The sequence below is a fragment of the Methylorubrum sp. POS3 genome (assembly GCF_043352485.1).
Taxonomy (GTDB): domain Bacteria; phylum Pseudomonadota; class Alphaproteobacteria; order Rhizobiales; family Beijerinckiaceae; genus Methylobacterium; species Methylobacterium suomiense.
In genome coordinates this window covers 2883982-2941509 of the sequence record NZ_JAPRBT010000001.1, presented here as the reverse complement: position 1 = coordinate 2941509, position 57528 = coordinate 2883982, and the positions used below count along the sequence as shown (strand labels likewise).

Genomic DNA, 57528 nt, shown 5'->3' with positions numbered 1-57528 from the left:
TCCCGCCGGAATAGGCGACGGCGCAGACTTGGCCCGACCGCGTCACCGCGACGGCCCAGAAATCGTTGTTGAGTCCCGTGGAATCGGCGGCCGCCGCTTGCGTCACGGCGGCTTTGAGTTGTCCATGGCTCACCGGGCATGACGGACCGCCGCCCGGATTTCTCTCTGCGTCTTCATGGGCCCAGGCGGCGCTCGACATCAGCATTGCGACCAGGGCTGCGCCTCCCAGGACTGTAACCGTCCCGAGCCTATGCTTCGAATGTGACATTCCCCAACCCCCTGTTGGGCTCCGAGGAGCCGTATCCGCGAATCGAATATTTGCGGATCGACGAATGGGTATCACGCAAATGTATTCACGCAAATATTCATCGCATCGGCTGGATTGAAAATTGTCCAGGTTCGTTCGTCTCTACCAGGTACATAAATGTATTGTTCGGATGAATGAAGAAAAATAGGGTCCGTCCGGATTCCATGGGAATCCGGTGCTGGCGCGTCCGTTTGTGGTTCCTGCGGTTGGCAAGCGTCCTGCCCGTCGCGCCTCCTATCCCGACCACTCCACCACGAAGTACGGCGCCAGCTTGGCCGGCGCGCGCGTGATCACGGCCTCGGCCCGCCGCGTCACGCCTGCGCCCCGTCGGGCCTCCAAGCGAACCCGGTGAGCGCTGCCGCCCTTGGTGACGACGAAGCGCTCCTGCCCCTTCAGAAGCGAGAGGAGGCGGTCAGGCCCGTCGGGGCGGCGACGCAGGGCGAGGATCTGTTGGACGAGCGCTGCCTGCAGGCCGGGCAAGGCGAGCAGCACCGGCGGCGGAGCGCTCGTCACGTCGACCTTGCCGCCGGGATTGTTGACGGTGAGAAGCCCGGCCAGGGCCTCGACCTCGGCGGGATCGACGCCCGGCAGCCAGCGCAACTCGCCGACCTGACGAAACCCTTCGCGGCGATGGGGGCGCGCGCCGTCGTCGGGCCGGGGCGGGGCGGCGGTGAGCGCCCCTTTGCTGGCCCCTTGCCCATCCTTCGGCTCGTAGCGGTCGCGCCACGCCACCACCCTTGCGGCGAACTCCTCCGGCCGGAGGCTGCGGCCGCCGACGGCGCGGTAGGCGGAGGCCAGCAGCGCCGGATCGGCGCCGTTGAGGTCGATCCGGCCCGCCTCGTCGCTCACGGACAGGGTGACGGTGCCGGAATCGAGGCGGATCTCCTGTCCGTCGATCTGGGCCGGGGCGAGCTTGAGGCCGTAGAGTTCGTAGGCCGCGAGGTCGAGCCCGGCCTGCACCAGGCCGTCCAGGGCGAGGTCGTCGGATTTCGCCTGCACCCCTTCGAAGGCCGCGCGCACCAGCACGGTGGTGCCCCCCAGCAGGCTCGCCAACAGGGCCATGACGCCGAGCACCGCCACCAGGATGAAGCCGCCGCGTCCGTCCCGGCCTGGGGCCTTGCGCGCCGCCATGCTGGCGCTGGCGCCGGTGCCCGTGGTCTCGCCCCTCGCTCCGGCGACGCGCCTCGGCATGCTCAGTTCCGCCTCTGGGCGGCGCGGTCCTGCGTCACCGCGTTGAGGATGGCGCCGAGCGCCGCCTCGTCGTCGCCCGCGCCCTCCTCCGTGCGGCTGCAGTAATGCGTTCGGGGGCGCACGCAGCCGGGTTCGGCCTCGGCGCGCACGGGCACGCGCAACGATGCGGCCACGTCGCCGGTGCCCGGATCGGCGAGACCGACCCGCACCGCCACCGGCGGCGGCCCGGCCGGCGGCCAGGTATCGACGATCACCTCCGGGGTCGTGTCGCTGCGGGGCGCCACGTAGGCGAACCGGATGCGGGCCGGGCCCTCGTAGAGCAGTTGGTCCGGGCCGAAGGCGAGCGCACCGGGGCCGGGCAGGTCCGGCGGCAGCGGGGCCTCCGCGCGGGTCAGGCGTCCACCCGTTCCGTCCCCCTCGCTGCGCAGCAGCACCGCCACGGTCTCGCGCAGGGGGCTGCCCTCGGCCACCGGCCGGTCGAGGGCGAAGAGAAGCTGCCAGGGGCCGCCCGCGAACACGAAGCGCTCTCGGTCCGGCCCGTCCCACCGGGCGCGGGCCATCCGGCGGATGTCCCGCGCCAGGGCCGAGAGGCCCTGCTCGGTCCGCTCCAGCCGGGCGGTGCGCCCGGCGAGGCTGTCGGCTTGGTGCAGCATCAGCCGCGTCAGCGAGCCGAGCGCCAGCAGGATCGCGGCGCTGATCGCCAGCACCGCCAGCGCCTCGACCATCAGGAAGCCGCTGCGCGCGTCGCGCGGGGAACGGCGAGGGCGGAGCCGGGGGGCACGGCCAAGACGCGCGCCGGCCCTCACGAGCGGCCCTCGTCGAGATCGATCGCCGCCGTCAGACCGTCGATCCGCACCGCCAGCAAGGCGCCGAGGCCGGGGCGGGCCAGGAAGATCTCGCCGCCGGTGGCGGTGCCGTCGGGGAGGAAGCGGACCCCGCCGGCCAACCCTTCCGAGATCCGGATGGCGATCCGGGGCGGCAACGCCACGGCACGGTCCGAGGCGCCGGAGCGCAGCATGCGATCCGTGAGATCGACGCGCGCCACCACCGGAACGCCGCCGGATCGCGCCGCGTCCCGGTCGGCCCGCAGCAGGGCCATCATCTCGTAGGCCTTGATCCGCAGGGAGGTGCCGCTGTCGCGGGGCGAGCCGCGGGGCAGGGCGAGCGTCGCCACGAGGCCGATCAGCGCCAGAGCCAGAACGGTTTCGAGCAGGGTGAAGCCGGCCTGCGGGGAGGCCGTTCGAGGGGGCGAGACGGTGCGCATCGCGATGGACACCGGAGTCAGGGCTCGACCGCCGCGGCGCGCGGCGGGGGCGCGAAGCGGCGCAGGTCGATCGGCCAGTCGCCCTGCCCGGTATCGGCGGCCGGGCGGTCGATGTCCTCGGGGACGCCGATGGCGAGGGTGCGGTTGCGGCCTGGCCCCATGGGTGGGCGGATCACCGCGTCGGCCTCGGGGCGGCGGGCCCCTCCCCCGTGCAGCGGACGAGCGGCGAAATCCATTCCGACCTCGGGCCCGGATAGCCCGAGCCGCGGCATTGTCTGCGCGGAGCCGGGCACGATCAGCGCGACCGATCCCGAGCCCAGACCGAACAGCACGATCATCGCCGGTCGCAGAGGAGTCATCGACGGAGCATCCGATGCGCGAACCTCTCCGCTATAGGCTGCGTCGCTCCGATCGTCCCGCGAATGGCGAAGCTTCACGACAGAAATCGTCCGACGTGGGATTTTCGCAACACTTCGCGAAATCAGTACAGATCGGTCGAAAGGAGGCGCGGACGGCGAAACCTCTGATGGTCTACAGTCACGCGTGGTGAGTCGACGCTGAGCACAACGGTCGTTCCGGCCGGACAAATCGCTGCGGCATCGCAGCGCGGCGCTGTTCCGCATCGTCTCCGGACATAGAATGGAAACATGGCCGGGGTCCGATGCGCCCCGTCCCGCCCATCACGCAGGCATGCATGGGTCTCGTTCAGTACGCCCTCAAATTCCGCATCACGACCTACGTGCTCGCCGTGCTGATGATGCTCGGCGGCCTGGGCGCGATCGTCGTCACCCCGAAGGACGTGCTGCCGACCGTCGACATCCCGGTCGTCGTCGTGGTCTGGACCTATACGGGCCTGTCCGCGCCGGAGATGGAGAAGCGGATCACGACCTATTCCGAGTTCGGCATCTCCAACAACGTCAACAACATCGCCCGGATGGAATCGACGAGCCTGCAGGGCACGTCGATCATGAAGATCTACTTCGATCAGAGCGTCAGCATCGATCTCGCCATCGCGCAGATCGTCTCCTCGACGAACTCGATCCGCGCGCTGATGCCGCCGGGCGTGCAGCCGCCGGTGATCGTGCGCTTCTCCGCCTCCTCGGTGCCGGTGATCCAGCTCGCCCTGACCTCGACCAAGGACAGCCTCAACAAGGTCTACGACTACGCCCAGTACCGCATCCGCCAGCGGCTGACGCAGGTGCCGGGCTCGACGCTCCCCTCCCCGTTCGGCGGCGCGCCGCGCCAGATCATGGTCGATCTCGACCTGCACGCCCTGCGCGCCCTCGGGCTCACGCCGCTCGACGTCACCAACGCCGTCACCCAGCAGAACCTGACGATTCCCTCCGGGCTCACCAAGATCGGCGAGCAGCAATATCCGGTGCAGATGAACGCGACGCCCGACGCGATCGCGAGCCTCAACGAGATGCCGATCCGGGTCGTCGGCGGCCAGCCGGTGCTGGTGCGCGACGTGGCCTATGTCCGCGACGGCGGGCCGCCGCAGGTCAACATCGTGCGCGCCGACGGGCAGGCCTCGGTGCTGATGCGGGTGCTCAAGAACGGCACCGCCTCGACCCTCGACGTCGTCAACAACCTCAAGGCGGCGCTCCCCGACATCCGCGCGGCGGCCCCCGAGGGGATGGAGATCAAGCCGCTCTTCGACCAGTCGGTCTTCGTCTCGGCGGCGATCGAGGGCGTGCTGCACGAAGCCGCCATTGCCGCCGCGCTCACCGGCCTGACGATCCTGCTGTTCCTCGGCTCGTGGCGCTCGACGCTGATCGTGCTGGTCTCGATCCCGCTCTGCATCATGACCTCGCTGGCGATCCTCGCCGCGCTCGGCCAGACCATCAACGTGATGACGCTTGGCGGCCTCGCCCTCGCGGTCGGTATCCTGGTCGACGACGCGACGGTGGCGATCGAGAACACCTACCGCCTATTCGAGGAGGGGCGCCCGTTCCGCAATTCCGTGGTCGAGGGCGCGGCCGGCATCGCCAAGCCGGCGCTGATCTCGACGTTGTCGATCTGTGCCGCCTTCGTCTCCGTCTTCGCGCTCACCGACACGCCGAAATACCTGTTCACGCCGCAGGCGCTCGCGGTCGTGTTCGCGATGCTGACCTCCTACCTGCTGTCGCGCACGCTGGTGCCGGTCATGATCGATGTGCTGGTGGAGCGGGAATACCTCCAGCACCATGGGCGCGCGGACGAGGCGCCGCGCCAGGGCCGGATCGCCCGCGCCGCGATCTGGCTGACGCGGCCGCTGTTCCGGTTCGCGGGCGCCTTCCGCCGCCGGTTCGAGGCGGGGTTCGTCCGCTTCCATCGCGGCTATGTCGGGCTGCTGCACGTGGTTCTGCGCCGCCGCGTCGCGACCGTCACGCTGGTCGCCCTGCTGTTCGCCGGCACCGGCGTGCTCTTCGTCCAGACCGGCCAGGATTACTTCCCGCAGGTCGAATCGAGCCAGATGACGCTGCACCTGCGCACCCGCCCCGGCATGCGCATCGAGACCGCCGAGCAGGTCTTCGCCGAGGTGCAGAAGACCGTGCGCGAGGTGATCCCGGAGGAAGAGATCGGGCAGATCCTCGACAATATCGGCCTGCCGTCGAACAACTACAATTTCGCCTTCTCCGACGGTTCGTTCGTCTCCTACAACGACGGGCAGATGCTGATCGATTTGAATGAGGGGCATGGGTCCGTGGCGGACTACACGCGCCGCCTGCGCGAAGTCCTGCACGAGCGCTTTCCCGACCTGATCGTCTACTTCCAGCCCTCCGACATCATCACGCAAATTCTCAATTTCGGCGTCATCTCGCAGATCGATGTGCAGGTCTCGGGCCGCAACCTCGAGAAAGATCTCGCCGCCGCCCGCCGGATCGAGGCACGGCTCAAGGCGATGCCCGGCCTCGTCGACGTGCACCTGCACCAGATCGTCGACGTGCCGCAATTCTTCATCGACGTGGACCGGCGCCTCGCGTCCGAACTGGGGCTGACGCAGCAGCAGGTGGCCCAGAGCCTCAACGTCTCCCTGTCGGGCTCCTTCCAGGTCACGCCGAACTTCTGGACCGATCCGAAGACCGGCATTCCCTACCAGCTCTGGGTGCAGACGCCGGAATACCGCAACGACTCGCTCACCGCGCTCCAGAACACGCCGCTCTTCGCCCGCGCCTCCGCCACCGGCGGCTTCGGGCCCGGCGCGCTGACGCTGGTGTCGAGTGTCGCCAGTATCACCCGCCAGCCGACCCAGACGGTGATCAACCACGTCAACACGCAGCCGACCTTCAACGTCTACGCCGCGGTGCAGGACCGCGACCTCGGCTCCGTCGCCCGCGAGATCGACCGGATCGTTCAGGAGGAACAGAAGGCGCTGCCCGCCCCGGACAAGATCGTCGTGCGCGGCCAGATCGAGAACATGCGCTCGGCCTTCTTCCGGCTCGGCATCGGGCTCGCGATCGCGCTCGTCGCCGTCTACCTCCTGATGGCGGTGAATTATCAGAGCTGGGGCGATCCCTTCGTGGTTCTGGCGGCCCTGCCCATCGCCTTCTGCGGCATCGTCGCGAGCCTGTTCATCACCAACACCGCCTTCTCCATCCCCTCGCTGTTCGGGGCGATCATGTCGGTGGGCATCGCCTCCGCGAACTCGATCCTGCTCGTCACCTTCGCCAAGGAGCACCGCGAGGCGACCGGCTGCTCCTCCTTCGAGGCGGCGATCGCCGCGGGCGAGACCCGGCTGCGGCCGGTGCTGATGACGGCGGGGGCGATGTTCCTCGGCTTGATCCCGATGGCGCTCGGCACCGGCGAGGGCGGCGAGCAGAACGCGGCGCTGGCGCGCGCCGTGATGGGCGGCATCGCGCTCGGCACGCCCTCGACGCTGCTGTTCGTGCCCTTCCTCTACACCCTGCTGCGTCGCGGCGCGGTCAAACCGCTTCAGGATTATGTATGATGTTCGCGACGAAGACGGCGGCGGGCTGCCGCGACCCCAGGATCGGCCGGTGAGCGCGTCGGAGCACAAGCCCGCAGCCGAAATCCCGCCGCCGCCGCGCAAGCGCGGCTTCGTCCTCGCGGCGCTCGTCGCCGCCGGGTTGATCGCCTGGGGCGCGCATGGTCACGGAGAGCGGGCGGCGCGCGCCGAGGAGACGCAGCGCCGGCAGAACACGTTCGTCCCGAAGCTCCGGACCGTGGAGGCCAAGCGCCTCGAAGGCCCCGCCTCGCTCACCCTCCCGGGGCAGACCGAGCCCTTCGCCACCGCCCGCATCTTTGCCCGCGCCACCGGCTACATCGCCGAGCGACGGGTCGATCTCGGCTCCCGGGTGAAGCAGGGCGACGTGCTCCTGCGCATTGCCGCCCCGGACCTCGATCAGCAGCTGATGCAGGCGGAGGCGCAGCTCGGCCAGCTCCAGGCGCAGCTCCTGCGGGCGAAGGCGATGGTCGATCAGGCCAAGGCCAACGTGAACCTCGCCCAAGTGACGAACTCGCGCACCTCGACGCTCGCCGGCCAGGGCTGGGCCTCGAAGCAGAACGCCGACAACACGCAGGCCGGGGTGCTGTCGCAGGCCGCCAACCTCGCCTCGGCCGAGGCCGACGTGAAGGTGGCCGAGGCCAATATCAAGGCCCAGGAAGCCACCGTCGGGCGGCTCAAGGCCTTGACCGGTTTCGAGATCGTCACCGCGCCCTTCGACGGGGTGGTGACCGCTCGCAATGTCGATGTCGGCGATCTCGTCCAGGCGGATGCGGGCTCCGGCACGCCGCTCCTGTCGATGGACCGGGACGACGTGCTGCGCATCTCCGTCAACGTGCCGCAGAACGCGGCCGTCGGCGTGGGCCCGGGTGTGGCCGCCGAGATCAAGGTGCCGCAGATGCCGGACCGGACCTTCTCGGGCAAGGTCGAACGCTCCTCGGTGGCGCTGCTGGCCTCCTCGCGCACGCTCACGGCGCAGGTCGACGTACCCAACCCCGACCGGGTCTTGCGGCCCGGCCTCTACGTCTACGTGACCCTGGCCATTCCCCGCACCGGTGCCCCGACGGTGGCGGTGCCGGCGGAGGCCCTGGTGTTCAACCAGGGCGGCACCCGCGTGGCGCTCTCCCGGGAGGACGACACCGTGACCTGGGCGAATGTCCACATCGCCCGCGACAAGGGTACGACCGTGGAGGTCGATCAGGGTCTGGCCGGCGGAGAGCGCCTCGTGCTGAGCCCTCCTTCCGATCTGAAGGAAGGCGGCCGGATCGCACCACAGCCGGAAAAGCCGACGCATTCGGCGCAACGCTGATCCCACCCTCCCCTCATCCTGAGGCACCGGAAGCGCAGCGGAAGCCTCGAAGGAGGGCGCCAGGGATCGCTGACGACATCGGGAGCCTTCCTTCGAGGCCGCTTCGCGGCACCTCAGGATGAGGGGATCTGATGGGACGAGCCGGTCGAGCCGGCTCTGAGACATCGGGAGCCTTCCTTCGCGGCCAGCCTGCGCGGGCGCCTCAGGATGAGGGCGAGGGTGGGTTCAAATCGTCCGTCCGACTTTCGGCCGGTTGCGCTCGCGCCCGGTCTCGGCTCACATCCCGCCGGAAACGCTCACCGAGAAAGACGCCTCATGACCGATCTAAAGACCCTTCGCAGCCTCTCCGGCCTGCCGCCGGAGCCCGCCGCGCTGAAGGGCTCGGCCCTGCTGATGATCGACCTGCAGAACACCTACCGCGAGGGCGTGATGCAGCTGGAGGGCGTCGAGCCGGCGATCCGCGAGGCGGCGGCGCTGCTGGAACGGGCCCGCGCCGCTGGTATCCCGGTCTTTCACGTGCGCCACGATGCCGGGCCGGGCTCGCCCTACGACATCACGGCGCCGATCGGCCAGATCAGCGACGAGGTCGCTCCGAAGGACGGCGAGGCGATCGTCACGAAGGCCTATCCGAGCGCCTTCGTCGGCACCGACCTCGAGGCACAGCTCAAGGCCGCGGGCGTCGAGGACGTGATCGTGGCGGGCTTCATGACCCATATGTGCGTGAACTCGACCGCCCGCAGCGCCTTCAGCCTCGGCTTCCGCCCGACCGTCGTCGCCGCGGCGACCGCCACCCGCGCCCTGCCGGGGCCGGACGGCGCCACCGTCCCGGCCGCCGCGGTTCAATCGGCAAGCCTCGCGGCGCTCGCCGATCTGTTTGCGGTCGTCGCGCCGGATCAGGGGGCGATCCGCGGATAGATCGTTCGGCGACGTCACTTGCTCGTCCGACCCAACCCTCATCCTGAGGTGCGGAGCGAAGCGTAGCCTCGAAGGAGGCTTCCAGACCGCCGCGCGATTCCTGGAGGCCTCCTTCGAGGGCGGCGCTGCACGCCGCCGCCTCAGGATGAGGGAGAGGGTTGGAAAACGCTCTCCGGCCGCTGCCTCAGGTCCGCCGCTGCGCGTGGCCCTCGTGCTCGTCCCAGCCCTCGAGCACCTTGTCGAGGGTGAGCGGGTATTCGCGGATGCGCACGCCGGTGGCGTTGTAGACGGCGTTGGCCAGAGCCGCGCCCGCGCCGCAGATGCTGACCTCGCCGAGCCCCTTGCTCTTCAGGGGGTTCGACTTGTCGTCGAGTTCCGGCAGGAACACCGCGTCGATGGCCGGCACGTCGGCATGCGCCGGGACGTGGTACTCGGCGAGATCGTGGTTCACGAACTGGCCGGTGCGGGTGTCGATCTCGGCAGCCTCCATCAGGGCGGCGCCGATGCCGAAGATCATCCCGCCGAGCGCCTGCGAGCGGGCGGTCTTCTGGTTGAGGATGCGCCCGCCGGTGAACACCCCGAGCATGCGCCGCAGCCGGATTTCGCCGGTGTCCGCGTCGACGCCGACCTCGGCGAAATGCGCGCCATAGGAGTGCTGCGAGTATTTCTCCTTCATCGCGCCGGGCTTGATCTCACCCTTGGCCTCGACGCCGTCCTTGCCGGCGAGATCGGTCAGAGCCTCGGAACGGTTGCCCGAGACGACACGCCCCTCGGCGAATGTCGCGCCCTCCGTGTTCAGGCCGGCCTGCGTCAGCAGCGCCTGACGGAGGTTGTCGCAGGCGACGTAGAGCGCCGAGCCGGCCGAGCCCGCACCGAAGGAGCCGCCGGAGCCCGCCGCCTTCGGATAGGCCGTGTCGCCGATCTCCACACGGATGCGCTCCACCGGCAGGCCCATCATCTCGCCCGCGATCTGCGCCAGGATCGTGTAGGTGCCGGTGCCGATATCGGTCATGGCCATGCGCACCGTCAGGGTGCCGTCGGGATTCAGCCGGACGCTCGCCTGCGAGGGCATCAGCGGGTTGAGACGCGCCGCGGCGGCCATGCCCATGCCGACGAGCCAGCGCCCGTCCCGCGTCGCGCCGACTGCGCCGCGCTTGTCCCAACCGAAGCGCTGCGCGCCCTCGCGCATGCAGGCCACCAGCTGACGCGTCGAGAACGGGACCTTCTTCTCCGGGTCCTGCTCCGGCTCGTTGCGGATGCGCAGCTCGATCGGATCGACCTTCAGCTGCTCGGCCAACTCGTCCATGGCGCATTCGAAGGCGAGCTGCCCGACCGCCTCGCCGGGGGCCCGCATCGATGAGGCGACGGGTTTGTTGAGGTTGGCGAGCCGGTGCCGGGTGATGCGGTTCTCCGCCGCGTAGAGCGCGCGGGTGACGTTGGCCGAGGTCTCGTAGAAGCCGTCGCCCGGGGTGGCCGCCGACCAGGATTCGTGGCCGATGGCGGTCAGCCGCCCGTTCGCGTCGGCCCCGAGGCGGATGCGCTGGATCGTGTCCGAACGGTGGGTTGCGACGTGGAATTCCTGCTGGCGCGTCATCGCCACCTTCACGGGGCGGCGCAGGCTGCGCGACGCGAGGGCCGCGAGCGTCGCTTCCGGCTGCGGCTGCAGTTTCGAACCGAAGCCGCCGCCGATGTAATGTGAGATCAGGCGCACGTTCTTCGGGTCGAGCTTCAGCACCTGGGCCAGAGAGGCCTGGCCGCGGTTGAGCATCTGGTTGGCCGTGTACAGCGTCACCCGCTCGCCGTCCGGGCCCGATTCCCACGAGGCGATGGTGGCGTGCGGCTCCATCTGGGCGTGGATCTGCACCGGCGTGGTGTATTCCACGTCGAGCTTCACCGGTGCGGCGGCGAAGGCGCCGTCGAAATCACCGAGCTTCGAATCCGGCGGCGTCTGCATCGCCTTCGGCTCGAACGCCGTGGGCTTGGCGTCCCGGAGCGAGGCCTGCGGGGTCTGCACCGCGTAATCGGCCTTCACGAGAGCCGCCGCCGCGCGGGCCTGCTCGAAGCTTTCGGCCACCACGAAGGCGATGGGCTGGCCCCGGAAACGGATCTCGGTGCCCTGCAATTGCGGGAACACCTGCTCCTTCTTCTCCCCCTGCTCCGGCACGTTCTCGTGGGTCATGACGAGCAGCACGCCCGGCGCCCGCCGCGCCGCGTCGGTGTCGAGCCGGCGGATCGTGCCCTTGGCGATCGAGGCCTCGACGATGAAGCCGTAGGCCGGTTTCGCCAGATCGCGGACTTCGTAGGCGTAGGGGGCCCGGCCGGTCACCTTGAGGCGGCCGTCGATGCGGTCGATCGGTCGCCCGACCAGGCCGTCCGCCCGGTCCAGCGGCGTGGTGCCGATCGGCTGGTTCATGTCCATGGCGGGTGTCCTCGAAGCATCGAGTCGAAAGGTGGGGGTCGGCCTTCTAGGAAAGCCGACCTTGAAAGGAGTTCGGGAGCGCGGCTCGCGGTCCCTAAGCGCGCAGGGCTTCGGCGATGGTCGCGCGCAGCGTCCGGCGGGTCAGCGGGATCTTGAAATCGTTCGAACCGTAACCGCGGGCGCCCTCCAGCACCCGATCGGCGGCGGCGTCGGCCGAGCCGGTCTCGACGAGGGCGGCTTCCGCCGCCTCGACCCGCCACGGTTTGTGGGCGAGCCCGCCGAAGGCCAGTTTGGCCAGTCGCGGCTTGTCGCCGTCACCCCTGGCGATGATCGCCGCGACCGACACGGTGGCGAAGGCATAGGAGGCGCGATCCCGGACCTTCCGGTAGAGGTGCACGCCCTCGACGGGCTTCGGCAAGGTCACCGCCGTGATCAATTCGCCGGGCTTCAGAGTCGTCTCGACCTGCGGCGTGTCGCCGGGCAGGCGATGGAAATCGGCCATCGGAATGGTCCGCGACTGGCCCTGCGGATTTGTCGTCTCCACGGTGGCGTCGAGTGCCCGCATCGCCACGTTCATGTCGGACGGATTGGTCGCGATGCAGGCCTCGCTCGTTCCGAGCACCGCCATGATGCGGTTGAACCCGCCGATGGCGGAGCAGCCCGAGCCGGGCTCGCGCTTGTTGCAAGGCTGGGTCGTATCGTAGAAGTAGTAGCAGCGGGTCCGCTGCAACAGGTTGCCGGCCGTGGTCGCCTTGTTGCGCAACTGGCCGGAGGCGCCCGCGAGCAGGGCTTTGCCCAGCACCGCGTAATCCTTGCGCACCCGCGGATGCGCGGCGAGGTCGGAATTGCGCACGAGGGCGCCGATCCGCAGGCCGCCTTCGGGCGTGTCGGAGACTTCGGCGAGCGGCAGGCGGTTCACGTCGATGAGCGTTGCCGGCGTCTCGATCTGAAGCTTCATCAGGTCGAGCAGATTGGTGCCGCCGGCGATGAAGCGCGCGTTCGGTCGCTCGCTGGCGAGCCGTGCGGCGTCCTGGACGGTGGTGGGGCGCTCGTAGGCGAAGGCTTTCATCGGCTCAGCCCTCAGATCTTGGTGGAGGCGTCGCGGATCGCCGCGACGATGTTGGGATAGGCCGAGCAACGGCAGATATTGCCGCTCATGCGCTCGCGGATTTCCTCATCGGTCAGCGACGCCGTCTGCGTCAGGTCATCGGTGACGTGGCTCGGCCAGCCCGCCTCGATTTCCGACAGCATGCCGGCGGCGGAGCAGATCTGGCCCGGCGTGCAGTAGCCGCACTGGAAGCCGTCATGGTGCAGGAAGGCCGCCTGGAGCGGATGCAGGGTCTCGCCCTGGGCCAGCCCCTCGATGGTGGTGACGCTGTCGCCCTCGTGCATGGCCGCGAGGCTCAAGCAGGAATTGATGCGCCGGCCGTTCACCAGCACCGTGCAGGCGCCGCACTGGCCGTGATCGCAGCCCTTCTTCGAGCCGGTCAGGTCGAGATGCTCGCGCAGGGCGTCGAGCAGGGTCGTGCGGGTGTCGAGGGTCAGGTCGTGCCGCTGTCCGTTGATCGTCAGCGAGACCGGCATGGTCTGGGGCTGCGGATCCCCGGCAGCCGGGGCGGCGACCGCTTGGCCGCGCAAGGTCGCACCGAGGGTCGCGAGCGCCGCGCATCCCCCCATCACTCCCCGGCGCGTCGGATCGAAGCGCGTGTCTCTGGTCGAGCCTGCTGTCATGCCTTGCCGTCCCGCTCATCCGCGACGGGCCACCGGGGGCCAGTCTGGAATTGATCGAAATCCGGAAGGCAGAACGCGGCGGAGGGCCGGGTTGATCCGGCGTTCCGCCGCGCCCGTATGGCGCAGCTGCCCGAAACGCGGTCGGGGCGGCCCGAAGGCCGTCAGCTCCAGGCGTGGAACGGTGGGTTCACGCCGTTGAGCGCGTGATTGCCGACGATCGCGATCTTCCAGCGCACCGGATCGTGAAGGGTGTGGGTGCGGGCATTGCGCCAGTGGCGATCGAGATTGTGCTCGGCAAGCGTCGAGCGGGTGCCGGACAATTCGAACAGGGTGTTGGCGGCCGCGAGTGCCACCTCGGTGGTCAGCACCTTGGCCTCCGCCGTCGCGATCTGGGCGGCCGCGACGCTCTCGGCCGTCGGGTTCGCGACCGCCGCGTCGATGGCGAGACCGGCCCGGTCGAGCAGGGCTTCCGCCGCGTGCTGGCGGATCGTCAGATCGCCGACGGCGCGGATCGTGTAGGGATCGTCCGAGGCCCTGTCCTGGCCGCTGTCGATCCAGGGACGGGCCTTCTCGCGCACGAAGGCGATCGTGTCGTCGAGCGCCGCCCGGCCGATGCCGGCATCGATCGCCGCCTGGATGATCTGGAAGATCGCCCCGTCCGCGCTCGGATGCGCGTAGCCGCGCCAAGCCGGCACGAGGCGGCGTCGCTCCACCCGCACGTCCTCGATGATCACGGTGCCGCTCGCGGTGCCGCGCTGGCCGAAGCTCGACCAATCGTCGATCACCGTGAGCCCCGGCGCGTCGCGATCCGCGATGGCGTACCACGCGCGGCCTTCCGCGTCGTTGGCAACGATCGGCACGAGATGGGCGAGCAGTGCCCCCGACGCGTAGAACTTCCGGCCCCGCACGATCACGTGGTCGCCATGGTCGGTGAAGCGGGTTTCGAACTCGGCGGCGCGCTTCGTGCCCTTCTCGGAGAAGGCGTTGCCGAAGCGGGTGCCGGCCAGAACCTCGGCGAAGAGTTCGGCCTGCTGGTCCGCATCCGACACGGTGCGGATCGACGCGACGATGCCGAGATGGTTCTGGGCGATCTGGGCGATCGAGGGATCGGCCGCCGCGATGATCGCGATCACCTGGGCCAGCGTCCGGTACGACACGTCCGGCCCGCCATGGGCCCGCGGCACGTTGATCGACCACAGGCCGCTCTGCGAGAAGGCGTCGAGTTCCGCGAGCGGGCGCGCGCTGGTGCGGTCGCGCTCCGAGGCGCCCGCGCGGAACTGTTTTGCGAGGCGCTGCGCGACGCGGATCGCCTCCGCATCGTCGCGGATGACGTGGGCCGGTTCCTGCGGGCGGGCGGGGCCGGGCGTGCCCTGCGGCCGGCTGCCGGTTTCGGCGGTGGTGGGGCTGACGGCGATGGTCATGAGAGGCTCCGTCGTGGGGGGAAGGTGCGAAGTCCCACCCATCCCCCTCATCCTGAGGTGCCCGCCTGAGCGGGCCTCGAAGCAGAGCTCCAGGGATCGCGCGCAAGCTGGAGCTCTCCTTCGAGGCTTCGCTTCGCGACGCACCTCAGGATGAGGGGAATGGGCGGGGGAGCTGGCTTACGCCGCCTCGGCGCGCTCGGCCCTGGCCGCCTCCAGCGCCCGCACCCGCGGGATCACCTCGTCGCCGAAATACTTCACCTCTTCCTGGAAGTGCAGGAAGGCCAGCAGCGCGAGGTCGACGCCGGCATCCTTGAGGGCGACGATGCGCTCGGCGATCTGATCCGGCGTGCCGATCAGGTTGGTCTTGAAGCCGTCATTGTACTGGACGAGGTCTTCGAAGGTCGATTTCGCCCAGTTGCCCTCGCCCTCCGGCGAGGCCTTGCCGGCATTCTTCACCTCGTGGCCGAAGGCCTTCACGGCGTCCGGGTCGGCGTGATCGATGATCTCCTGAAGGACGGCCCGGGCCTCCTCCTCCGTCTCGCGGGCGATGACGAAGGCGTTGACGCCGACCTTGACCGAATGACCGTTCTCGCGCGCCTTGGCCTGGAGGTCGGCGACCTGGGCCTTGATGCCTTCAGGCGTATTGCCATTGGTGAAATACCAGTCGGAGACGCGGGCCGCCATGTCGCGGGCCGCCCGCGAGGAGCCGCCCTGGAAGATCTCGGGGAGGCGCTCCGGCTTCGGCTTCAGGGTGTAGTTGGTATAGCGGTAGAAATCGCCGCGGAACGTGAAGTTGTCCTGCGTCCAGATCCCGCGAAGGCTGCGAAGGAACTCCTCCGAGCGGCGGTAGCGCTCGTCGTGATCGAGCCACGGTTCGCCGATCGCGCGGAACTCGCCGGAGAACCAGCCCGAAACGAGGTTGATGGCGATGCGCCCCTCCGTCAGTTCCGAGATCGTGGCGATCTGCTTGGCCGCGAGCGTCGGATTCCACGGACCGGGCAGGATCGCGGCGATGACCGTGAGGCGGGTCGTGGCGGCGGCCAGCGCGTGGCTGAAGGCGACCGATTCGTGCTGGTACTCGGCGCCGTAGCCGGCGGTGAAGCGGATCTGCGTCAGGGCGTAGTCGAAGCCCGCCTCCTCCGCGATCTGGGCGAGCTTGCGATTGTAGGCGGCGTCCCAGCTGGTGCGCTGGGGAACCTTGCTGATGACGAGACCGCCCGAGACGTTCGGCACCCAGTAGGCGAAGCGGATCGGCTCGGAAGAGGCGCGCAGGGACATGGCGTCGTCACTCAGGTTCGATGATGGTCTGAATTCGCGAAGGTCATATCGGAATAGTGATCCGATCTCGTCTTCGCGTCCTGAAATCATCGCCTTGCGCTTGCGCTTCGTCAAAGGAATGATCCGGCGTTTTTCGGCGCCGAAGCGAAAGTTCTTTCTTTAAAAGACGAAGGCGATACGGCAATCGTTTTTCTGAATACGATATGCCGTCAATCGGCCGGTGAGCGTGAACGGCCCCCTCTCCTCGCGCCTTGCGCAGCGAAAACGGACGCAGGGGCCGATGCAGGTGGCGCTGCGACGCTCCTTCCCGCCGCCCCCTCCCCCTTCGCAAGAGGGAGAAGAATCTCGTTGCCGCGGCTCGGACGGCCCTGAATCGGTCGGCCGAAACGAAAAGAGCCGCCCCGGCGGGGGCGGCTCCTTCATGTCGGCGTGGTGATCCGGCTCAGTAGACCCCGCCGGCCTGGGCGGCGGCGCCGGCATCCGGCGGGACGGTGGCGGGCGGGCCGGCCGGCGCGGCGACGTAGGCGTCGGGCGGTGCGGTGCCGGGCTTGAACGCCTCGAGGATCGTCCCGCCGCCCTCACCTGAGCCGGCGCGGGTGCCCGAGGAGGCGTTGACGCGGATCAGCTTGATCCCCGGCGGCACGCGGAACGGCGTCGGCGGCTTGTCCTTGAGCGCGACCTTCAGGAAGTCGAGCACGATCGGCGCGGCGAGCCCGCCGCCGGTCGCCCGGTCGCCGAGCGAACGCGGCTTGTCGAAGCCGAGATAGACGCCGACCGCCAGATCCGGCGAGAACCCGACGAACCACGCATCCTTGGCGTCGTTGGTCGTGCCGGTCTTGCCGGCGAGCGGCTTGCCGATCTGCTTCAGGAGCGTGGCGGTACCGCGCTGGACCACGCCTTCCATGATCGAGACCATCTGGTAGGCGGTCAGCGGGTCGAGCACCTGCTCGGACTCGTCCACGAGCTTCGGCTCGTCCTGACCCGACCACTTCTCGGCGTCGCAACCGATGCATTTGCGGTTGTCGTGGCGGTAGATCGTCTCGCCGGTGCGGTCCTGGATGCGGTCGATCAGCGTCGGGCGGATGCGCCGTCCGCCATTGGCCAGCATCGAGTAGGCGGTGACCATGCGCATCACCGTGGTCTCGCCGGCACCCAGCGACATCGGCAGGACGGGGAGCAGGTCGTCGTAGACGCCGAAGCGGCGGGCATATTCGGCGATGAGCGGCATGCCGATATCCTTGGCGAGCCGCACCGTCATCAGGTTCTTCGAGTGCTCGATGCCGTAGCGCAACGTGTGCGGACCGCCCGACTTGCCGTCGTAGTTCGAGGGCGTCCACGCCTCCTGGCCCGGACCGGCCTCGATGGTGATCGGCGAATCCTGCACCACGGAGGACGGGGTGTAGCCGTTGTCGAGCGCCGCCGAGTAGACGATCGGCTTGAACGAGGAGCCCGGCTGACGCATCGCCTGGGTCGCGCGGTTGAACTCGGATTCGTCGTAGGAGAAGCCGCCGACCATGGCGTGGACGCGGCCGGTATAGGGATCCATCGCCACGATGGCGCCGGACACCTCGGGCTTCTGCCGCAGGCGATAGAGGGCGCGGCCGGCATCCATCGGCTCGACATAGACCACGTCGCCGGCCTTGAGCGCGGTGGCGACCGGGCGCCCCGTCCACTTCACCCCCTCGGCGGTGATCGAGCCGGTCTCGCGCTCCTTGGAGACGGCGCCGGAGGCTTCGCGCTTCGGCTGCAGGCCGATCTGCGCCACGCCGCCGGAGGTGCTCAGCACCACGGCGAGCCGCCAGGGAGCGATGTCGCCGAGCGCGGGCATCTCCGAGACGGCCAGACCCCAATCGCGGCCGACGAGATCGACCTGCCGCTCGGCGCCGCGCCAGCCGCGGCCCTGATCGTAGCGGACCAGCCCGTCCACCAGCGCCTTGCGGGCCCAGGACTGCATCTTCGGATCGAGGGTGGCGCGCACCGACAGGCCGCCCTCGTAGAGCTTGGTCTGGCCGTAGCGCTCGGAGATCTCGCGGCGAACCTCTTCCGTGAAGTAGTTGGCGTTGGCCGCGTTCGGGAAGGCGACGCGCGGGTTGACGCCGAGCGGCTGCTTCTTGGCCTCCACCGCCTCGTCCTGGGCGATGTAGCCGTTCTGGGCCATCAGGCCGATGATCTCGTTGCGGCGCGAGAGGGCCGCCTGGGTCTTGCGGTAGGGGTGGTAGTTGTTCGGCCCCTTCGGCAGCGCGGCGAGGTAGGCGGCCTCGTTGATGGTCAGCTCGTGGACCGACTTGCCGAAATAGTCGAGCGCGGCCGCGGCGACGCCGTGCAGGTTGCGTCCGGGCACGATGGTGCCGAGGAAGATTTCGTTCAGGTACAGCTCGAGGATCTTGTCCTTGGAGTAGGCCGATTCGATCCGCAGCGCGATCAGGGCTTCCTTGATCTTGCGGTCGTAGGTCTGCTCGTTGGACAGCAGAAAGTTCTTGGCCACCTGCTGGGTGATGGTCGAGGCACCCTGCTTCTTGCCCGATTGCGCGTTGGTCAGGATCGCGCGGACGATGCCCTCGGGGTCGATGCCGCCGTGCTTGTAGAAGTTCTTGTCCTCCGCCGAGAGGAAGGCGGCGACCACGATCTTGGGCATCGCCTGGATCGGCAGGTAGAGACGCCGCTCATGCGCGTATTCGGCGAGCAGCGAGCCGTCCGCCGCGTGCACGCGGGTCATCACCGGCGGCTCGTAATTGGCGAGCGCGGCGTGGTCCGGCAGGTCCTGGCTGTACTTCCAGTAGAAGAACGCGCCGACGGCCGCCGCGACGCAGAACAGCACCGCCCCGGCCGAGAACAGGAAAGCGAAGAATCGCAGGATGAAACGCATCCGGTGTCCGTCCGTCGCTCGTCCGCTGCACGATTGAGATCGGGTTCGGCACCAGGGGCCGGCCGAGGCTCAGGGCTCGTGTCGAGACCCCGCGCGATCCGCGCGGTGTTGGGCGGGCGGGGGTCTCTCGTGAAGGCCCCGTATCGACACCGGTTCTATGGTGAAACTGGGGCGATGGAGGCCGCCTTGCGCGGCGGCGTCGGCGTCGGGCGGGAGAGCGTCGCCCGGCCGGCGAAGAACAGATCGATGGCTTTCGCCATCGAACCCGTGACCTTGGTGCGCCACTCTTCGGAGAGCAGCTTCTCCAGATCGCTCTTGCTCGACAGGTAGCCGAGCTCGACCAGCACGGAGGGCACGTCGGGGGAGCGCAGCACGCGGAACCCGGCTTCGCGGTGGGGCTTCGCGCTCATTTCCATGACGGGCGAGAGCTGGCCCATCAGCTTCGCGGCGAAGCCCGACGAGAAGCCGCGGGTCTCGCGCAACGTCAGTTCCTGCAGGATGTCGGCGACATCGGTGGCGCCCTCCCCCGAATCGGCGCCGCCCGCGGCATCGGCCTTGTTCTCCCGTTCCGCGAGCCGGGCCGATTCGCCGTCGGTCGCCTTCTCGGAACCGGTATAGATCGTGGCGCCCTTCACCTGGGGCGCCGCCGAGATCGAATCGGCATGGATCGAGACGAACAGGTCCGCCCTGGCCTCGCGGGCGATGCGCACCCGCTCGGAGAGCGACACGAACACGTCCCGGTCGCGGGTCATGGCGATCCGGTAGCGCCCCGTCCCCTCGAGTCGCTCCACGAGCGCCTGGGCGAAGCCGAACACGATGTCCTTCTCGTAGACGCCGGTGGCCGCGATGGCGCCCGGATCGATGCCGCCATGGCCGGCATCGATCACGATGAGCGGGCGCGTATCGGCGGCCTCCCGCGGCGGCGGCGCCTTGGCGGCCGAGGGATTCGGATCGCCCGCGACGGACGCCTTGCGGAACGCGTCGCGCTCGACCCGGCGGAACGGGATGGTGACGAGGGTCGCCCCGCCGCGGGTCTTCGTGGTCTCGATCGCGTCGACCACCGCCGGGCCGGCGAGATCGACGACGATCCGCGAGCGCCCGGGCGCGAACAATCCGTAGCGGAAGGAGGCGACGACGCCATCGCGGTGACGCCCGGCCTCGCTGCCGAGCTGGAAATTCACCTCGGGCAGGTCGATCACCGCCCGGTCGGGGCGCTCCATCACGAAGGCGCGGGCCTCGACCGCCTTGGAGAGGGTGAGAACGAGCTTGGTCGTGCCCCCCTGGCTCGCGAGATCGGCCGCGATGGCGATCGCCGCGTTGCGAGCCGGGCCGGCGCCGATCCCATCCTGGGCTGGGGCGGGGCCGGCGATCAGGGCCGGGCCCAGGGCGAGCGCGACCAGGCTCCCGGCGACGCGGAGGGAGCGGAGAAGTCCGAAGCGAAAGGTGCGGGCGCGCGGCTGCATCGGTCGGCCAGGGTTCCGGGAGCCTCCGATACGGGATACGGCCGGGATGGTTAACCGTTCCTCACCGCGTCCCGGTCGGTTGCCCGGTCGCTGTTGTGCCGGTGCGACACCTGCAATCGCTGGCTGTCGGTCGAACCGCGGTCGGCGCCGAACCCGCGTTGCGCGAAGACACGAAAACGTGAAGACCGGTGCGGGATTGCGAAGGCGGTTCGCGCGGAACCCTCTGCGGATGGGGGGTTTAGCGCGGCGCAGCATGATCGGGCCCCACCCGAATCGCTTCTCCAACCTCGAGACCGCCGATGGTGCCCGACTCGCCTCCTGCTTCCGCTCCGGAGCGCCAGCCCTCGCGCGCGGCCCTGCGCGGCCTCGACATGCTCAACTTCACCCTCGCCGACGTACGCGACGGTCTCGGACCCTATCTCGCGATCTATCTGCTCGCGGTGCGCGGTCCCGAGCAGGGCTGGAACGAGGCGACCATCGGCCTCGTCATGACGATCGCGGGCATTGCCGGCCTGATCGCCCAGACCCCGGCCGGCGCCTTCATCGACCGCAGCCGCAACAAGCGCGCCATCGTCATCGCCGCAGCGGTGGCCGTGACGCTGAGCTGCCTCGTCCTGCCCTGGATCTCGGAATTCTTCCTCGTAGCGGCGACCCAGTCGGTCTCGGCCATCGCCGGGGCGATCTTCCCGCCCGCGCTCGCCGGCATCACCCTCGGCATCGTCGGACCGAAATACTTCGCCAAGCAGATCGGCCGCAACGAGGGCTTCAACCACGCGGGCAACGCCGTCTCGGCGATGCTGGCGGGCGGCCTCGCCTACCTGTTCGGGCCGATCGTCGTGTTCTGGCTGATGGGCATCCTCGCCGCGCTCTCCATCGCCGCGATGCTGACGGTGCCGGCCAGCGAGATCGACGACGACCTCGCTCGCGGCCTCGACCAGGCCGAGGACCAGGGCAGCGAGCAGCCCTCGGGTCTCAGCCTGCTCCTGCGCAACCGCCACCTGATGCTGTTCGCCGGCCTCTGCGCCGCCTTCCACCTCGCCAACGCGGCGATGCTGCCCTCCGTCGGCCAGCTCCTGACCAAGGTGGTGGGCAAGGATTATGCGACCTCGCTCATCGCGATCTGCATCGTCGCGGCCCAGCTCGTCATGGTGCCGATCGCCGTGATGGTTGGACGCAAGGCCGACAGCTTCGGCCGCAAGCCGATTTTCCTGGCCGCCTTCGGCTTCCTGGCTCTGCGCGGGGTGCTCTACACCTTCTCGGACAACCCGTTCTGGCTCGTAGCGGTGCAGTGCCTCGACGGCATCGGCGCCGGCATCTTCGGCGCGCTGTTCCCGATCATCGTGGCCGACCTGACCCGTGGCACCGGGCGGTTCAACGTCGCGCAGGGCGCGGTGGCGACCGCCCAGGGTCTCGGCGCGTCCTTCAGCGCGACGCTCGCCGGCGTCATCATCGTCGGCGCGGGCTATTCCGCGGCCTTCCTGGTCCTCGCCTCGATCGCGGCGGCGGGCTTCGTGGTCTACCTGCTGTTCATGCCCGAGACCTACGGCTACGAGCCGAAAGGCGGCACCAAGGGCGGCACGCAGAGCCGCCCGACCACCCCCGCCGCGGTTCCGGCGGAGTAGCTCACCGCTCCGGCGGGATCGAGTAGGTGCCGGTGGCGTGGCAGACGATCTCGTCCGCGCCCAGGCTCCGGATCGCCACCTCGCCGACCGCGAGGCGGCGCCCCAGCTTGAGCAGGCGGCACTCGGCCACGAGGCTGCCGGGGCCGGGACGGCGCAGGAAGTTGAACGCGAGATTCGTCGTGACCGCGAGGGCCACCGGGCCGATATTGGCCAGGATCGCGGCGTAGAGCGCGTAATCCGCGAGGGCCATCATGGCGGGGCCGGAGACGGTCCCGCCCGGGCGCAGATGCTGCGTCCCGCCGTCGAGCCGCATCCGCGCCGAGAGCGGCCCGACCGCCTCCAGGTGATAGGCGCGCGTTCCGGCGTTCATCTGCGGGAAGTCCCGGTCGAGGAAGGCGATCGTGTCCTCGAGCGTCATCGCGGTGGTGCTCATGCTCCGCCTTGCAGCACGGCGCGCCTTGGCCGACAAGGGCTGCCATGATCCCGACCCTCGACGGCGCCCCAGAGGGCATTGCGACCCGGCACGACCGCTACCCCGACGCGCGGATCCGCGAGATCCTCAGGGCGACGCGCTCGATCGCGCTGGTGGGCGCCTCGGCCAACCCGGCCCGCCCGAGCTACATCGTGTTCAAGTACCTGTCCGAACGCGGCTACACGGTGATTCCGGTCAATCCCGGCCTGGCCGGCCAGAGCCTGCTCGGGCGGCCCGTCGTGGCCCGCCTCGCCGACCTGCCCGGCCCGGTCGACATGGTCGAGATCTTCCGCAATTCCGCCGCGGCCGGGCCTTTGGTCGACGAGGCGCTGGCGCTGCCGACGCGACCGAAGGTGATCTGGATGCAGCTCGGCGTGCGCGACGACGTGGCGGCTTCCCGCGCCGAGGCGGCGGGCGTTGCGGTCATCATGAACCGCTGTCCGAAGATCGAGTACGGGCGGCTCTCGGGCGAAATCGGCTGGACCGGAGTGAACTCGCGGATCATCTCCGCGAAAAAACCGGTGATGGCCAAGGGCGGCGTGCAGAAGCGGACGATCGACGCGCCGTGATCCGCCCGCTCCGGACGATTGAGGGCTCAACCGGCCTGACCCTACACCCTTGTCTGCGCGTGGCGTGATAGGCGACGCCCCGAGAGGACGGTGACGGTGTCGAGGCCAGCTCCGGGGGGGCGTGTCCCGGCCATAAAAAAACGCCCCCGGCCTAAGCCGGGAGCGCCCTCGCATCGGGGAGCGCAGCGACGCCGATCAGGCCAGCGTCAGGCCGACATCCACATTGCCGCGGGTGGCATTGGAGTACGGGCAGATCTGGTGGGCGGCGTCGACGAGGCGCTGAGCATCGGCGCGGTCGAGGCCGGGGAGATCGACCTTGAGATCGGCGGTGATGCCGAAGCCGCCCTCCGAGCGCGGGCCGATGCCGACGGTGGCGGTCACGGTGGTCTCGGCCGGGACCTTCAGCTTGAGCTGGCCGCCGGCCACCTTCAGGGCGCCGAGGAAACAGGCGGAATAGCCCGCCGCGAACAGCTGCTCCGGATTGGCGCCGGAGCCGCCCGCGCCGCCGAGCTCCTTCGGGGTCGAGAGCTTGACCTCGAAATTGCCCTCCTCGGTCCGGGCGGAGCCGTCACGGCCGCCGGTGGCGGAGGCGGTGGTGCGGTACTTCACGTCGACGGTCATGGTCGTATCCTCGTGGCTCGGATGTCGGGGAGCCGATCCGTTCGGCTTGGCGGCAGGGATAGACAATCGATCGATTGCGCGCAATCTATTTATTGCGCGCTATGCTCTTCATGCATGGCTACCCCTCCTCGGAGCCGCCCTCCGGTCTCGGGTATGGCCAGTACGGCGGCGAAGCTGAGGCCGGCGGCGGCGGCGAGGTAGAGCCCAACAAGGCCGATCCCGCCCTGGGCCGCGAGCCATTGGGCCGCGAAGGGCGCCCCGGCCGCCCCGACGATGCCGGCGAGATTGTAGGTCACCGACGCACCGGTGTAGCGCACGCGGGTCGGGAAGAGTTCCGGCAGGAGCGCCCCCATCGGCCCGAAGATCCAGCCCATGGCGAACAGCGCGAGGCACAGGAAGCCGAGGACGAGGGCCGGCTCGCCGCTGCCGAGCATCGGGCCGATCAGTCCGCCGAGGGCGGCGGTGCTCGCAAGTCCCGACAGCATCACCGGGCGGCGGCCGAACCGGTCGGCGGCGAGCCCGGAGAGGGGAATCGCCAGCCCCATGAACAGGATCGCCACGCATTCGAACAGCAGGAACGTCTTGCGCGGGTAGCCGAGGCTCGCGGTGCCGTAGCTTAGGGCGAACACGGTCGAGAGATAGAACACGGCGTAGGCCGCCACCATGGCGAAGGTCCCGAGCAGGGTCGCGCGCAGGTGCCGGGTGAAGATGGTGGCGAGCGGCACCCGCTCCGGCGGCGCCTCGGCCAGGGCCGCGCGGAAGGCCGGCGTCTCGGTGAGCTTCAGCCGCACGTAGAGCCCGACCCCGACCAGGGCGGCGGAGGCCAGGAACGGCAGGCGCCAGCCCCAGGATTCGAAGGCCTCCGGGCTGAGCGCCACGCTGAGCCCGAGGAACAGCAGGTTGGCGCTGACGAAGCCCACCGGCGCGCCGAGCTGCGGGAAGATGCCGTAGAGCGCGCGCCGCCCCGGCGGTGCGTTCTCGACCGCGAGCAGGGCCGCCCCGCCCCATTCCCCGCCGAAGCCGAGGCCCTGGCCGAAGCGCAGCAGGCACAGCAGCGCCGGAGCCCACCAGCCGATGGCGGCGTAGCCCGGCAGGCAGCCGATCAGCACGGTGGAGAGGCCCATGATCATCAGCGAGGCGACCAGCGTCGCCTTGCGCCCGATCCGATCGCCGAAATGCCCGAACGCCGCCGCCCCGACAGGCCGGGCCAGGAACGCGATGGCGAAGGTGGCGAAGGCCTGGAGCGTCTGCACCCCGGGGGCGCCCGCGGGGAAGAAGATCGGGCCGATCACCAACGCCGCGGCGGTGGCGTAGATGTAGAAATCGTAGAACTCGATCGCGGTGCCGACGAAGCTCGCGATCAGGATGCGGCGGGCGGATGGGGCGTTCATCGGTCTCGGACGTTCGGGGCCAAGCGGTGCGGGCGCAAGAGCCCGTAACAGAACGAAGCGATGGCGTTGAGCGCGATGGTGCTGCGCGGCTCGACCCTGGCTTTCGCTGCGAGCGATCAAGAGCAGATCTTATTTTTACTATTTCGAATAAACTGTCGCTTGTCTGAGATTTTTGCTGAAAAGCAAGATTGATCTGTCTGACTTATTCGGGATATTTTGCTTAAAGCAGATTATGGAGGTGATATGTATTTTTTTGCATTGATCGGATCCATATTTTGTTTGATCAGCGTTGCTGCGTGGTCTGCGCAAGCTCTGAACGGTGAATCGACCCCATCACGCTTTTCCGAGGCAATCGCTGAATGCAAAGCAGCTGAAGCTGCGCAGCCTAACCGAGGGATGTTGCTTGAAACAAAGTCGGCAGTCTGTTTTGCGGGCCGCATCACAGGCCTGGCGGAACAAGTAATTGTCAAAAAATTGGATGGGAAAAACAAAATTTTTGTAGTCAATAGTTTTGGTGGCGATGCCGCGGCCGCTGCTATCATCGGGATTTTCATCCTCGAAAATCGTATCGATGTTGCGGCCTACGATTCCTGCTTATCGGCCTGTGCGAATTACATCTTTCTCGCGGGACATCGCAAATATCTGGCGCCCTCGACCATCCTGGCTTGGCATGGGGCGCCGGAAGCCGAGCCCACGCCGCGGCAAAAGCTTCTCGACGGCATCGGAAGGCTGCAACAGGGCTATCAGATGTCGCAGCTTTTCTATCGGACGGCGAAAATCGATCGCCGAGTGGCAACCCAACCCGATCCCCGTCTGCCTCATTTCGAGGAGTGGAAATCCGGTTGGGACAGCTCCCGGCGGCATCTCTGGACTTGGACGCGCCAATCCCTGGAACGGCGGTTCGGCGTCGAGGGCATCGAGGCGTACTGGTACCCGGACGATCCGCAGGAACTGATCGCCTTGGGCGAGAAATACAACCTCAAGCTCCTGGTCGATCGCGACGAGCCGCGCTGAGTAGGGCCGGGACGCCCGGTTGCCCTCCTTCGCCGGCAGGGTTCGGTCGGGTCGGGGCACGCGCCGACGGCCATGCCGCGATCGTGCCCATCGCTCCGAGTGCCGGTGACGGGACATGTGCGGGCACGCCCGTCCGGTTTTCCGACTTTCTGCGCATTACTGAATACATCCCGCGACACGGGCGCCACTTGGACCGCCGGGTGACATGGCGCACCCGCAGGGCCAACCGCTGCGGATTATTTTTTAAATAAAACTGCGTGACAAAACGCACTTCCAAAATACAGTTCGAAGAAATACCTTCCTCCTGTCAGAGAAATTCGAACAAAAAAGTTCAAGTCTCAGGGATTAACGAGGAAGAGCGCGTCATGAAGAGCATCGTTGTTATCAGTGTTCTCGCGATGATCGGTCTGCCGCTCGCAGCTCAGGCGGATTCCGGCGGCGGCAGCCGTCAGCCCGCCGGCGGCGGCTTCATGAGCAGCTACCAGGATGACCCCTACCATGACCCCCGCTCGCTCCACTCGCAGCGCGCGGGCACCGGCCAGATCCTCGGCGCACCCATGCTGAGCGAGAACGCCGGCGCCAAGGGCGGGCCGGTCCGCTCGGCGATCCGCCGCGGCGATGTCGATCCGAGCTGGGCGACGACGGGCAGCGTGACGAAGAAGCGCCGCGCCCACCGCTGACGCGGGGTTCGGACTTCGACCGACGCGGGACGTCGCCGTCCCGCGTCGGCCTCCCGAGCGGCCCGACGAACCGGACGGCGCGGCCGAACGACCGCGCCGCCCTCATCGACTCACCGGTCGTCCCCGCCTCGGCGGGCGGCGCGATGCCGCCTGCCCGGAAGGCGGCGCCTGGATTCTCAGCGAGGGAGGAATCGGTGCCGGCCGCCTCCCACCGGGCGGTTCGAGGCCGCCCGAACCTCCGAAGCGGGGCGCGAGCGACCCGTTCTCGCGCTCGGAACCCATTCCGACGATGGGGAATCCGGCTCGTCGCAAGAGGGCGTGGCCCAACCAAAGAGCGGAAGAGACGTCCGGCTCCAAGTGTATCGGGCGCAGCTCTAGACCAGTCGAAGCCGCCTGCGGCGGGACAACACCGGCCTGCCGCACCGACTATCTCAGTCGTTCGATGCACGGATGGCGTGCGAACGACCTTGAAGAACGAGGATCGGCGTGGACGATATCATTCAAGGCATCTCGAACTTCCGCGGAAGCGTGTTTCCGGGGCAGCAGCAGATGTATCAGCGGCTGGTCCGGGACGGGCAGCATCCGCAGGCGCTGATCATCGCCTGCGCCGATTCCCGCGTCTCGCCCGAGCACATCACCCAATCCGGCCCGGGGGATCTCTTCGTGTGCCGCAATGCCGGCAACATCGTCCCCCCCTTCTCGCAGCAGAACGGCGGCGTCTCCTCGGCCATCGAATACGCGGTCATGGCGCTCGGCGTGCGCGACATCGTCATCTGCGGCCATTCCGATTGCGGCGCGATGAAGGGCCTGATGAAGCCCGAGGCCCTCGCCTCGATGCCGAACGTGGCGGCCTGGCTGCGCCACAGCCACGCCGCGAGCCAGATCGTCTGCGAGGCCTATCCGGCCGGGATGGACCCGAAGGATCATCACCGGGCGCTGGCGCTGGAGAACATCGTCGTTCAGCTCAGCAACCTGCGCACCCATCCGAGCGTCGCGGCGGGCCTCGCCAAGGGCCAGTTGCGCCTGCATGGCTGGTTCTTCGAGATCGAGAGCGGGCAGGTCCTGGCCTATTGCGGCGAGGCCGGCCGGTTCGTGCCGATCGACGAGGCGGACGCCATGCCGGTCGCCCATAGCCCGGCCCAGCGCATCGCCGCGCCCGAGATGGCGCGCGTCGCCGTCGCGGCCGAGTGAGGCGTATCGCAATGCGTGCCTCGCTCTCGCGGCTGCTGCCGCCCACCCTCGCGCGGGATCTGCCCGCCTCCTTCGTGGTCTTCCTCGTGGCGATGCCCCTCTGCATGGGCATCGCCATCGCCTCCGGCGTGCCCGCCGAGCGCGGCCTCATCACCGGCGTGATCGGCGGCATCGTCGTCGGCTTCCTCGCCGGCGCGCCGCTCCAGGTCAGCGGCCCGGCCGCGGGCCTCGCCGTCATCGTCTTCGAGTTCGTCCGCACCCACGGCATCGACGCCCTCGGGCCGGTTCTCGTGCTGGCCGGCGCGATCCAACTGCTCGCCGGGGCCCTGCGCGTCGGCGGCTGGTTCCGGGCGATCTCGCCCGCGGTGGTGCACGGCATGCTCGCCGGCATCGGCGTGCTGATCGTGCTGGCGCAGATCCACGTGCTGACCGACGCCCTGCCCAAGGCCAGCGGCGTCGACAATCTCGTGGCGATCCCCGCGGCCTTCTTCAATTTCGTCACCGGCGAGGGCAATCGCTTCGGCGCGATCCTCGTCGGCCTCGCCACCATCGTGACGATGCTCGGCTGGGAGAAGCTGCGTCCGGCCCGGCTCAAGCTCCTGCCCGGCGCCCTCGTCGGCGTGGTCTCGGGCACGCTGGTGGCGGTGATCGGCGACCTCGCGGTCAAGCGCGTCGAAGTCCCCGAAAACATCCTCTCGGCCGTGACCCTGCCGGGCGCGGGCGACTGGAGCCGGCTCGCCGAGCCGACCATGATCGTCATGGCCCTCACGCTCGCCGTGGTCGCCAGCGCCGAAAGCCTGCTCTCGGCCGCCGCCGTCGATCGGATGCATGACGGGCCGCGGACGCAGTACAATCGCGAACTCGGGGCCCAGGGCGTCGGCAACGTGCTCTGCGGTCTCGCCGGCGGCCTGCCGATGACCGGCGTCATCGTCCGCTCCTCCGCCAACGTCCAGGCGGGCGCCGCCACCCGCGCCTCGACCATCCTGCACGGCAGCTGGATCCTCGCCTTCCTGCTGATCCTGCCGATGGTGCTCAAGCTGGTGCCGACGGCGGCGCTGGCTGGCATCCTCGTGGTCACCGGCTGGCGCCTCGTCAGCCCGGCCCATGCCCTGCACCTGCACGCCCGCTACGGTCTCGCCACCGCCGCGATCTGGCTCGTCACCCTGGTGATGGTGGTCGCCACCGACCTGCTCACCGGCGTGCTGATCGGTCTCGCCCTGAGCCTCGTCCAGGTGGTGCCGCACCTCCTCAAGGGGCGGCTCAAGATCGAGGGCGGTGCCGCCGAGACGCTGCAGGGCGGAACCCTGCGGGCCGTGCCGGAGCTGCGCCTCTCGGGCTCGGCCACCTTCCTCCAGCTGCCCCATCTCAACGAGGCCCTGGAGCGCACCCCCGAAGGCACCCCCGTGCGGCTCGCCGCGCAGGATCTGCACCATGTCGACCACACCTGCCTGGAGATGATCCAGGAATGGGCGGCGCGGCGCGCCAAGACGGGCGCCCGGGTCGAGGTGGTCGGCGGCGGCGGCGGCCTCCGCAACAGCCTCGCCATGGCGGCGCACGCCGCGCCGAAGGACTGATCTTTTCGATCGGGAAGGAAGAAGGCCGGTATCGCCCCGCGATACCGGCCTTCTTCGTGTCAGGGCTCTGCCCTGACGACCCGCCGAAGGGCTCGCCCTTCGGGATCCCCTTACGGCGTGCTGACCCGGCGGGCGGCCTCGAAACGGTTCAGGAAGCGCGGTTCCTTCTCCGGGGCGATGCGGATCGTCAGCGCGATGTCGCCGCCGTCCTGCGCCTGCCGGTCGAGCACCTCGGCATTCTCGTAGAGCCAGTTGAGCGCCGCCCCGTCCTCCGGCGGCAGGGTCAGGGCGAAGGTCGAGCGGGCGCGGGCCACCTGCCCCTCGATCCGCTCGGACAGTGCCAACAGCCCCTCCCCCGTCAGGGCCGAGACCAGGATCGGCGCCGGGCCCGCGCCGCGATGGGCGGCGGCGAGGTTGAGGAGGCGGGTGCGCTCGCCCTCGTCGAGCAGGTCGGCCTTGTTCCACACCTCGACGATCCGCTCGGCATCGGGCTCGATCCCGAGTTCCCGCAGCACCTGCTCCACATCCTCGGCCTGGGCCTGCGTGTCGCCGTGCGAGACGTCGCGCACATGGAGCAGGATGTCGGCCTCGATCACGTCCTCCAGCGTCGCCCGGAAAGCGGCGATGAGCGAAGTCGGCAGATCCGAGATGAAGCCCACCGTGTCGGACAGGATCACCGTCTCGCCATGCGGCAGCTTGGTGGCGCGCGCCGTCGGGTCGAGGGTCGCGAACAGCATGTCCTGCGCCTTGACCTCGGCCTTCGTCAGCGCGTTGAACAGCGTCGATTTGCCGGCATTCGTGTAGCCGACCAGGGCGACGATCGGGTACGGCACCCGCGCCCGGCTCTTGCGATGCAGGCCGCGGGTGCGGGCCACCGCGTCGAGATCGCGCTCGATCTTGGTCATCCGCTCCTGAATCATCCGGCGGTCGGCCTCGATCTGCGTCTCGCCGGGGCCGCCGAGGAAGCCGAAGCCGCCGCGCTGCCGCTCCAAGTGGGTCCATGACCGGACCAACCGGGACTTCTGATAGGCCAGATGGGCGTGCTCCACCTGCAGCGTGCCCTCGCGGGTCGAGGCGCGCCGGCCGAAGATCTCGAGGATCAGGCCGGTCCGGTCGATGACCTTGCTGCCCCAGGCCTTCTCGAGGTTGCGCTGCTGCACCGGCGACAGGGCGCAATCCATCACGACGAGGCCAATCTCCTCTGCCTTGACGAGACCGGCCATCTCCTCGACCCGGCCCTTGCCGAGATAGGTCGAGGGTCGCGGGCGCTGGACGTGCACGCCGATCGCCTGGGCGACATCGAGATCGATCGCGGCGGCCAAGCCCACCGCCTCGTCGAGGCGCGCATCGTCGGAGCGGGTGTTTTCCGGCTGGCCGGGGGCGAAGCGCTGGGCCGCGCGGGTGAGGTAGGGGCCGACCACCAGCGTGCGGGTCGAGGCGGCGATGTCGCCCTCGGGAGCGGCCTGCCGCTGGAGTCGCGCTTCGCCGGGTGTTTGAAGTTCGGTCATTCGGGCCTCTCGCCGGTCAACTCGCCACCGCGAAGCCGGCTCCGTGTTCGATCGGACGCAGCGGACGCTTCGAAGACACGGTGAACGATCGCGCCGTCGGCCACGACGCGCGGGGGCGTTCCTCCGTCATTGCGAGGCGAAGCCGAAGCAATCCAGAGCACGACGCCTCAAGGTGAGGCATCGGCGCAATCATGCAGATGGTGGGGGGCGCACGCCGAACAAGCGTCCACCCGGACGCGCGACGTGATGAGACGGCATCGAAGCGGGCGCGATCGAACCGGCCTGTGCGGAGCCGTGGACGGCTCCGCCTCGTCATGACGGCTGGAAATTCAGGAAGCCGTCTCACGCCTTCTCGGGCGCGGTCTCGTCCGGCTCGAACAGCTGCACGGGATGGCCCGGCATGATCGTCGAGATCGCGTGCTTGTAGACGAGCTGCGAGTGCCCGTCGCGGCGCAGCAGGACGCAGAAATTGTCGAACCACGTCACCACGCCCTGAAGCTTGACGCCGTTGACGAGGAAGATCGTCAGCGGAATCTTGTTCTTGCGGACATGGTTGAGAAACGTGTCCTGGAGGTTCTGAGCGCGCTCGCCCGCCATTTTTCTTATCCTTGCTTCGCTACCGGCACCGCGGGAGGTCGTATCCCGTCTCGGAGGATGCCGGGCGACGAACCACCCGCATCACCGAAGACCGCTTCCCCAAGCCTACCTTATTACAGGGCGAAGCTTCTCCGGACGCAAGCGTTTCCTCGCATCGGCATCACGCCGTGCCCATCCTGTCGGGGGTGATACCCCTGCGAGGATTCGTCGCCGGGGCTGACATCCGCCGCAGGAGCGGGACTGCCCGTCCCCGCCCATACGGCGCGCGGTGGACGGGATCAGGGCCCGATCCCGAGGGATTTGAGCTTCCGGTGCAGCGCCGAGCGCTCCATGCCGATGAACTCGGCCGTGCGGGAGATGTTGCCGGAGAAGCGGGCGATCTGCGCCACGAGATACTCGCGCTCGAAGATCTCGCGGGCCTCCCGCAAGGCGAGGCTCATCAGCTTCTCCCCGCCCGCCCCGGTCGGCGTCGTCGGCACCAGTGCGCCGATTTCGGTCGGCAGCATCTCGGAGGTGACCTCCTGCTCCGGATCCGACTGGGTCAGGATCATCAGCCGCTCGACGTTGTTGCGCAGCTGACGGATGTTGCCCGGCCAATCGTGGGATTGCAGCACCGCCATGGCATCCTCGGCGATGCGCCGCCGCGGCAGGCCGGTGGCCGCCGAGATCTGCTCCATGAAGAAGGTGATCAGCTCCGGCACGTCCTCCCGCCGCTCGGCGAGCGAGGGGATGCGGATCGGCACCACCGAGAGGCGGTGGAACAGATCCTCGCGGAAGCGTCCCCCCGCGATCTCCTCGGTCAGGTCGCGGGAGGAGGAGGAGATGATCCGGACATCGACATGGACGCGGGCCGTTCCACCGACCCGCTGGAAGTTCTGGTCGACGAGGACGCGCAGGATCCGGCTCTGCGTCTCCTTGGGCATGTCGGCGACTTCGTCGATGTAGAGGGAGCCGCCATGGGCCTCCTCCAGGGCGCCGACGCGCCGCACCCGGCCCTCGCCCGCCTCGACGCCGAAGAGTTCGGCCTCCATCGTCTCCGGCGTGATGGTCGCCGCGTTGATCACGACGAAGGGACCGCTGGCGCGCGCCGAGGCCGCGTGCAGCGTGCGCGCCGACAATTCCTTGCCGGCGCCGGGCGCCCCCGAGATCATCACGCGGGCATTGGTCGGCGCCACGCGCTCGATGGTCTGGCGCAGCTGGTTGACCGCCACCGATCCGCCGACGATCCGGCTCGCCTGTCCCGAACGGACCTTGAGGTCGCGCACCTCGCGCTTGAGGCGGGAGGCTTCGAGCGCGCGCTCAGCCACGAGGATCAGCCGGTCGGCCTTGAACGGCTTCTCGATGAAGTCGTAGGCGCCGGATTTGATCGCCGCGACCGCGGTCTCGATGTTGCCGTGGCCCGAGATCATCACCACCGGCAGGTCGGGATGGCCGGTCTTGATGAGGTCGAGCACCTGCAACCCGTCGAGGCGCGAGCCCTGGAGCCAGATATCGAGGAAGACGAGATGGGGCCGCCGCGATTCGATCGCGGCGAGCGCCTCGTCGGAGCCCGCAGCGGTGCGGGTGCGGTGGCCCTCGTCGTCGAGGATGCCGGCCACGAGGTCGCGGATATCGGCCTCGTCGTCGACGATCAGGATGTCGGCGCTCATGGCTGCATCTCCGCGACGCGTCGCGCTTCCATGGCGCCCTCCCTGTTCTTGTCCATTGTCGTCCCGTCACGCGGCGAACCCGCCGGGCGGTCCCGTTCCGAGCCGGCGCCCTCGCCGACCTCCCGGGGCAGCCGCACGCGAACCTGTCCGCCGCGCCCCTCCGGGTTGTCGTTGAGCTCGATCCCGCCGCCATGCTCTTCGAGCACCTTCGACACGATCGCCAGCCCGAGGCCGGTCCCGCCCTCGCGGGTCGTCATATAGGGTTCGAGCAGGCGCTGGCGCCCCTCCGCCGGAAAGCCTTTTCCGTTGTCGGTGACGTCGATGGTCACGAACCCGCCCTCGACCGCGAGGTGCAGGGCCACCCGGCCCTTGCCTCCGTCGGCCGTCAGCACGTCTTCCGGCACGGCCTGCACCGCCTCGACGGCGTTCTTGAGGATGTTGGTCAGCGCCTGACTGAACAGACGCACGTCGAAGGCCGCGACGACGCGGCCGCGCTCGTCCTCGCCGGTCGTCTCGAACGGAAATTCGATCTCGGGATGCGCCATGCGCAGCATGAAGAGATTCTGGCGGGCGATCTCGGCGAGGTCCTGCTGGGTGATGGCCGGCTTCGGCATCCGGGCGAACGAGGAGAACTCGTCGACCATGCGCTTGATCTCGTCGACCTGGCGCACGATCGTGGCGGTGCACTGCTCGAACACCTCCTTGTCGGTCACGATCACCTTGCCGTACTTGCGCCGGATGCGCTCGGCCGAGAGCTGGATCGGCGTGAGCGGGTTCTTGATCTCGTGGGCGATGCGGCGCGCCACGTCGGCCCAGGCCGAGGTGCGCTGCGCGGCGACGAGGTCGGTGATGTCGTCGAGGGTCACGACGTAGCCGCGGGCTTCGCCCTGCGCCTGCTCGCTGGTGACCCGCACCGCGATGGTGCGCTCCCGGCCCCCGCGCACGAGCTGGATCTGCTGCTGGAGCGCCCGCTGGCGCCCCTCGGCTTCCGGGAACAGGGCGGCGATCTCCGGCACCGCCTCGGTCAGCGGGCGGCCGACCAGGTCGGCGGCGGTCAGGCCCAGGGTCTTCTCCGCGCTCGGATTGGCGATGGTGATGAGCCCGCCCGCATCGACGCCGAGCACGCCCGGCGAGACGCCCGAGAGCACGGCTTCCGTGAAGCGGCGGCGGCGGTCGATCAGGTCGCTCGCCGCGCGCAGGCCGTCGTGCTGGCGACGCAGCTCCTGCGTCATCGTGTTGAAGCTCTCGCCGAGATGCGCGAGATCCCCATCCGATTTCCTCGCCGGAACGCGGGCGTAGAAATTGCCGGCGGCGACCTCGTCGGCGGCGTTGATGAGGCGCCGGATCGGCGCGACGAAGCGGTTGGCGAAGTTGAGCCCGAACCACACCGCCGAGAGCAGGGTGATCAGCGCGATCAGCACGAAGACCGAGGCGAAGGTGACCTGGATCGAGTAGCGCAGGTCGTCGAAGGCGAGGTACTCCGCCGCCGCCGCGCGAGAGACGCCGGGGAAGTCGATGGCGAGCTGGCTGACCTCGCGCTGCACCAGCAGCACGGCGTTGTCGTAGGCCGGCATCCGCAGGAGCGCGGCGAAGACCCTTCCCTCGTTTGGCAGCAGGCAGATCGGATCGCTGGATTTCGCCGCATCCTCGAAGGCGGCGGCCGAGGGCAGGCGGGTCTGCTTGAGCACGTCGATATTGGCGCGCGCTACCACGTCGTTGGGTCCGCGCATGATCTTGGCGATCGGCAGGCCCAGCGCCTGGGCGCGGGTGGTCATGAACGACTCGAACCACTCGCGGTTCACGTCGAATTGCGGGCGCGCCCGGGTCAGGTCGTCGGTGAGGATGCGGATCTCGCGGGCGAGCGACTGGCACTGATTCTCCAGATGCGCGTCGGCGATCTGGACGGATTTGAGCACCACGTCGCGCACCCGGTCGGTGAAGCCGAGCGACAGGCCGCGGTCGAGGGTCACGGTCGCGACGATGGCGAGGAGGATCGTCGGCAGGATCGCGATCAGGCTGAACAGGCCGACGATCCGGGTGTGCAGCCGCGCCACCGTCGCGTGCGCCCGGCGCGCATGCAGGAAGACGCGGGATTCCCAGGCGATCACGATCACGAGACAGAGCACCAGGGCGATGTTGATCGCCAGCAGGGTGATGCCGGTGTTCTGCGACGGCGTGACCTTGATCAGCCCCGCCAGGATCAGGAACGTGACGCTCGCCGAGACCAGGGCGACGACGACGACCGCCGCGCCGATCCAACCCGGCCCCCGCGGCGGGGCGTCGAACCGGTGCGACAGGGCGGCCGCGCCGTCCTCTACGGACGGGGCGTCGGACGGCGTCTCTCGGTTGCGTCGCGACAGGAGCAGCATCGCTGATGCAGGGCCACGACAGTGTGGCGAAATTAATACAAGTCGGGTCTGCGCGCCCCCATCCTCGGTGCGGCGGCGTTCAGGCTGCGGCCCCGCCCCAGCGCCGGAGGTCGCGGAACCGCCGTCCATCCGGGAAGCGCAGCTCGACGCTCTCCGACAAGCGCCCCGCAGCCTCGATCCGCACGGAATCCGGACGCTCCAGCTCGTCCCGGCGCTCCAGAGCTTCCGCCACGGTCAGGGGCACCGGCTCCGCCCCGCCGCAGGCGCGCCACCACGCCACCGCCCGCTCCCGGGCATGGCCCGAATGTTCCAGGCAGACCTCGACCCGGCAGCCGCCGCCGGGCCAGCGCAACGCCGCCTCCAGCCGGTCGGGGCCGTGGCCGCCCGGACCCTGCCCGAGGGTCCAGCCCGTCACCGAACGCCAGCCGGCGACGGTCTCGGACAGGATCGGCAGCGCGTCCTCGGCGCTCGCGGCATGGGGCGCCTCGGCGTCTTCCGCCTCGGGCTCGACCCAGCAGGCCTCGCAGGTGCTGGCGTTGAGGGCGATCAGCGCGCCGCATCCCGGGCAGGGCTTGGCGCGCGCCGCGCCGCCGAGGGCGGGGCCCAGCGCCACGCTGCGGGCGGTCACCGCATCGACCGGCCCGTGCATCCGCACGAGGCCGGCATAATCGAGGACGATGGCGTCCGACTTGCCCGGCGCCCGGCGCAGGGCGCGACCGACCTGCTGCACGTAGAGGCCCGCCGACTGGGTCGGGCGCAGGAGCGCGATCAGGTCGACCTCCGGCACGTTGAAGCCGGTGGCGAGCACGCCGACCGAGGTCAGGCAGCGGATCTTGCCCGTGCGGAAGGCGCGCAGGATCCGGTCGCGCTCGCGCCGGCCCATCTCGCCGGTTACGGTCTCGCAGGTGAACCCTTCCGCCCGCACCGCGTCGCGCACGCAGGCCGCGTGATCGATTCCGGCGCAGAAGGCGAGCCAGGCCCGACGGTCCCGGCCGTAGCGCGCCATCTCCTCCACCGCCGCGCGGGTGATCCAGTCGCGGTTGACCGCCGCTTCGAGGGCGGAGGGGATGTAATCGCCCCCGCGCTTGCCCACGCCCGAGACGTCGAGGGTCAGGGCGGTGGCCTTGCAGATCAGCGGCGCGAGGTAGCCCTGGCCGATCAGGTCGCCGACGGTGGATTCGTGGACGATGCGCGCGAACACCCGCCCCTCGCCCTCGTCGAGGCGACCCGAATCGAGCCGGTAGGGCGTGGCCGTGAAGCCCGCGACCTTGAGATCGGGGTTGGCCGCGCGCAGCCCCGCGAGGAAGCGGCCGTAGCCGGTCTCGGCCGAGCGCGGCACGAGATGCGCCTCGTCGATGACGACGAGGTCGGTTCCTTCGAAGAGGGCGGCGCGGTCGCGCACCGACTGGATCGAGGCGAAGGTGACGGGTGCCGCGCTCTCGCGCCGCCCGAGCCCGGCGGAGAAGATGCCGGCGGGCGCCTCCGCCCAGTAGGCCAGCAACTCGCCGTGGTTCTGCGCCACCAGTTCGCGCACATGGGCGAGCACGCAGATCCGCGCCCGGGGTCTCCGCTCCAGCCACGCGCGCACCAGGGCCGCGATGACGAGCGCCTTGCCGGCGCCCGTCGGCAGCACGACGAGGCCGGGCCCGCCGCCCGCGTCCCAATGCCGGTGGAGCGCGTCGAGGGCGGCGCGCTGATACTCGCGAAGGCGCAGCATGGCGGCCGTTTAGCCAAGCGCGGCCGCGGGGAACAGAGGGGAAACGCGAGACGGCGTCCGAGTGTGCCGCAACAGCGCGCATCCCACCCGACCCCTCATCCTGAGCGGGCGCTCAGCACCTCAGGATGAGGGTGTCGGGTGGGAGGAGCCAGGGAAGCGTCAGATCCTCACGCCGGGTTGGCGATCTCGTAGACGATCGGCTTGAACGAGAAATTGTTCGATTGCAGGGCGGAGCAGGCGGTGAGGCCGACGATGAGATCCGTCTTCGCCTCGAACACCACCCGGTCGTTGGCCCGGCTCAGGGGCGGCTTCACCGCGATCTCGCCCGTCTGGCCATCGATGGCGACGTGCATGAAGACGTTGAAGGCGACCGGAATGCGGTCCGGCCCGATGCCGTAGGGTTCGAGCGCGGCGGCGAGATTGCCGAAGCAGCCCCGGTGCGGGTGTTCGTCGCCGTAGATGATGCGGAACGTGTCGGCCGAGCAGGGCGTGAGCAGGAAATCGTGGCGCCCTACCGTGTCCTCGACGATCTCCAGCAGCACGTTGGAGCGGTTCGAGTAGATCGGGTCGCCCTTGGTCAGGAACAGGCGCGAGGCGTAGTCGATGGTACGGCCCGACGAGATCACCTCGTCGACGTCATCGCGCACGAAGGCCACGAGATCGGCGACCTGCTCGCCCTCCGGGTCGATCACGGTGAGCCGCTGGCCGCGGTTCAGGGTGAACGCCACGCCGGAGCGCGGCTCAATCCGATGACGGCCGCACATCTCAGCGCGCGCGTCCTTCGGGGCACATCAAGCGGTTCGGCACGAGGGGCGTCTCCGGGTGGCGCGGCATCCGTTGCCGCGGCAGGGAAAGACCGTAGCCGCCGCAAAGTTTCCCACCCACGGCGCGCCCGGCCGGAGCGCGCCGCGCAGGATCCAGCCCGCCATGCACGCGCCCAGTCCGCCCTCGCGGCATGTCGAGATCACGCTTCGCGGGCTCCTGCTCGGGGCGGCCATCACCGTCGTGTTCATGGCGGCCAACGTCTATATGGGCCTGAAGACCGGGATGACGTTCTCGTCCTCGATCCCGGCGGCGATGATCGCCATGGGCAGCCTACGGCTCTTCGGCGGGTCGGGCATCCTCGAGAACAACATCGTCCAGACCCAGGCCTCCGCCGCAGGCACGCTCTGCAACGTCATCCTGATCCTGCCCGGCCTCGTGCTGATCGGGCATTGGCAGGGCTTCCCGTTCTGGCAGACGACCGCCGTCTGCGGCATCGGCGGCTTACTCGGCGTCGCCTTCTCGATCCCCCTGCGGCGGGCTCTCGTCTCCGGCGAGGAACTGCCCTACCCGGAGGGCGTCGCCGCCGCGGAGGTCCTGCGCACCGGCCAGGGGGAGACCGGCGCGCGGGGCCTGCGCGATCTTCTCACGGCGGCGGCCGCGGCCGGAACGATCGGGCTCGCCACCACCGGCTTCCGGGTTCTGGGCGAAGGTCTGCACGGGGCGGTCGCTCTCGGCGGGGCGGCGTTCCGCCTCGGCACCGGCTTCTCGCTGGCGCTGGTCGGCGTCGGCTACCTCGTCGGCATCGGCGCCTGCCTCGCCCTGCTCACCGGCGTCGTCATCGCCTGGGGCATCGCGGTACCGCTCCTGACCTACTTGGGCCAGGGCGAGGGCGCCACGGCGTCCGAGCTGGCCGAGTCGGTGTGGTCGGGCCAGGTTCGGCTGATCGGGGCCGGCATCATCGCGGTGGGCGGGCTCTGGACCGTGGGCTCGCTCGCCCGCCCTATCGTCACGAGCATCCGCGCGGCCCTGGCCTCGGCGCGCGCCAGCGGCTCCGGGATGCCGGGGGACGACCAGCCCCGGGCGGAGCGCGATCTGCCGATCACCTGGGTGTTGGGCGCGGCCTTGGTGCTGGCGGCCCCCCTCGCGGGCCTGTTCTGGATGTTTTCCGGGAGCGCCCAACTCGGCGGCCTGCACACCGTGATGGTCGCGGCGCTCACCGTGTTCGCGATCGTCTTCGGCTTCCTGATGGCGGCGACCTGCGGCTATCTCGCGGGCCTGCTCGGCTCCTCGTCGAGCCCGATCTCCGGCATCGGCATCCTCACCACCATGGCGGCGGCCGTGCTGCTGCCGCTGCTCATCGGCACCTCTGCCGGTCCGGAGGGCGACCGTTTCGTGATCGCGGCGGCGTTGCTGGTGGCCTCCGTCATCGTCACCACCGCCTCCATCGCCAACGACAATCTCCAGGACCTCAAGACCGGTCGGATCGTCGGGGCGACGCCCTGGTGCCAGCAGGTCGCCCTGATCGCCGGGGTGCTGGTCGGCGCGGCGGTGATCGGGCCGCTGCTGTCGCTCCTGTACGAGGCCTACGGCTTCGTCGGCGCGCTGCCCCGCGAGGGCATGGAGGCGGCCAACGCCATGCCGGCGCCCCAGGCGGCGCTGACGTCGCAGATCGCCGTTGGCATCGTCCACCGGACCCTGCCCTGGACCATGGTGCTGATCGGCGCCGGGCTCGGCTGCGTGCTGGTCGCGGTCGAGACCCGGCTGCGCAGGAGCGGGCTCACCTTCCCGGCGCTGACCGTCGGGATCGGCATGTACCTGCCGCTCGCCGTCGAGATGACGATCGCCATCGGCGGCGTGCTGGCCTGGCTCGCGGAACGGCGGCTGCGGCACAGGGCACGCCCGCGCGGCGAGGCGGACGAGGCGCAGGCGGTGGAGGGCGCGCGCCGCCGCGGCGTGCTGCTGGCCTCGGGTTTCCTCGTCGGCGAGAGTTTCGTCGGCGTCGTGCTGGCGGCCGGCGATACGCTCGCCGGGCGCAGCGCGGCGCTCGCCCTCGCCGGTCCCGGCTTCGAGCCCTACGCGACGGCGCTCGGGCTCGCGGTGTTCGTCACCGGCCTCGCCGTGTTCTTCCGGGTCATCGCGGCCGATCCTGGCCGGGCGACGGGATGATCACCGCGCGGCGAGTCTGTCTCCGCCGACCTCGGCGATCACCAGGGCTTCGGTGAGGATCTGCGGGAGCAGCCGCGCCTCGCCCTTACCCTTGTAGACGAGGTAGAGCGGCACCCCGGAGCGGCCGTGGCTCTCCAGGAGGCGCGTGATCTCCGGGTTCTGGTTGGTCCAGTCGCCCTTGAGATAGGCGACGGACCCCGCCCGGAATGCCGCCTGCACCGCCTCGCGCGACAGCACCATCCGCTCGTTGACTTGGCAGGTGATGCACCACGCCGCCGTCATGTCCACGAACACCGTGCGCCCCTCCGCCCGGAGCGCGTCGAGGCGCGCCTGCGTGAAGGGCTCCTCGATGCCGGCGAGCTGCACGCCCGCGGCTCCGCCCCGCTGTCCGTCGAGGGCGGCGGCAAGCGCCAGGGCGCCGGCCAGGGCCAGGACGGCGGTGGCCCGGCCGAGGCCTGTGCCGATGCGCCCGGCGGCGCGCGCCCGTTCCCAGGCCCAGGCGGTGAGGCCGACGAGGACGAGGCCGCCGAGCGCGCCGAGCAGCCCGTTGGGCCCGACCTGCTGGGCCAGCACCCAGATGAGCCACGCGGCGGTGGCGTAGACCGGGAAGGCGAGCGCGCCCTTGACCGTCTCCATCCAGGCGCCGGGCCGCGGCAGCAGGCTCAGCGCGCCGGGAAAGGCGGTGAGCGCCAGGAACGGCAGGGCGAGGCCGAGGCCCAGGCAGGCGAAGACGAGGAGGCCGACCCAGGCGGGCTGCGTCAGCGCGAAACCCACCGCCGCGCCCATGAACGGCGCGGTGCAGGGGGTGGCGACCAGGGTCGCCAGCACGCCGGTGAAGAACGAGCCCTGATAGCCGGAGCGCCGGGTCAGCCCGTCGCCGAGCCCGGCGAGCCGCCCGCCGACATGCACGGCCCCCGACAGGCTCAGGCCCACGGCGAACAGCCCGTAGGCGAGCAGGATCACGACGACGGGGGATTGCAGCTGGAACCCCCATCCGATGCCGGCCCCGCCGGCCTTCAGGGCGATGAGGAGGCCCGCGAGACCCAGGAAGCTCGCCACCACGCCCGCGGTGTAGGCGAGCCCGTGCAGGCGTACCCGCCCGCGCGCCTCGCCCGCCTGCTTCACGAGGCTCAGCACCTTGATCGACAGAACCGGAAAGACGCAGGGCATCAGATTGAGGACGAGGCCGCCGAGCAGGGCGAGTCCGGCGGCGCTCCACAGGGTCAGGGTTTCGGCCTCCGCCGTCGCCGTGGCGGGCGCGGGGGGCGGCGTGGCGGAGGGCGCCGCGGCCGGAACGGCGGCCGGGGTCACGGCGGGCTCGGGGCCGACCGCGTAGGCCCTGCGGGTCCCGCCCTCGTCGAAGGTGAGGACGCCGCCCAGGGCCTCGGGCGCCACCGCCGCCTCGCCGGGCTTCAGCAGCAGGCGCTGGGTGCCCGCCTCCCCCTGAAGGTTCTGCTCGGCGGCGTTGTCGAGGGCGCTCTCCGCGTAGGGGAAGAAGGCGGCGTCGCGGATCGGCGGGGCGCCGTCCGGCCGATCGAGCTGGAGCGCGAGGGTCTCGCCCTCGCGGACCGCGCGGACGGGGAAGGGCGCCGGCACGGGCAGGGCGGCGCGGGCCTCGGCGAAGAGGCGGGCCTGGGCGGGATCGGGCTCGGGGGCCGCGCCCGGATCGGAGACGAGGGGCATCTCGAGGGCGAGCTCAGCCGTCCCCGGGATGCAGATCTCCTCGCAGACGAGGTAGGACAGCGTGCCGGACAGGGGCACGCGACCGCCCGCGCGCAGGCTCTCCGGCAGCGTCTCGGGCACATGGAGCGGCACCAGCAGGGTGACCGTGCCCTCGTAGCCGAAATTCATCAGGGTCTGGACCGGGATGCGCTCCGGCGCCGGCCATTGCGTCGGCCCGACCGAGAACCCCTCGGGCAAGCGCCACGCCATCTCGGGCGGTAGCCCGGAATCGCCGGGATTGCGCCAGTAGACGTGCCAGCCCGGCTTCATCGCGAGATGGAGGCCGAGTGTCACCGTGCGGCCCGGGGTGAGGGCGGCGGCCTCGGCGACGAGGCGCGCCCGGACCAGATCCTTCGGCGCCTTGCCTCCCTGCGCCGCGGCGAGGCCGGGGGCGGCGAGGAGCAGGACCAGGAGGAGCAGGCGGAGCATGTCGCGTTCTTGATGGCCCCGACGCCTCGGCCGGTCCGCCGGAGGTTAGCAGAGCGGCGGCTCCGGCGGGAGCCGGACCCGCCCGCGACCCCGCGAAGCGGCGTACCGCCGAGGATGACCCCTGAGGTTTTCAGGTATCCGCGGGGGAGCGTTCCGTGACCTGCGTCTGCGCCAGGCGCACCGCGTGGTTGATGATCGCCATATGGGTGAAGCCCTGGGGGACGTTGCCGCGCTGCTCGCCGGTCTCGGCGTCGATCTCCTCGGCGAACAGGCCGAGATCGTTGCCGCGGGCGACGAGCCGCTCGAACAGCGCGGTCGCCTCGTCCTGGCGTCCGGCAATGGCGAGGCAGCCGACCCGCCAGAAGGCGCAGGCGGTGAAGGTCGCCTCTTGTCCCTCCAGGCCGTCGTCGAGGCGGTAGCGGTAGAGCAGGTCGCCCGCACCGAGCTGCTCGCCGACCCGATCCAGCGTGGCCGCGACCCGCGGCGCATGCCCGTCAAAGGCGCGAAACAGCACGGCGCGCAGCACCGCCGCGTCGAGATCGGTCGAGCCGTAATCCATGGTGTAGGCGCCCAAGTCGGCGTTCCAGCCCTCGGCGTGATACTCGGCCCGGATGCTCTCCGCCTCGCGCTCCCACCGCGCGATCTGGTCCGGCGCGGCGAGGCGGTGACTGGAATCGGAGCGGGCGATCTGCACCGCGCAATCGAGCCCGACCCAGAGCATCGCCTTGGTGTGCAGGATCTGGCGCATGGGGCCGCGCAGCTCCCAGATGCCGTGGTCGGGCTCATGGCGCACATCCATGATGTGACCGGCGAGGTGGGCCAGGACCTCCGGCAGATGGTCGTTGACCTTGACCGGCGGATCGAACGCGACCGCCTCCAGATAATGGTGCAGGGCCACGAGCAATTCGCCGTAGATGTCGAACTGACGCTGGTCGCTGGCGGCATTGCCGAGGCGCACGGGGCGGGTGCCGCGCCAGCCGCGCAGGTGATCGAGGAGCGTCTCCTCCGGCATCGGCCCCCCGAGGGCATACATCAGCTGGAGATGGCGGCCCCGGCTGGGATCGGCGTCGCGCATGAAGCGCAGGAATTCCGCGGCCTCGCGATCGTAGCCGAGATTGACGAAGGCCGTGACGGTGAAGCTCGCATCCCGCATCCAGACATAGCGGTAATCGTAGTTGCGATTGCCCGGCACCGCTTCGGGAAGGCCCATGGTGGCGGCGGCGACGATGCCGCCGGAGGGGGCGTGGGTGAGGAGCTTGAGGGTCAGCGCGCTGCGCAGAACCGTCTCGTGGTAGGGCCCGCGATAGGTGCAGCGGCCCGACCATTCGCACCAGTAATCCTCCGTCGCCGAGAGCCAGGCCTCGACCCGGTCGAGCCCCGCCGCGCCCTCCGCGCCATGGGCGAGGACGAGGTCGACCCGTTCCCCGTCGGAGAGGGCGAACCCGCCTTCGGCCGCGCCCTCCCCGACCGTCAGCGGGATCGACGCGGCCGCCTGCATCGCGTCGCCGCCGCCGCGGAACAGAATGCTCCCATCGGCCTGTCCCGTCGCCTCGGTCGCGGCGCGGGCGTAGTCGAAGGTCGGCCGCACGCGCCAATGCCCCGAGACCGTTCCGGATTCGCAGACGAGGCGGCGCACCACCCGGCCCTCGGGATGCCCGTCCGGCCCCTCCTCCGGCACCGGCTCGTGGCGCGCGATCGGCATGAAGTCGATCAGCGCGACCCGGCCGGTCCGCGTGGTGAGGATGGTCTCCAGGATGTTGGTGCCGGGGCGATAACGGCGTTCGGTGCCGGTGAGCCCGTCGAGGACGAGACGGCAGGCGCCGCCCGCGTCACGATCGAGCAGTGCCAGGAACACGGCCGGCCCGTCGTGGCGGGGCCAGCACAGCCAGTCGAGGGATCCGTCGCGGGCGATGAGGGCGGTGGTGCAGGTATCGCCGATCACGGCGTAGTCGGCGATAGGTCTGTCCGTCACGGCCTCGTCCCGGTTGCGCGGCGCGGCAACGTTCGGAATGAGGCCAAGTTGCTCCCTGCGACACCCGGGCGTGTCCGGCGCCCGTCAGCGGTGACGGCGGCGGTGCGGAGCGAGGCGGCGCGAGCGATGGAAGCCGGAGCGCAGGGAGCGGCGCGTGCCGTAGCTGCCCGGCGGCCGGTAATTGCCGTTGTTCACGCCGGCCGAGCGGTCGTTGCCGGTGGCGCTCGCCCCCGGCGAGAGCCCGCTGCCGGCATTGGCGTTGCCGTCCTGGGCCGGCGCGAGCGTGGCCCCGCCGAGGAGAAGCCCCGCCGCGAGGGCGAGGGGGAAGAAGCGTTTCGGGTTCGGCATCGGGGCGCTCTCCGATCACGGGTCTGTGAGCTTACCGAGGGGCGAACCGCGCCGGGCCGACGGTGTTCCCGTGTCGGCCCGCTGCCGAGACCCGGCCACCGATCCACGTCTCCTCCACCGTCAGATCCGGCCCCAGCGCCACGAGGTCGGCATCGTATCCCGGTGCGATCCGGCCCATCCGGCCGTCGAGCCCGAGGAAGCGGGCGGGGGTGAGCGAGGCCATCGCCAGGGCCTGGGCCAATGTGGCGCCGCCGCGCCCGCTCATGTGGCGCACCGCCTCGACCATGGTGATGGCCGCGCCCGCCAGGGTGCCGTCCTCGCCGCTGAGCCTGTCGCCGTCGCGGCGGATGCGTCGGCCGAACAGGGTGAACCCGTCGCTGCCGCCGGGATCGCCCACCGGCGGCATCGCGTCGGTGACCAGCATCAGGCGGTCGCGGCCGAGCAGGGTCAGCGCCAGCCGGAGCTGGAGATCGCCGACATGGTGGCCGTCGGCGATGATGCCGGCATAGGCATGTCCATCGCCGAGCGCCGTTCCGACGGCCCCGGGCATCCGCGGGCCCATCTGCGACATGGCGTTGAACAGGTGGGTGAAGCCGGTGAGCCCCTCCGCCAGCGCCCGCCGGATCGCCGCCCCGTCATCGGCGGTGTGGCCGGCGCAGACGCGGACACCGCGGGCGACGAGGTCGGCCACCGCGCCCGGCGGCACCTCTTCCGGGGCGAGCGTCACGAGGGTGAGGCCCCGCGCGCCGAGACCGGCGAGGAGCGCCGCATCGCCCTCGCCGAAGCGGGCGAGTCGGGCGGGATCGTGGATGCCGATCCGGTGCGGGCTCAGGAACGGCCCTTCGAGATGGATCCCGAGGATGCCGGGTACGCCCGCCGCGATCGCCGCCGCGACCCCCTCGATGGCGCGGGCGATCGCGGGACGGGTGTCGGTGATCAGCGTCGGCAGGAGGGCGGTGGTGCCGCCGCGGCGATGGGCGGCAGCGAGGCGTCCGATGCCCGCGAGACTGCTGTCGTCGTTGAGGAGTACGCCGCCGCCGCCATTGACCTGGAGATCGACGAAGCCCGGCGCCAGGATTGCCCCCGGCGGCAGGCGCGTCGTCGCGATGCCCGTCGGCGGATCGGCGGTGACATCCGCGATCCGGCCGCCGCGCAGGAGCACCGTGCGGTCGTTCAGGAATGTCTCGCCGTCGAAGACGCGCGCTGCGGCGATGGCATGGTCCGGCGCCTCGCTCACAGGGTCTCCGTGACCTTGGTCAGGCCCACGGGCGCATCCGGATCGAGGCCGCGGCGACGGGCCTGCGCCTCGATGGCCCGGTAGGCCGGCACCAGCATGGCGATGGGATCGCAGGCCGGATGCCCGTCGCCGAGCCAGGGAAGCGTGCCCGCCGGCCCGCCGCAGGCCCGGACCCGCAGCCCGTCGCGCCGCAGGTCGCGCACCAGCGCATCGATGCCTTCGGCCAGTTCATCCGCCTGGCGCAGGGCCAGCACCGGCGTCGATGCCGAGACCGAGGCGCGCGGCCCGTGGCGCAGTTCGGCCGCGGAATAGCCGAGGGCGGGAAGCCGCAGGGTCTCGGCGAGCTTCAGGGCGATCTCGCGCACGGTGCCGAGCCCATGGCCGCGCCCCGTGACGAAGGCGGCCGGCGCCCCGTCGAGATCGGCGCCCCAATCCGACCAGTCGAGGGCGAGCGCGGCGTCGAGACGCCCGGGCAGGGCGGCGAGGCCGGCGGCGAGGTCCCGGTCGCCGGCCCAGGCGGCGACCAGGGCGGCGCCCGCGATCATCGAGTTGGTCACGGTCTTGGTCGCGGCCACTGCTTTCTCGGGCCCCGCCAGGATCGGCAGGACGAGATCGCTCGCCCGTGCCGCCGGCGAATCGGGATCGTTGACGAGGGCCAGGGTGAGCGCGCCGCCGGCCCGGGCGGCCTCCGTCGCGGCCACGAGATCGGGGGAGCGGCCGGATTGCGAGACGACGACGAACAGCGCGCCGGCGACCAGTGGGGGTCGCGCGTAGCCGGTCACCACGGAGGGCGCCGAGGCCGAGACCGGCAGGCCGAGCCGGGTCTCGATGAGGTAGCGCAGGGCCACGCCGGCATGTCCGGAACTGCCACGCCCGCAGATCACCGCGAACGGGATCTCCCGCGATTTCAGGACCTCGGCGAGGCGCGCCGCGTCCCCCGCCGCCAGGAGGCGCTCGCCGGCCCGCGGGATCTCGGCGATCTCCCGCGCCATGAAGGTCGGTGTCGCGGTCATTCCCCGCCCCTTTCGGCCAGTGCCCGGCGCAGGTTGCCGTCGTGGCGGGCGAGCAGGCGCTCGGCCCGCTCGCGGCTCGCGCCGCCCGCGATCAGCACCGCGAGCTTCACGTCGCCGTTGGCTTCCGCCGCCGCCCGCTCGGCGACGCCCGCGTCGCAGCCGGCGAGTTCGGCCACCATGGCGATGCCGCGGGCCCGGAGCTTCCGGTTGGTGGAGCGCATCGCCACCATGCGCCCGCGATAGACCCGGCCGAGGCGGATCATCAGCAGCGTCGAGAACAGGTTGAGGATCACCTTCTGCGCGGTCCCGGCCTTCAGCCGGGTCGAGCCCGCCAGAACCTCCGCGCCCGTGGCGGCGAGAATGCCGTGCTCGGCCGTCTCCAGGATCGGCGTGCCGGGATTGTTGGCGATGCCCACCGTCACCGCCCCGCGGGCGCGGGCGGCGGCGAGCACCGCCAGGGTGAACGGCGTGGTGCCGCTCGCGGCCAGTCCCACCACGACGTCGCCCGGTCCGATCTCGGCGCGGACGACCCAGGCGGCCCCGGCCTCGCCCGAATCCTCGGCATCCTCCACGGCCCTGAGCAGAGCGCCCTCGCCCCCCGCGATGGCGAAGGCCAGGCGCTCGCCCGGCCAGTCGAAGGTCGGCGGCAATTCGGCCCCGTCCTGCACGCCGATGCGGGCCGAAGTGCCCGCGCCGACATAGGCGAGGCGGCCGCCGGAGCGCAGGCCGGCCTCCGCCGCCGCGGCCGCCGCCTGAATGGCGGGAAGCGCGGGACCCACCGCCGCGACGGCGGCGAGCTGTCCCTCCCACAACGCCTGAAGGATGTCGCCGCCCGCCCAGGCGTCGAGATCGGCGTAGCGGGCACTGGCGTCCTCGGTCCTCATTCTCCCGTCACCCTCGCCCGTCCAACCGGCCCGTCCTCGGCCTCACGTCCCAACAAGTCGCCGCGCCGCCGCACGATCCCGCGCCGCCGCGTCCGCCCGGATATGGCGCGGCCGGGCCAAGACGCGAGGGTTGGTGTGAGGGCTGGCGCGAGGGATCGGTTCGCGTCCCACGGCGTTCGGTCCGCGCGGCCCCGCACGGTGGCGGGGGCAATCGGGAGCGCGCGTGGATCAGGGGGCAATCGTAGAAGGACGGGCGGGCGCCGCCGGGACCGGGCCGGAGCCCGCGACCGTGGCGGGCAGCCGAGTCCGGATCCTCACCTACAACATCCGCCATTGCCGCGGCACCGACGGGCGGGTCGCGCCCGAGCGGGTGGCCGAGGTGATCGCCGCCACGGGGGCCGACATCGTCGCGCTGCAAGAGGTCGATGTCGGCCGGGCGCGCACCGGCGGCCTCGATCAGGCCGACGAGATCGCCCGGTTGCTGGGCATGACCCCGCATTTTCACCCGGCGCTGCATATCGAGGAGGAGCGCTACGGCGACGCGATCCTGACCCGCCTCCCCTCGCGGCTGATGCGGGCCGGTCCCCTGCCCGGCCTCGTCCGGCGCCCGGGGCTGGAGCCCCGCGGTGCCCTCTGGGTCGAGATCGCGGTCGGCGCCCTGCGGTTGCAGGTCGTCACCACCCATCTCGGCCTGCTCGGGGCGGAGCGCATCGCGCAGACCGAGGCTTTGCTCGGGGCCGATTGGCTCGGCGATCCCGCCTGCCGCGCCCCCACCGTTCTGCTCGGGGACTTCAACGCCACGAGCTGGACCCGCGCCTATCACCGTCTCACCCGCCGCCTCACCGACGCGCGCCGCATTGCCGGACGCAATGAGGGCCGCCGCGGTGGGGCGAGCTTCCCGAGCCGCTTCCCGCTGCTGCGCCTCGATCGCGTCTTCGTCGGCGAGGGGCTGACCGTCGAGCGCCTGGCGGTGGTCGATGGCCCCCTGCCCCGCCGCGCCTCCGATCATCTGCCGGTGTTCGCCGACATCCGTCTCGACGACCGGTGACGGGGTCCCCAGGCGCTGCCCCGGATCCGCGAAAGGAATGATCCCTTTCGCGACCCGGATCGCTATACCGGGCGATCCGTGCGACCGTGAACGGGACTGCGACGATGACCAAGACGATCGGCAACCTGACCGCGTTCGGCCTGATGGCCGCCGCCACCCTCGGCGCCGGGCCCGCCGCCGCCGCGCCGCCGAAGATCGCCGTGGTCGCGACCGGCGGCACCATCGCGATGAAGCTCGACCCGCAGACCCATGCGCCGGTGCCCGCGCTCTCGGGCGAGGATCTCGTCTCGGCGGTGCCGAAGCTGAAGGACATCGCCACGATTCAGGTGACCGAGTTCAGCAATGTGCCGAGCGACTATATGGGGCCCGACCGATGGCCGGCCCTGGCGCGCCGCCTCGACGCGATCCTGGCCGATCCCGAGATCCGCGGCGCGATCGTGCTGCATGGGACCGATACCCTCGACCAGACCGCCTATTTCCTCGACCTGACCCTGACGAGCACCAAGCCCGTGGTTCTGGTGGGCGCCCAGCGCAACGCTTCGGACGCCGATGCCGACGGCCCGCGCAACCTCCTCAACGCCGCCCGCCAGATCCTGACCGAGGGCGCCGCCGAGATGGGCGTGACGGTGACGCTCAACCACCGCATCAACGCCGCCCGCGAGGTGCGCAAGACCCATACGAGCAATGTCGAGACCTTCGATTCCGGCGATGCCGGCATCCTCGGCTACGTCGACGAGGATCGGGTCGTATTCAGCCGCAAGTCGCTGCGGCGGCAGACGCTGCCCCTGCCCGAGCGGATGCCGCGGGTCGATCTCGTGGCGATGTATGCCGGTGCCGACGGCTCCCAGGTCCGCCACGCCGCCGAGAGCGGCGCCGAGGCGATCGTGGTCGAGGCCTATGGCTGGGGCAACGTCAACGCCGAGATGCACGATGCCATCGCCGAGGTCATCGCCAAGGGCGTGCCGGTGGTCGTGGCGACCAAGGTCTATGACGGCCGCGCCCTGCCGGTCTACGGCTTCAAGGGCGGCGGCAGCACCCTGCGCAAGGCCGGGGCCGTGTTCGCGGGTGACCTGACCCCGGACAAGGCCCGCATCCTCACGCTGATCGCCCTGCCGACCAACAAGGACCGCGGGGCGTTGCAGGCCCTGTTCGACCGCTGAGGCGGCCAGCGCCCGGCAGGAGCGACGGCACCGGATCGCTGGGCGCGGAGCGAACACGGTAGGCCGAGGACGCGCCTGTGGACGTGGCTGTGGACGCGTGGAGCTGGCGGAGAATGGCCAAGCATCGATCCGCTCGGTTCGCGCGTTGGGGGCCATGCTTGCGCGCAACGACATCAAGACTGCGACCGAACGGGCGGCGGACTCCGTCGGCGCGATGGAAGCCGCGGATATCCGCGCCGGGGTCGCGCTGGCGGGAGCCAAGGATCATCCGATCATGCCCACGGTCATCGCCGCGGGCGAGGTCGGCAGCTGGGAGGCGCTGCTGGCGATGTCCGCCGGCACCCTCGCCTGGGGCCTGCTCACGCGCGACCGCGCGCTCGCCGCGACCGGCGGGCGGATGCTCGCCGCCGGGACGCTGGCAAGCCTCGTCAAGACCAGCCTGAAGCGCACGCTCCACCGCACCCGGCCCAACGTCCTGATGGATACCGGCCGCTATGTCCGTGGCCCGATGGGGCCAAACGACGGGCCGTGGCAATCCTTTCCCTCGGGCCATGCCGCGCTCAGCACGGCGGTCGCCCGCGCGGTGGCCCGGTCCCGGCCGGAACTGGCGGGTGCGGCCTACGCGACCGCCGCGGGCGTCGTCGCGGTGCAACTCGTGCGCGGTGCCCATTTCCCCGTCGACGTGGCGGTGGGCGCGGCCATTGGCGTGGCCGCGGAGGCGGTGACGGACCGGGTGATCTCGGCGCGCTGGCCGGAGGCTTAGCGCATCGGCCCGAAAGGTGGGGGCCCGGCTTTCGGAAAAAGCCGATGCATCACAATAACCTAGGGCATCGGCCCGAGATGTGGGTGTCGGCTTTCGGGAAGAAATCGAAGAATCACAGGAGCTTGGGGAAGCATCCTAGATACGAAGCTGAGGACTTCCCCCCAAATCCATCACGCTTCCACCGTTTTCACCGGGGGCACCGTCTCCACCGCTATCGCCGCGCGCGCCCGGCGCAGCACCTTGCGCCGCCGCCACGGGCGCCAAGCGTCCTCGGAGCCGGCCGGGTCGCCGAGATGGTACGCTTCGACTAAGCGGGCAATCGGGCCACGGTGGGAGGGGACGAGCGTGCAGAGACGCGGCGACGGCATCAGCGCGGGATCGTCGATGACGGCGCGGAGCGTGCCCCGCTCGGCATAGGCCTGCGCGAAGGTGTCCGAGGGACAGCCGCCGTGATGGCCGAGCAGCGCGTGCAGCACGCGGTCGAGGGCGGCGCGGCCCGCTGCATCGTCGGCGCGCAGCTCGATCGAGAGGTCGCACTCGGTGTCGTAGCCGAAAGAGCGGTTGTTGAGGTTGGTCGAGCCGATCCGCAGGAAGCGGTGATCGATGATCGCGACCTTCGAATGGATCAGGATCGGCTGACCCTTCGGAGTATGGGGCGCGACGATCCGCAGGCGCCCGTGCCGGTCGGCCCGGCGCAGGCCCTTGATGAGGCCGCGGCGGGCGCTGTCCATAGTCAACTGGTCGAAGCCGTTGGGGCTTCGCTCGGACAGGACGATCACGATTTCGGGGCCGTCCGGCTCGGCGAGGCGTGCCCGAAGGGCGTCGGCCACCACCGGCGAGGCGAGGTACTGGTTCTCGAGATAGAGGAATTCCCGCGCGCCGCGGATCGTCGCGAGGTAGAGCGCCGCGTTCTCGGCGACGGCGTCGCGCCCATCCTGGGCGGGCTCCGTGCGCGAGAGCGCGACCTCGACCTCCGTCAGCAGCGGCGCGACCGTCTCCGGCCAAGGATCGACGCGCCTCTCGGCGGGGGTGGGCGGCGCGAGCACCTCGCCGGTGGCGCGGCGCCAGCGCTCGCGGGCGAGGTCGGCGAGCGCCCCCGCGGCGGGGCCGTCCACCAGCATCATGACGTCGTGACGGGGCGGGTAATCCTCGCCCGAGGGCAGTCGGCGCCGCGGGTCCCGGTCGCGGTGGGCCGGCGTATCCCAGCGGTTCACCTCGAAATCGCTGCCGCCGCAGAAGGCGACGGCGTCGTCGATCACCAGGATCTTCTGATGCTGGCAGGCGCCGAAGGGCAGCGTGTTGTCGATGCGGAAATCGATGCCGGGCCCGAGGCTCGCGCGCACGCTCTCCGGGGTGTGGTCGTTGCCCGCCGAGATCGGCCAGGGCATGTCCCAGATCAGGATGCGGATCGTCAGGTCCGGCCGCGCCGCCTTCAGGGCGCGCAGGAGATCCGCCAGGGTCTGGTCGGAATCGGGATCGCCCGCGGACGGCAGCAGGCGCACCCGCGGATCGAAGCTCCAGCCGATGAGGGTGATGGTCTTCTGCGCCTTCACCAGGGCGCCGCGGGCGGCCGCGAAATAGGCGGCGCCGTCATGCAGCACGGCGGCGCGATGCGCCCGCTCCCGCCGCCAGCAGGTCACGCCCGGCCTCAGCCAGCCCTCGGGTGCGGCGGAGCCTTCCCCCGCCTCGATGTCCCGTCTCATGCGCCCGCGCCGGTCCCGTCCGCCTTGCCCATCCTGCCCTTCGCTCCGTCCATCTTGGCGCTCTCCAGCTTGGCCTTCACCCGCCGCCGGGTCAGTTCCACCGCCACGACGGTGGCAACGAGCCCGAGACCGAGGGTGATCCAGTGGGTCGGCTCGTCGCCGCCGGCCCGGCGGCCGATGGCGCCGAGATAGACGCAGACCACCGTGCCCGGCAGCATGCCGATCACCGTCGAGACCAGATAGGCGGAGGTGCGGACATCCGTCACCCCAAGGACGTAGTTCTGCGCGTTGAACGGCACGAACGGGCTCAGCCGCATCAGGGTGAGCAGCCGCCAGCCGCCGTCGCCCACCGCCTCCACCGTGGCCTTCAGTCCCGGCTTGCGGGCGATGAGGGCCCGCACCCGCTCGCGGAACAGGTGGCGGGCGGCGAAGAAGGCGAGCCAGGAGCCCAGAGTCGCCGAGACCAGGATCACCGGCATCACCGCCCAGCCATAGGCGACGGCGCCCGCGATGGTGAGCGGCGTCCCCGGCACGATCAGCAGCGTCGCCAGGAAGAACAGCACGCCGAAGACGAGGAGGCCGTAGGGGCCGAAGCCGTTGGCCCAGCGTGAGAAGACCCGCAGCCAGTCCTCGACCGGCAGGAGGATCCAGGCACCCACGCAGACGGCCAGGGCGGCGCCGGTCAGGAGCCCGGTGCGGACCCAGCTTCGGGCATTGTCCATGAGGGGGCGGCTCGGAGGCTCGGGACGCGGAACGATCGTAGCCCGGCTCTAAAGCATCGGCCCGAAAGGTGGGAGCCGGCTTTCGGAAAAACGCCGATGTGGCGCAAGAACCTTCCGCCGCGTTCGGATCGGGATGCGACGGGCCGCCTCACCAATCCCGCTGGAGGCGGGTGGCGATCCGGCTCGGGCGGGCTCCGGACAAGGTCCGCTCCAGGGCCGCCAGGGCCGCCCTGGCCTTGACGAGCCGGGACGCGCGCCAATCGCGGCCGCGGGTCGCCAGCACGGCCTCGCCGAGCCGATCACCCGCGCAGACCAGCCGATCGACCGCCCGCAGGATGCGCGGTGCTTCCTCGGTCAGCACACAGAGGTCGGACAGATGATTGCGCAGGGCGTGCATCTCGGCGCGCCCACCCCCTTCGTCGGCGAGACGGGCGAGCGTCCGATCCATGCTGACGATCAGCCCTGCCAGAGGAGCCGGCACGGGACTGGACCGATCGCCCGCCGGACGAAGCGAAAGATCCGCCGGCTTCGGACTCGAATTGTCTCGGGCAGGCGGCACGTGCATGTCTGCTCCGCTCGATGAGGATACTGAGCCAAACCCCCGATCGTCCGACGGTTTCCCATTCCGTGATTGAACGGTGGGATTTCTTGGACATTTTTTCATCGCAGGGCGCGATCCCGGCGCCCGTTGCGAATCGATAACCGCAATTTAGGAATAACAGCCAAGCACGGTGGTGTACCGGCTCGGAGGCAGCACGACTGGAAAACTTCTTTGCAGATTACGCTTGGCGTGGGACACGCCGTGAGCAAAAGGGCGGTCAGACCTCCGGGCGCGGTCGCCGCAGGGCGTAGATTGATGCGGCCGCGCTCATCAGGGCCAGCGTGTACCACGTCAGAGCATAGACGAGGTGGTCGTTGCGGAAAGCGACCACCGTGAGGCCGCCGATCGGCAGGCCGCCGGGATTGGGGGCGGCGTCCGCATCGACGAAGTAGGGCGCGACCGGACCGATGCCCCGCGCGGCGGCGATGGCCGCCACGTCGCGCGAGTACCAGCGGTCGCTGGCCGGATCGTTGTGGCGAAGGAAACCGCCGCCGGGCTCCGGCAGACGCAACAGGCCGGTCACGGTGACCTCGTCCGTCGTCTCGCCGACGGCCCGATCGGCCCGCTCCTTGCGGTCGCCGGGAACGAAGCCACGATTGATCAGCACGGTGGTGCCATCGGCTTGCACGAGCGGAGTCAGGACCCAGAAGCCGCCGCCGCGTTCGGTGAGAGCCTGGACCAGGGCCGAGCGATCGTGCGCGAAGCGACCCGAGAGGCGGACCCGGCGATACTCGATCTTATCCGGGTCGAGATGCGCCCATTCGGCGGGCGGGGGCGGTGCGATGGGCTCCGCGTGCAGGCGTGCCTCGACCCGAGCGATCAGGTCGAGCTTCCACGCCCGGCGCTGGATCTGCCACGTGCCGAGCGCTAGGAAGACGCCGACGAGGCCGAGCCCGGCGAGCGCCAGGACGGCCCGCCGGACATTGACACCTCGCGACATCGGTCCCGGCTTACGGCGCGTGGCGCGCGTCGTCGGCGGTGATCGGCATCATGTTGGTGTTGAGGTGGTGCATCACCCAGATCGAGCCGCTGAGGGTGATCGCGACGATGGTGACGGTGAAGATGAGCGCCAGGAAGGTCCAGCCGCCCTCCGACTTCGTGTTCATGTGCAGGAAGTAGATCATGTGGACGATGATCTGCACGATGGCGAAGCCGAGGATGACGATTCCGGTGATCAGGCTGTCGGCGATCACGCCGCCCATCACCAGCCAGAACGGGATCGCGGTCAGGATCACCGACAGGACGAAGCCTGTCACGTAGTCCTTGAACGAGCCGTGGCCGTGTACTGCGCCGTGTCCGTGATCACCGTGACCGTGAGCTTGACCGTGGTTTGCGGCGTGACCGCTCGCGCCGCTCATTGCAGGACTCCCATGAGGTAGACGAAGGTGAAGACGCCGATCCAGATCACGTCGAGGAAGTGCCAGAACATCGACAGGCACATCAGCCGGCGCTGGTTCTCGACGATCAGCCCGCGTTGCTGCACCTGCAGCATCAGCACTACGAGCCAGATCAGGCCGAAGGTGACGTGGAGGCCGTGGGTGCCGACCAGGGTGAAGAACGAGGACAGGAAGGCGCTGCGCTGCGGCGTGGCACCTTCGTGGATCAGGTGGGCGAACTCGTAGAGTTCGATGCCGATGAAGGCCGCGCCGAACAGGCCGGTGACGGCCAGCCACAATTGCGTCTTGCTCTGGTCGCCGCGCTCCATCGCCAGCATGGCGAAGCCGTAGGTGATGGAGGAGAACAAGAGCATCGCGGTGTTCACCGCGACGAGGCTGAGGTCGAACAGGTCCTTGGGCGAGGGCCCGGCCGCGTAGTTGCGGCCGAGCACGGCGTAGGTCGCGAACAGCACCGTGAAGATGAGGCAATCGCTCATCAGGTAGAGCCAGAAGCCGAGCATCGTGCTCCCTTCCGGGTGATGCTCGTGACCCATGTCCTGGAACGAAAGCTCGTCGGCCTCCGCCACCGGGTCCCGGTGCAGCGCGTCGGTTGCGTACGTCGCCATCTCGATCAGGTCCGTCCCGCCACGGCCAGCGCATCGGTCCGCTGCCCTTCGGTGCGGACGACCGTCTCGGCCGGGATGTAGTAGTCACGGTTGTAGTTGAAGGTGTGGGCGATCGAGACCACCAGCGTCGCCGCGAAGGTGAGCGCAGCCAGCCACCAGATGTACCAGATCATCGCGAACGAGAAGGCGATGCTGATCACGCCGAGGATCACGCCGGTGGCGGTGTTCTTCGGCATGTGGATCGACTGGAAGCCCGTCACCGGCCGCCGGAAGTTGCGGGCCTTCATCTGCCACCACGCATCGAGCTGATGCACGACCGGCGTGTAGGCGAAGTTGTAGTCCGGCGGCGGCGAGGAGGTGGACCATTCCAGCGTCCGGCCGCCCCACGGGTCGCCGGTCACATCGCGCAGGGCCTCGCGATTTTTGATCGAGACGGCGAACTGCACGATCATCGCGCCGATGCCGAGCGCGATCAGGCCCACGCCCAGCGCCGCGACGAGGAACCAGGGCTGAAGCGAGGTATCGTCGAAGTGCTGCGAGCGGCGGGTAACGCCCATCAGGCCGAGCACGTAGAGCGGCATGAAGGCGACGTAGAAGCCGATCGTCCAGAACCAGAAGCTGACCTTGCCCCAGAACTGATCGAGCTTGAACCCGAAGGCCTTGGGCCACCAATAGTTCACGCCCGCGAACATGCCGAACAGCACGCCGCCGATGATCACGTTGTGGAAGTGGGCGATCAGGAACAGCGAGTTGTGGAGCACGAAGTCGGCCGGGGGCACCGCAAGCAGCACGCCTGTCATGCCGCCGATGGTGAAGGTGACCATGAAGCTCACGGCCCACAGCATCGGCACCTCGAACCGGATCCGGCCGCGGTACATCGTGAACAGCCAGTTGAACAGCTTGGCACCCGTCGGGATCGAGATGATCATCGTCGTGATGCCGAAGAACGAGTTCACGTTGGCGCCCGAGCCCATCGTGAAGAAGTGGTGCAGCCACACGAGGTAGGAGAGGATCGTGATGACGACGAGCGCGTAGACCATCGACGTGTAGCCGAACAGCCGCTTGCCGGAGAAGGTCGAGATGATCTCCGAGAACACGCCGAAGGCCGGCAGGATGAGGATGTAGACCTCCGGGTGGCCCCAGATCCAGATGAGGTTGAAGTACATCATCGGGTTGCCGCCGAGGTCGTTGGTGAAGAAGTGCGTGCCGACGTAGCGGTCGAGCGTCAGCAGCACGAGGACGGCGCCGAGGATCGGGAAGGCGGCGACGATGAGCACGTTGGTGCACAGCGACGACCACGTGAAGATCGGCATCTTCATCATCGACATGCCGGGCGCGCGCATCTTCACGATGGTCGCGATCAGGTTGATGCCCGACAATGTCGTGCCGACACCCGCGATCTGCAGGCCCCAGATCCAGTAGTCGACGCCGACCCCCGGGCTCATGTCGGCCCCTGACAGCGGCGGGTAGCCGAGCCAGGTGGCGCGGGAGAACTCACCGACGAACAGCGAGATCATGATGGTGACGGCGCCCGAGACCGTCATCCAGAAGGAGAAGTTGTTGAGGAACGGGAAGGCGACGTCGCGGGCGCCGATCTGCAGCGGCACGACGTAGTTCATCAGACCCGTGACGAACGGCATCGCCACGAAGAAGATCATGATCACGCCGTGGGCCGTGAAGATCTGATCGTAGTGATGCGGCGGCAGGAAGCCTTCGTTGGCCCCAAAGGCGACGGACTGCTGGGCGCGCATCAGCATCGCGTCGGCGAAGCCGCGCAGCAGCATGACGAGGGCCAGCACCACGTACATGATGCCGATCTTCTTGTGGTCGACCGAGGTCAGCCAGTCCCGCCAGAGCGGGCCCCAGAACCGGAAATAGGTGATGGCGGCGAGCACCGCGAGGCCGCCCA

Annotated in this window: 47 protein-coding genes (2 of these 47 cut by a window edge); 13 read left to right on the top strand and 34 right to left on the bottom strand. The window is 69.9% G+C overall.

Annotated features, from left to right (window positions below; translation table 11 throughout):
* The 5 genes from OWC43_RS13670 to OWC43_RS13650 all read right to left on the bottom strand — a co-directional run.
* On the bottom strand, positions 1-133 hold the 5' end (the start) of the coding sequence (locus OWC43_RS13670; RefSeq protein WP_393957044.1) for a heme-binding protein. Its footprint begins 506 nt before the window's first position; 133 of the gene's 639 nt are visible here — the first part of the coding sequence; its start codon is at positions 131-133; its stop codon lies off the left edge, out of view.
* A 408-nt stretch (positions 134-541) separates the two neighbouring features.
* Entirely contained in the window at positions 542-1498 is a 957-nt protein-coding gene (locus OWC43_RS13665) for a general secretion pathway protein GspK (RefSeq protein ID WP_393957043.1), read from the bottom strand.
* Positions 1499-1500: 2 nt separating this feature from the next.
* The gene (locus OWC43_RS13660; RefSeq protein ID WP_393957042.1) at positions 1501-2304 is read right to left on the bottom strand and encodes a type II secretion system protein J; all 804 of its coding nucleotides are present in this window, start codon (positions 2302-2304) and stop codon (positions 1501-1503) included.
* Complete coding sequence (locus tag OWC43_RS13655; protein WP_393957041.1) at positions 2301-2774, bottom strand: prepilin-type N-terminal cleavage/methylation domain-containing protein; 474 nt, start codon at positions 2772-2774, stop codon at positions 2301-2303. The genes OWC43_RS13660 and OWC43_RS13655 overlap by 4 nt, the downstream gene beginning before the upstream one ends.
* 5 nt (positions 2775-2779) lie before the next feature.
* Positions 2780-3121, bottom strand: a complete 342-nt coding sequence (locus OWC43_RS13650) for a hypothetical protein (RefSeq protein WP_393957040.1) — start codon at positions 3119-3121, stop codon at positions 2780-2782.
* Positions 3122-3456: 335 nt separating this feature from the next.
* On the opposite strand from OWC43_RS13650, the gene OWC43_RS13645 reads away from it, so the two are divergent.
* The 3 genes from OWC43_RS13645 (at position 3457) to OWC43_RS13635 (ending at position 8932) form a co-directional block, all read left to right on the top strand.
* Complete coding sequence (locus OWC43_RS13645) at positions 3457-6693, top strand: efflux RND transporter permease subunit (protein WP_393957039.1); 3237 nt, start codon at positions 3457-3459, stop codon at positions 6691-6693.
* Positions 6686-8017, top strand: a complete 1332-nt coding sequence (locus OWC43_RS13640; protein WP_393957038.1) for an efflux RND transporter periplasmic adaptor subunit — start codon at positions 6686-6688, stop codon at positions 8015-8017. Before OWC43_RS13645 ends, OWC43_RS13640 begins: the two co-directional genes overlap by 8 nt.
* Before the next feature lie 315 nt (positions 8018-8332).
* Complete coding sequence (locus tag OWC43_RS13635) at positions 8333-8932, top strand: cysteine hydrolase family protein (RefSeq protein ID WP_137828648.1); 600 nt, start codon at positions 8333-8335, stop codon at positions 8930-8932.
* Between the two features lie 184 nt (positions 8933-9116).
* On the opposite strand, the gene OWC43_RS13630 is transcribed toward OWC43_RS13635, so the two are convergent.
* The 7 genes from OWC43_RS13630 to OWC43_RS13600 form a co-directional block, all read right to left on the bottom strand.
* Positions 9117-11351 carry a molybdopterin cofactor-binding domain-containing protein gene (locus OWC43_RS13630; protein WP_393957037.1) on the bottom strand — a complete coding sequence of 745 codons (2235 nt, stop codon included), beginning with the start codon at positions 11349-11351 and terminating at the stop codon, positions 9117-9119.
* 94 nt (positions 11352-11445) lie between these two features.
* Positions 11446-12420, bottom strand: a complete 975-nt coding sequence (locus OWC43_RS13625) for an FAD binding domain-containing protein (protein WP_393957036.1) — start codon at positions 12418-12420, stop codon at positions 11446-11448.
* Positions 12421-12431: 11 nt separating this feature from the next.
* Positions 12432-13082 (bottom strand): aldehyde dehydrogenase iron-sulfur subunit PaoA, encoded by a 651-nt coding sequence (gene paoA, locus OWC43_RS13620; RefSeq protein WP_393957035.1) that lies wholly within the window; start codon positions 13080-13082, stop codon positions 12432-12434.
* A 161-nt stretch (positions 13083-13243) separates the two neighbouring features.
* Positions 13244-14503 (bottom strand): SfnB family sulfur acquisition oxidoreductase, encoded by a 1260-nt coding sequence (locus OWC43_RS13615; RefSeq protein WP_393957034.1) that lies wholly within the window; start codon positions 14501-14503, stop codon positions 13244-13246.
* A 177-nt stretch (positions 14504-14680) separates the two neighbouring features.
* Positions 14681-15781 carry a dimethylsulfone monooxygenase SfnG gene (sfnG, locus tag OWC43_RS13610; protein ID WP_137828643.1) on the bottom strand — a complete coding sequence of 367 codons (1101 nt, stop codon included), beginning with the start codon at positions 15779-15781 and terminating at the stop codon, positions 14681-14683.
* Positions 15782-16223: 442 nt separating this feature from the next.
* On the bottom strand, positions 16224-18647 hold the full coding sequence (locus tag OWC43_RS13605) for a penicillin-binding protein 1A (RefSeq protein ID WP_137828642.1): 2424 nt from the start codon (positions 18645-18647) through the stop codon (positions 16224-16226).
* A gap of 155 nt (positions 18648-18802) precedes the next feature.
* Positions 18803-20110, bottom strand: coding sequence for an N-acetylmuramoyl-L-alanine amidase (locus OWC43_RS13600; protein WP_137828641.1), 1308 nt, complete (start codon positions 20108-20110; stop codon positions 18803-18805).
* 299 nt (positions 20111-20409) lie between these two features.
* Between OWC43_RS13600 and OWC43_RS13595 the strand changes: the two genes are divergently transcribed.
* Positions 20410-21732, top strand: coding sequence for an MFS transporter (locus tag OWC43_RS13595; protein ID WP_137828640.1), 1323 nt, complete (start codon positions 20410-20412; stop codon positions 21730-21732).
* A 1-nt stretch (position 21733) separates the two neighbouring features.
* Here OWC43_RS13595 and OWC43_RS13590 read toward each other — a convergent pair whose 3' ends face one another.
* Positions 21734-22165 (bottom strand): PaaI family thioesterase, encoded by a 432-nt coding sequence (locus OWC43_RS13590; RefSeq protein ID WP_238308002.1) that lies wholly within the window; start codon positions 22163-22165, stop codon positions 21734-21736.
* A gap of 44 nt (positions 22166-22209) precedes the next feature.
* On the opposite strand from OWC43_RS13590, the gene OWC43_RS13585 reads away from it, so the two are divergent.
* On the top strand, positions 22210-22773 hold the full coding sequence (locus OWC43_RS13585) for a CoA-binding protein (RefSeq protein ID WP_393957033.1): 564 nt from the start codon (positions 22210-22212) through the stop codon (positions 22771-22773).
* Positions 22774-22968: 195 nt separating this feature from the next.
* Here the strand turns inward: OWC43_RS13585 and OWC43_RS13580 are convergent, their stop codons facing one another.
* On the bottom strand, positions 22969-23394 hold the full coding sequence (locus tag OWC43_RS13580; RefSeq protein ID WP_393957032.1) for an organic hydroperoxide resistance protein: 426 nt from the start codon (positions 23392-23394) through the stop codon (positions 22969-22971).
* Positions 23395-23483: 89 nt separating this feature from the next.
* Entirely contained in the window at positions 23484-24785 is a 1302-nt protein-coding gene (locus tag OWC43_RS13575) for an MFS transporter (protein WP_393957031.1), read from the bottom strand.
* Positions 24786-25028: 243 nt separating this feature from the next.
* Here OWC43_RS13575 and OWC43_RS13570 point away from each other — a divergent pair, with 243 nt between their 5' ends.
* The 4 genes from OWC43_RS13570 to OWC43_RS13555 all read left to right on the top strand — a co-directional run bounded on the left by OWC43_RS13570 (position 25029) and on the right by OWC43_RS13555 (position 29244).
* Positions 25029-25799, top strand: a complete 771-nt coding sequence (locus OWC43_RS13570) for a hypothetical protein (protein ID WP_393957030.1) — start codon at positions 25029-25031, stop codon at positions 25797-25799.
* Between the two features lie 365 nt (positions 25800-26164).
* Positions 26165-26479, top strand: coding sequence for a hypothetical protein (locus OWC43_RS13565; RefSeq protein WP_393957029.1), 315 nt, complete (start codon positions 26165-26167; stop codon positions 26477-26479).
* Between the two features lie 486 nt (positions 26480-26965).
* Positions 26966-27670: a carbonic anhydrase gene (locus OWC43_RS13560; protein ID WP_393957028.1), complete on the top strand. Its 705-nt coding sequence runs from the start codon at positions 26966-26968 to the stop codon at positions 27668-27670.
* A gap of 11 nt (positions 27671-27681) precedes the next feature.
* Positions 27682-29244: a SulP family inorganic anion transporter gene (locus OWC43_RS13555; RefSeq protein ID WP_393957027.1), complete on the top strand. Its 1563-nt coding sequence runs from the start codon at positions 27682-27684 to the stop codon at positions 29242-29244.
* Between the two features lie 110 nt (positions 29245-29354).
* On the opposite strand, the gene hflX is transcribed toward OWC43_RS13555, so the two are convergent.
* The 6 genes from hflX to OWC43_RS13525 form a co-directional block, all read right to left on the bottom strand.
* Entirely contained in the window at positions 29355-30752 is a 1398-nt protein-coding gene (gene hflX / locus OWC43_RS13550; protein ID WP_393957026.1) for a GTPase HflX, read from the bottom strand.
* A gap of 342 nt (positions 30753-31094) precedes the next feature.
* Positions 31095-31349: an RNA chaperone Hfq gene (gene hfq / locus OWC43_RS13545; RefSeq protein ID WP_003600267.1), complete on the bottom strand. Its 255-nt coding sequence runs from the start codon at positions 31347-31349 to the stop codon at positions 31095-31097.
* 278 nt (positions 31350-31627) lie between these two features.
* A complete protein-coding gene (locus OWC43_RS13540) occupies positions 31628-32998 on the bottom strand; it encodes a sigma-54 dependent transcriptional regulator (RefSeq protein ID WP_137828631.1) in 1371 nt (456 codons plus the stop codon).
* Positions 32995-35367, bottom strand: coding sequence for an ATP-binding protein (locus OWC43_RS13535; protein WP_393957025.1), 2373 nt, complete (start codon positions 35365-35367; stop codon positions 32995-32997). Before OWC43_RS13535 ends, OWC43_RS13540 begins: the two co-directional genes overlap by 4 nt.
* Positions 35368-35446: 79 nt before the next feature.
* On the bottom strand, positions 35447-37084 hold the full coding sequence (locus OWC43_RS13530) for a DEAD/DEAH box helicase (RefSeq protein ID WP_393957024.1): 1638 nt from the start codon (positions 37082-37084) through the stop codon (positions 35447-35449).
* 167 nt (positions 37085-37251) lie between these two features.
* Positions 37252-37848, bottom strand: coding sequence for a DUF1989 domain-containing protein (locus OWC43_RS13525; protein WP_393957023.1), 597 nt, complete (start codon positions 37846-37848; stop codon positions 37252-37254).
* A gap of 163 nt (positions 37849-38011) precedes the next feature.
* On the opposite strand from OWC43_RS13525, the gene OWC43_RS13520 reads away from it, so the two are divergent.
* A complete protein-coding gene (locus OWC43_RS13520) occupies positions 38012-40015 on the top strand; it encodes an OPT family oligopeptide transporter (protein ID WP_393957022.1) in 2004 nt (667 codons plus the stop codon).
* Here OWC43_RS13520 and OWC43_RS13515 read toward each other — a convergent pair whose 3' ends face one another.
* The 6 genes from OWC43_RS13515 to OWC43_RS13490 all read right to left on the bottom strand — a co-directional run bounded on the left by OWC43_RS13515 (position 40016) and on the right by OWC43_RS13490 (position 47620).
* A complete protein-coding gene (locus OWC43_RS13515) occupies positions 40016-42166 on the bottom strand; it encodes a protein-disulfide reductase DsbD family protein (protein WP_393957021.1) in 2151 nt (716 codons plus the stop codon).
* 130 nt (positions 42167-42296) lie between these two features.
* Positions 42297-44138: a glycoside hydrolase family 15 protein gene (locus tag OWC43_RS13510; protein ID WP_393957020.1), complete on the bottom strand. Its 1842-nt coding sequence runs from the start codon at positions 44136-44138 to the stop codon at positions 42297-42299.
* An 84-nt stretch (positions 44139-44222) separates the two neighbouring features.
* Positions 44223-44486, bottom strand: a complete 264-nt coding sequence (locus tag OWC43_RS13505) for a hypothetical protein (protein ID WP_137828624.1) — start codon at positions 44484-44486, stop codon at positions 44223-44225.
* 31 nt (positions 44487-44517) lie between these two features.
* On the bottom strand, positions 44518-45723 hold the full coding sequence (gene nagA, locus OWC43_RS13500; protein ID WP_393957019.1) for an N-acetylglucosamine-6-phosphate deacetylase: 1206 nt from the start codon (positions 45721-45723) through the stop codon (positions 44518-44520).
* Positions 45720-46736, bottom strand: coding sequence for an SIS domain-containing protein (locus tag OWC43_RS13495; protein ID WP_393957018.1), 1017 nt, complete (start codon positions 46734-46736; stop codon positions 45720-45722). The genes nagA and OWC43_RS13495 overlap by 4 nt, the downstream gene beginning before the upstream one ends.
* A complete protein-coding gene (locus OWC43_RS13490) occupies positions 46733-47620 on the bottom strand; it encodes an N-acetylmuramic acid 6-phosphate etherase (protein ID WP_393957017.1) in 888 nt (295 codons plus the stop codon). Before OWC43_RS13490 ends, OWC43_RS13495 begins: the two co-directional genes overlap by 4 nt.
* Positions 47621-47909: 289 nt before the next feature.
* On the opposite strand from OWC43_RS13490, the gene OWC43_RS13485 reads away from it, so the two are divergent.
* The 3 genes from OWC43_RS13485 (at position 47910) to OWC43_RS13475 (ending at position 50591) form a co-directional block, all read left to right on the top strand.
* Positions 47910-48668 carry an endonuclease/exonuclease/phosphatase family protein gene (locus tag OWC43_RS13485; RefSeq protein ID WP_393957016.1) on the top strand — a complete coding sequence of 253 codons (759 nt, stop codon included), beginning with the start codon at positions 47910-47912 and terminating at the stop codon, positions 48666-48668.
* Positions 48669-48772: 104 nt separating this feature from the next.
* Entirely contained in the window at positions 48773-49828 is a 1056-nt protein-coding gene (locus OWC43_RS13480; protein WP_393957015.1) for an asparaginase, read from the top strand.
* 154 nt (positions 49829-49982) lie between these two features.
* Positions 49983-50591: a phosphatase PAP2 family protein gene (locus OWC43_RS13475; protein WP_393957014.1), complete on the top strand. Its 609-nt coding sequence runs from the start codon at positions 49983-49985 to the stop codon at positions 50589-50591.
* A gap of 170 nt (positions 50592-50761) precedes the next feature.
* Here the strand turns inward: OWC43_RS13475 and OWC43_RS13470 are convergent, their stop codons facing one another.
* The 7 genes from OWC43_RS13470 to cyoB form a co-directional block, all read right to left on the bottom strand.
* Positions 50762-52294, bottom strand: coding sequence for a phospholipase D-like domain-containing protein (locus OWC43_RS13470; protein WP_393957013.1), 1533 nt, complete (start codon positions 52292-52294; stop codon positions 50762-50764).
* Entirely contained in the window at positions 52291-53016 is a 726-nt protein-coding gene (locus OWC43_RS13465; protein WP_137828616.1) for a TVP38/TMEM64 family protein, read from the bottom strand. The genes OWC43_RS13470 and OWC43_RS13465 overlap by 4 nt, the downstream gene beginning before the upstream one ends.
* Before the next feature lie 148 nt (positions 53017-53164).
* Positions 53165-53497: a hypothetical protein gene (locus OWC43_RS13460; RefSeq protein ID WP_246681669.1), complete on the bottom strand. Its 333-nt coding sequence runs from the start codon at positions 53495-53497 to the stop codon at positions 53165-53167.
* A gap of 337 nt (positions 53498-53834) precedes the next feature.
* Entirely contained in the window at positions 53835-54557 is a 723-nt protein-coding gene (locus OWC43_RS13455) for an SURF1 family protein (RefSeq protein ID WP_393957012.1), read from the bottom strand.
* Positions 54558-54567: 10 nt separating this feature from the next.
* A complete protein-coding gene (gene cyoD / locus OWC43_RS13450) occupies positions 54568-54975 on the bottom strand; it encodes a cytochrome o ubiquinol oxidase subunit IV (protein WP_137828613.1) in 408 nt (135 codons plus the stop codon).
* Positions 54972-55547, bottom strand: coding sequence for a cytochrome o ubiquinol oxidase subunit III (gene cyoC / locus OWC43_RS13445; RefSeq protein WP_238308031.1), 576 nt, complete (start codon positions 55545-55547; stop codon positions 54972-54974). Before cyoC ends, cyoD begins: the two co-directional genes overlap by 4 nt.
* A 77-nt stretch (positions 55548-55624) precedes the next feature.
* Positions 55625-57528 carry the 3' portion of a cytochrome o ubiquinol oxidase subunit I gene (cyoB, locus tag OWC43_RS13440; RefSeq protein ID WP_393957011.1) on the bottom strand. Its footprint extends 106 nt past the window's final position, so the window shows 1904 of its 2010 coding nt (coding positions 107-2010); its start codon lies beyond the right edge, outside the window; it ends in the stop codon at positions 55625-55627.

Coding starts and splice junctions, on each gene's coding strand:
- OWC43_RS13665 (WP_393957043.1), bottom strand. CDS start 1,498: ATGCCGAGGCGCGTCGCCGGAGCGAGGGGCGAGACCACGGGCACCGGC.
- OWC43_RS13650 (WP_393957040.1), bottom strand. CDS start 3,121: ATGACTCCTCTGCGACCGGCGATGATCGTGCTGTTCGGTCTGGGCTCG.
- OWC43_RS13645 (WP_393957039.1), top strand. CDS start 3,457: ATGGGTCTCGTTCAGTACGCCCTCAAATTCCGCATCACGACCTACGTG.
- OWC43_RS13640 (WP_393957038.1), top strand. CDS start 6,686: ATGTATGATGTTCGCGACGAAGACGGCGGCGGGCTGCCGCGACCCCAG.
- OWC43_RS13635 (WP_137828648.1), top strand. CDS start 8,333: ATGACCGATCTAAAGACCCTTCGCAGCCTCTCCGGCCTGCCGCCGGAG.
- OWC43_RS13630 (WP_393957037.1), bottom strand. CDS start 11,351: ATGGACATGAACCAGCCGATCGGCACCACGCCGCTGGACCGGGCGGAC.
- OWC43_RS13625 (WP_393957036.1), bottom strand. CDS start 12,420: ATGAAAGCCTTCGCCTACGAGCGCCCCACCACCGTCCAGGACGCCGCA.
- paoA (WP_393957035.1), bottom strand. CDS start 13,082: ATGACAGCAGGCTCGACCAGAGACACGCGCTTCGATCCGACGCGCCGG.
- OWC43_RS13615 (WP_393957034.1), bottom strand. CDS start 14,503: ATGACCATCGCCGTCAGCCCCACCACCGCCGAAACCGGCAGCCGGCCG.
- sfnG (WP_137828643.1), bottom strand. CDS start 15,781: ATGTCCCTGCGCGCCTCTTCCGAGCCGATCCGCTTCGCCTACTGGGTG.
- OWC43_RS13605 (WP_137828642.1), bottom strand. CDS start 18,647: ATGCGTTTCATCCTGCGATTCTTCGCTTTCCTGTTCTCGGCCGGGGCG.
- OWC43_RS13600 (WP_137828641.1), bottom strand. CDS start 20,110: ATGCAGCCGCGCGCCCGCACCTTTCGCTTCGGACTTCTCCGCTCCCTC.
- OWC43_RS13595 (WP_137828640.1), top strand. CDS start 20,410: ATGGTGCCCGACTCGCCTCCTGCTTCCGCTCCGGAGCGCCAGCCCTCG.
- OWC43_RS13590 (WP_238308002.1), bottom strand. CDS start 22,165: ATGAGCACCACCGCGATGACGCTCGAGGACACGATCGCCTTCCTCGAC.
- OWC43_RS13585 (WP_393957033.1), top strand. CDS start 22,210: ATGATCCCGACCCTCGACGGCGCCCCAGAGGGCATTGCGACCCGGCAC.
- OWC43_RS13580 (WP_393957032.1), bottom strand. CDS start 23,394: ATGACCGTCGACGTGAAGTACCGCACCACCGCCTCCGCCACCGGCGGC.
- OWC43_RS13575 (WP_393957031.1), bottom strand. CDS start 24,785: ATGAACGCCCCATCCGCCCGCCGCATCCTGATCGCGAGCTTCGTCGGC.
- OWC43_RS13570 (WP_393957030.1), top strand. CDS start 25,029: ATGTATTTTTTTGCATTGATCGGATCCATATTTTGTTTGATCAGCGTT.
- OWC43_RS13565 (WP_393957029.1), top strand. CDS start 26,165: ATGAAGAGCATCGTTGTTATCAGTGTTCTCGCGATGATCGGTCTGCCG.
- OWC43_RS13555 (WP_393957027.1), top strand. CDS start 27,682: ATGCGTGCCTCGCTCTCGCGGCTGCTGCCGCCCACCCTCGCGCGGGAT.
- hflX (WP_393957026.1), bottom strand. CDS start 30,752: ATGACCGAACTTCAAACACCCGGCGAAGCGCGACTCCAGCGGCAGGCC.
- hfq (WP_003600267.1), bottom strand. CDS start 31,349: ATGGCGGGCGAGCGCGCTCAGAACCTCCAGGACACGTTTCTCAACCAT.
- OWC43_RS13540 (WP_137828631.1), bottom strand. CDS start 32,998: ATGAGCGCCGACATCCTGATCGTCGACGACGAGGCCGATATCCGCGAC.
- OWC43_RS13535 (WP_393957025.1), bottom strand. CDS start 35,367: ATGCTGCTCCTGTCGCGACGCAACCGAGAGACGCCGTCCGACGCCCCG.
- OWC43_RS13530 (WP_393957024.1), bottom strand. CDS start 37,084: ATGCTGCGCCTTCGCGAGTATCAGCGCGCCGCCCTCGACGCGCTCCAC.
- OWC43_RS13525 (WP_393957023.1), bottom strand. CDS start 37,848: ATGTGCGGCCGTCATCGGATTGAGCCGCGCTCCGGCGTGGCGTTCACC.
- OWC43_RS13520 (WP_393957022.1), top strand. CDS start 38,012: ATGCACGCGCCCAGTCCGCCCTCGCGGCATGTCGAGATCACGCTTCGC.
- OWC43_RS13515 (WP_393957021.1), bottom strand. CDS start 42,166: ATGCTCCGCCTGCTCCTCCTGGTCCTGCTCCTCGCCGCCCCCGGCCTC.
- OWC43_RS13505 (WP_137828624.1), bottom strand. CDS start 44,486: ATGCCGAACCCGAAACGCTTCTTCCCCCTCGCCCTCGCGGCGGGGCTT.
- OWC43_RS13495 (WP_393957018.1), bottom strand. CDS start 46,736: ATGACCGCGACACCGACCTTCATGGCGCGGGAGATCGCCGAGATCCCG.
- OWC43_RS13490 (WP_393957017.1), bottom strand. CDS start 47,620: ATGAGGACCGAGGACGCCAGTGCCCGCTACGCCGATCTCGACGCCTGG.
- OWC43_RS13480 (WP_393957015.1), top strand. CDS start 48,773: ATGACCAAGACGATCGGCAACCTGACCGCGTTCGGCCTGATGGCCGCC.
- OWC43_RS13475 (WP_393957014.1), top strand. CDS start 49,983: ATGCTTGCGCGCAACGACATCAAGACTGCGACCGAACGGGCGGCGGAC.
- OWC43_RS13470 (WP_393957013.1), bottom strand. CDS start 52,294: ATGAGACGGGACATCGAGGCGGGGGAAGGCTCCGCCGCACCCGAGGGC.
- OWC43_RS13465 (WP_137828616.1), bottom strand. CDS start 53,016: ATGGACAATGCCCGAAGCTGGGTCCGCACCGGGCTCCTGACCGGCGCC.
- OWC43_RS13455 (WP_393957012.1), bottom strand. CDS start 54,557: ATGTCGCGAGGTGTCAATGTCCGGCGGGCCGTCCTGGCGCTCGCCGGG.
- cyoD (WP_137828613.1), bottom strand. CDS start 54,975: ATGAGCGGCGCGAGCGGTCACGCCGCAAACCACGGTCAAGCTCACGGT.
- cyoC (WP_238308031.1), bottom strand. CDS start 55,547: ATGGGTCACGAGCATCACCCGGAAGGGAGCACGATGCTCGGCTTCTGG.